The 57,671-nt window shown below is 71.4% G+C and carries 49 protein-coding genes, 2 pseudogenes and 1 riboswitch (2 of these 52 running past the window's edge); of the genes and pseudogenes, 22 read left to right on the top strand and 29 right to left on the bottom strand.

Annotated features, from left to right (window positions below; genetic code table 11):
* Window positions 1–1,557, top strand: partial view of a discoidin domain-containing protein gene (locus tag AB0367_RS18345; protein ID WP_366227516.1) — the 3' portion only. Its footprint begins 198 nt before the window's first position; 1,557 of the gene's 1,755 nt are visible here — the last part of the coding sequence; the start codon falls outside the window, past its left edge; the stop codon is at window positions 1,555–1,557.
* Window positions 1,558–1,783: 226 nt separating this feature from the next.
* A complete protein-coding gene (locus tag AB0367_RS18340; RefSeq protein WP_366227515.1) occupies window positions 1,784–1,921 on the top strand; it encodes a hypothetical protein in 138 nt (45 codons plus the stop codon).
* 27 nt (window positions 1,922–1,948) lie between these two features.
* Here the strand turns inward: AB0367_RS18340 and AB0367_RS18335 are convergent, their stop codons facing one another.
* Window positions 1,949–2,788 (bottom strand): IS5 family transposase, encoded by an 840-nt coding sequence (locus AB0367_RS18335; RefSeq protein WP_366227514.1) that lies wholly within the window; start codon window positions 2,786–2,788, stop codon window positions 1,949–1,951.
* Between the two features lie 230 nt (window positions 2,789–3,018).
* On the opposite strand from AB0367_RS18335, the gene AB0367_RS18330 reads away from it, so the two are divergent.
* Complete coding sequence (locus tag AB0367_RS18330; RefSeq protein WP_366227513.1) at window positions 3,019–3,513, top strand: hypothetical protein; 495 nt, start codon at window positions 3,019–3,021, stop codon at window positions 3,511–3,513.
* 60 nt (window positions 3,514–3,573) lie between these two features.
* The gene (locus tag AB0367_RS18325; protein ID WP_366227512.1) at window positions 3,574–4,869 is read left to right on the top strand and encodes a DUF3883 domain-containing protein; all 1,296 of its coding nucleotides are present in this window, start codon (window positions 3,574–3,576) and stop codon (window positions 4,867–4,869) included.
* 154 nt (window positions 4,870–5,023) lie between these two features.
* Here the strand turns inward: AB0367_RS18325 and AB0367_RS18320 are convergent.
* Window positions 5,024–5,314, bottom strand: a pseudogene (locus AB0367_RS18320) (IS3 family transposase); the annotation flags it as partial.
* A 197-nt stretch (window positions 5,315–5,511) separates the two neighbouring features.
* Window positions 5,512–5,955: a hypothetical protein gene (locus tag AB0367_RS18315; RefSeq protein ID WP_366227511.1), complete on the bottom strand. Its 444-nt coding sequence runs from the start codon at window positions 5,953–5,955 to the stop codon at window positions 5,512–5,514.
* 110 nt (window positions 5,956–6,065) lie between these two features.
* Here AB0367_RS18315 and AB0367_RS18310 point away from each other — a divergent pair, with 110 nt between their 5' ends.
* Entirely contained in the window at window positions 6,066–7,532 is a 1,467-nt protein-coding gene (locus tag AB0367_RS18310; RefSeq protein WP_366227510.1) for a hypothetical protein, read from the top strand.
* A gap of 115 nt (window positions 7,533–7,647) precedes the next feature.
* Here the strand turns inward: AB0367_RS18310 and AB0367_RS18305 are convergent, their stop codons facing one another.
* Together AB0367_RS18305 and AB0367_RS18300 are read right to left on the bottom strand one after the other, a co-directional pair.
* The gene (locus AB0367_RS18305) at window positions 7,648–9,885 is read right to left on the bottom strand and encodes a tetratricopeptide repeat protein (protein ID WP_366227509.1); all 2,238 of its coding nucleotides are present in this window, start codon (window positions 9,883–9,885) and stop codon (window positions 7,648–7,650) included.
* The gene (locus AB0367_RS18300; RefSeq protein WP_366227508.1) at window positions 9,882–10,355 is read right to left on the bottom strand and encodes a hypothetical protein; all 474 of its coding nucleotides are present in this window, start codon (window positions 10,353–10,355) and stop codon (window positions 9,882–9,884) included. The genes AB0367_RS18305 and AB0367_RS18300 overlap by 4 nt, the downstream gene beginning before the upstream one ends.
* An 87-nt stretch (window positions 10,356–10,442) precedes the next feature.
* Here AB0367_RS18300 and AB0367_RS18295 point away from each other — a divergent pair, with 87 nt between their 5' ends.
* Both AB0367_RS18295 and AB0367_RS18290 read left to right on the top strand, forming a co-directional pair.
* A complete protein-coding gene (locus AB0367_RS18295; protein ID WP_366227507.1) occupies window positions 10,443–10,643 on the top strand; it encodes a hypothetical protein in 201 nt (66 codons plus the stop codon).
* 2 nt (window positions 10,644–10,645) lie between these two features.
* Window positions 10,646–11,680, top strand: coding sequence for a tetratricopeptide repeat protein (locus AB0367_RS18290; protein WP_366227505.1), 1,035 nt, complete (start codon window positions 10,646–10,648; stop codon window positions 11,678–11,680).
* A 308-nt stretch (window positions 11,681–11,988) separates the two neighbouring features.
* On the opposite strand, the gene AB0367_RS18285 is transcribed toward AB0367_RS18290, so the two are convergent.
* Together AB0367_RS18285 and AB0367_RS18280 are read right to left on the bottom strand one after the other, a co-directional pair.
* Window positions 11,989–12,177 (bottom strand): hypothetical protein, encoded by a 189-nt coding sequence (locus tag AB0367_RS18285; RefSeq protein ID WP_366227566.1) that lies wholly within the window; start codon window positions 12,175–12,177, stop codon window positions 11,989–11,991.
* A 224-nt stretch (window positions 12,178–12,401) separates the two neighbouring features.
* The gene (locus AB0367_RS18280; RefSeq protein WP_366227504.1) at window positions 12,402–12,653 is read right to left on the bottom strand and encodes a hypothetical protein; all 252 of its coding nucleotides are present in this window, start codon (window positions 12,651–12,653) and stop codon (window positions 12,402–12,404) included.
* Between the two features lie 364 nt (window positions 12,654–13,017).
* On the opposite strand from AB0367_RS18280, the gene AB0367_RS18275 reads away from it, so the two are divergent.
* Window positions 13,018–13,515, top strand: a complete 498-nt coding sequence (locus AB0367_RS18275) for an FAD-dependent monooxygenase (protein WP_366227503.1) — start codon at window positions 13,018–13,020, stop codon at window positions 13,513–13,515.
* Here the strand turns inward: AB0367_RS18275 and AB0367_RS18270 are convergent.
* Window positions 13,493–14,056: a helix-turn-helix domain-containing protein gene (locus AB0367_RS18270; RefSeq protein WP_366227502.1), complete on the bottom strand. Its 564-nt coding sequence runs from the start codon at window positions 14,054–14,056 to the stop codon at window positions 13,493–13,495. The genes AB0367_RS18275 and AB0367_RS18270 overlap by 23 nt on opposite strands.
* 67 nt (window positions 14,057–14,123) lie before the next feature.
* Window positions 14,124–14,468, bottom strand: coding sequence for a 3-oxoacyl-[acyl-carrier-protein] synthase III C-terminal domain-containing protein (locus AB0367_RS18265; protein ID WP_366227501.1), 345 nt, complete (start codon window positions 14,466–14,468; stop codon window positions 14,124–14,126).
* Between AB0367_RS18265 and AB0367_RS18260 the strand changes: the two genes are divergently transcribed.
* Window positions 14,403–14,570 (top strand): hypothetical protein, encoded by a 168-nt coding sequence (locus AB0367_RS18260; protein WP_366227565.1) that lies wholly within the window; start codon window positions 14,403–14,405, stop codon window positions 14,568–14,570. The genes AB0367_RS18265 and AB0367_RS18260 overlap by 66 nt on opposite strands.
* 63 nt (window positions 14,571–14,633) lie before the next feature.
* On the opposite strand, the gene AB0367_RS18255 is transcribed toward AB0367_RS18260, so the two are convergent.
* Complete coding sequence (locus AB0367_RS18255; protein ID WP_366227500.1) at window positions 14,634–16,091, bottom strand: MFS transporter; 1,458 nt, start codon at window positions 16,089–16,091, stop codon at window positions 14,634–14,636.
* Window positions 16,092–16,408: 317 nt separating this feature from the next.
* On the opposite strand from AB0367_RS18255, the gene AB0367_RS18250 reads away from it, so the two are divergent.
* Window positions 16,409–18,205, top strand: coding sequence for an ABC transporter ATP-binding protein (locus tag AB0367_RS18250; RefSeq protein WP_366227499.1), 1,797 nt, complete (start codon window positions 16,409–16,411; stop codon window positions 18,203–18,205).
* Window positions 18,206–18,540: 335 nt separating this feature from the next.
* Here the strand turns inward: AB0367_RS18250 and AB0367_RS18245 are convergent, their stop codons facing one another.
* Genes AB0367_RS18245 through AB0367_RS18230 form a run of 4 tightly spaced genes read right to left on the bottom strand, consistent with a single transcriptional unit; the run spans window position 18,541 to window position 24,495 of the window.
* Window positions 18,541–20,457 (bottom strand): ATP-binding cassette domain-containing protein, encoded by a 1,917-nt coding sequence (locus tag AB0367_RS18245; protein WP_366227498.1) that lies wholly within the window; start codon window positions 20,455–20,457, stop codon window positions 18,541–18,543.
* Window positions 20,457–22,085 (bottom strand): thiol reductant ABC exporter subunit CydD, encoded by a 1,629-nt coding sequence (gene cydD / locus AB0367_RS18240; protein WP_366227497.1) that lies wholly within the window; start codon window positions 22,083–22,085, stop codon window positions 20,457–20,459. The genes AB0367_RS18245 and cydD overlap by 1 nt, the downstream gene beginning before the upstream one ends.
* Entirely contained in the window at window positions 22,082–23,086 is a 1,005-nt protein-coding gene (gene cydB, locus AB0367_RS18235; protein WP_366227496.1) for a cytochrome d ubiquinol oxidase subunit II, read from the bottom strand. Before cydB ends, cydD begins: the two co-directional genes overlap by 4 nt.
* 14 nt (window positions 23,087–23,100) lie before the next feature.
* The gene (locus tag AB0367_RS18230) at window positions 23,101–24,495 is read right to left on the bottom strand and encodes a cytochrome ubiquinol oxidase subunit I (protein ID WP_366227495.1); all 1,395 of its coding nucleotides are present in this window, start codon (window positions 24,493–24,495) and stop codon (window positions 23,101–23,103) included.
* Window positions 24,496–24,707: 212 nt separating this feature from the next.
* On the opposite strand from AB0367_RS18230, the gene AB0367_RS18225 reads away from it, so the two are divergent.
* Entirely contained in the window at window positions 24,708–25,304 is a 597-nt protein-coding gene (locus AB0367_RS18225; protein WP_366227494.1) for a copper resistance CopC family protein, read from the top strand.
* Window positions 25,305–25,347: 43 nt separating this feature from the next.
* On the opposite strand, the gene AB0367_RS18220 is transcribed toward AB0367_RS18225, so the two are convergent.
* From AB0367_RS18220 to AB0367_RS18195, 6 genes are all read right to left on the bottom strand, one after another.
* Window positions 25,348–27,429: a cytochrome c oxidase assembly protein gene (locus AB0367_RS18220; protein ID WP_366227493.1), complete on the bottom strand. Its 2,082-nt coding sequence runs from the start codon at window positions 27,427–27,429 to the stop codon at window positions 25,348–25,350.
* Between the two features lie 80 nt (window positions 27,430–27,509).
* Entirely contained in the window at window positions 27,510–28,211 is a 702-nt protein-coding gene (locus tag AB0367_RS18215) for a CPBP family intramembrane glutamic endopeptidase (protein ID WP_366227492.1), read from the bottom strand.
* A complete protein-coding gene (locus AB0367_RS18210; protein WP_366227491.1) occupies window positions 28,208–30,760 on the bottom strand; it encodes an MMPL family transporter in 2,553 nt (850 codons plus the stop codon). The genes AB0367_RS18215 and AB0367_RS18210 overlap by 4 nt, the downstream gene beginning before the upstream one ends.
* Window positions 30,757–31,638 (bottom strand): methyltransferase domain-containing protein, encoded by an 882-nt coding sequence (locus AB0367_RS18205; protein ID WP_366227490.1) that lies wholly within the window; start codon window positions 31,636–31,638, stop codon window positions 30,757–30,759. Before AB0367_RS18205 ends, AB0367_RS18210 begins: the two co-directional genes overlap by 4 nt.
* Window positions 31,625–32,884: an MFS transporter gene (locus AB0367_RS18200; RefSeq protein WP_366227489.1), complete on the bottom strand. Its 1,260-nt coding sequence runs from the start codon at window positions 32,882–32,884 to the stop codon at window positions 31,625–31,627. The genes AB0367_RS18205 and AB0367_RS18200 overlap by 14 nt, the downstream gene beginning before the upstream one ends.
* Window positions 32,884–34,059 (bottom strand): aminotransferase class I/II-fold pyridoxal phosphate-dependent enzyme, encoded by a 1,176-nt coding sequence (locus AB0367_RS18195; protein WP_366227488.1) that lies wholly within the window; start codon window positions 34,057–34,059, stop codon window positions 32,884–32,886. Before AB0367_RS18195 ends, AB0367_RS18200 begins: the two co-directional genes overlap by 1 nt.
* 566 nt (window positions 34,060–34,625) lie before the next feature.
* On the opposite strand from AB0367_RS18195, the gene AB0367_RS18190 reads away from it, so the two are divergent.
* A complete protein-coding gene (locus AB0367_RS18190; protein ID WP_366227487.1) occupies window positions 34,626–35,084 on the top strand; it encodes a hypothetical protein in 459 nt (152 codons plus the stop codon).
* A 179-nt stretch (window positions 35,085–35,263) separates the two neighbouring features.
* On the opposite strand, the gene AB0367_RS18185 is transcribed toward AB0367_RS18190, so the two are convergent.
* The gene (locus AB0367_RS18185) at window positions 35,264–37,543 is read right to left on the bottom strand and encodes a glycosyl hydrolase family 18 protein (protein WP_366227486.1); all 2,280 of its coding nucleotides are present in this window, start codon (window positions 37,541–37,543) and stop codon (window positions 35,264–35,266) included.
* A 195-nt stretch (window positions 37,544–37,738) separates the two neighbouring features.
* On the opposite strand from AB0367_RS18185, the gene AB0367_RS18180 reads away from it, so the two are divergent.
* Together AB0367_RS18180 and AB0367_RS18175 are read left to right on the top strand one after the other, a co-directional pair.
* Entirely contained in the window at window positions 37,739–38,830 is a 1,092-nt protein-coding gene (locus AB0367_RS18180) for a sulfite oxidase (RefSeq protein ID WP_366227485.1), read from the top strand.
* A 3-nt stretch (window positions 38,831–38,833) separates the two neighbouring features.
* Entirely contained in the window at window positions 38,834–39,934 is a 1,101-nt protein-coding gene (locus AB0367_RS18175; protein ID WP_366227484.1) for an ionic transporter y4hA, read from the top strand.
* Between the two features lie 49 nt (window positions 39,935–39,983).
* Here the strand turns inward: AB0367_RS18175 and icmF are convergent, their stop codons facing one another.
* Entirely contained in the window at window positions 39,984–43,196 is a 3,213-nt protein-coding gene (gene icmF, locus AB0367_RS18170; protein ID WP_366227483.1) for a fused isobutyryl-CoA mutase/GTPase IcmF, read from the bottom strand.
* A gap of 68 nt (window positions 43,197–43,264) precedes the next feature.
* Here icmF and AB0367_RS18165 point away from each other — a divergent pair, with 68 nt between their 5' ends.
* The 4 genes from AB0367_RS18165 (at window position 43,265) to AB0367_RS18150 (ending at window position 48,691) form a co-directional block, all read left to right on the top strand.
* The gene (locus AB0367_RS18165; RefSeq protein ID WP_366227482.1) at window positions 43,265–43,771 is read left to right on the top strand and encodes a MarR family transcriptional regulator; all 507 of its coding nucleotides are present in this window, start codon (window positions 43,265–43,267) and stop codon (window positions 43,769–43,771) included.
* Between the two features lie 242 nt (window positions 43,772–44,013).
* Window positions 44,014–44,157, top strand: a riboswitch (cyclic di-AMP (ydaO/yuaA leader).
* Window positions 44,158–44,465: 308 nt separating this feature from the next.
* Complete coding sequence (locus tag AB0367_RS18160) at window positions 44,466–45,299, top strand: hypothetical protein (protein WP_366227481.1); 834 nt, start codon at window positions 44,466–44,468, stop codon at window positions 45,297–45,299.
* A gap of 179 nt (window positions 45,300–45,478) precedes the next feature.
* On the top strand, window positions 45,479–46,900 hold the full coding sequence (locus AB0367_RS18155) for an MBL fold metallo-hydrolase (protein WP_366227480.1): 1,422 nt from the start codon (window positions 45,479–45,481) through the stop codon (window positions 46,898–46,900).
* Window positions 46,901–47,332: 432 nt separating this feature from the next.
* Window positions 47,333–48,691 carry a condensation domain-containing protein gene (locus AB0367_RS18150; protein WP_366227479.1) on the top strand — a complete coding sequence of 453 codons (1,359 nt, stop codon included), beginning with the start codon at window positions 47,333–47,335 and terminating at the stop codon, window positions 48,689–48,691.
* Between the two features lie 63 nt (window positions 48,692–48,754).
* On the opposite strand, the gene AB0367_RS18145 is transcribed toward AB0367_RS18150, so the two are convergent.
* Entirely contained in the window at window positions 48,755–49,447 is a 693-nt protein-coding gene (locus AB0367_RS18145; RefSeq protein WP_366227478.1) for a hypothetical protein, read from the bottom strand.
* 276 nt (window positions 49,448–49,723) lie between these two features.
* Here AB0367_RS18145 and AB0367_RS18140 point away from each other — a divergent pair, with 276 nt between their 5' ends.
* From AB0367_RS18140 to AB0367_RS18125, 4 genes are read left to right on the top strand one after another with little or no spacing between them, the layout of a single operon-like run.
* On the top strand, window positions 49,724–50,671 hold the full coding sequence (locus tag AB0367_RS18140) for a metal ABC transporter substrate-binding protein (protein ID WP_366227477.1): 948 nt from the start codon (window positions 49,724–49,726) through the stop codon (window positions 50,669–50,671).
* Window positions 50,672–50,693: 22 nt separating this feature from the next.
* Window positions 50,694–51,443, top strand: coding sequence for an ABC transporter ATP-binding protein (locus AB0367_RS18135; protein WP_366227476.1), 750 nt, complete (start codon window positions 50,694–50,696; stop codon window positions 51,441–51,443).
* 12 nt (window positions 51,444–51,455) lie between these two features.
* Window positions 51,456–52,331, top strand: coding sequence for a metal ABC transporter permease (locus AB0367_RS18130; RefSeq protein ID WP_366227475.1), 876 nt, complete (start codon window positions 51,456–51,458; stop codon window positions 52,329–52,331).
* A complete protein-coding gene (locus AB0367_RS18125) occupies window positions 52,318–53,217 on the top strand; it encodes a metal ABC transporter permease (RefSeq protein WP_366227474.1) in 900 nt (299 codons plus the stop codon). Before AB0367_RS18130 ends, AB0367_RS18125 begins: the two co-directional genes overlap by 14 nt.
* A 70-nt stretch (window positions 53,218–53,287) precedes the next feature.
* Here AB0367_RS18125 and AB0367_RS18120 read toward each other — a convergent pair.
* The 6 genes and pseudogenes from AB0367_RS18120 to AB0367_RS18095 all read right to left on the bottom strand — a co-directional run.
* Window positions 53,288–55,134 (bottom strand): annotated as a pseudogene (locus AB0367_RS18120) (KUP/HAK/KT family potassium transporter).
* Between the two features lie 110 nt (window positions 55,135–55,244).
* Window positions 55,245–56,852, bottom strand: a complete 1,608-nt coding sequence (locus AB0367_RS18115; protein ID WP_366227473.1) for a ubiquinol-cytochrome c reductase cytochrome b subunit — start codon at window positions 56,850–56,852, stop codon at window positions 55,245–55,247.
* A gap of 88 nt (window positions 56,853–56,940) precedes the next feature.
* Window positions 56,941–57,081, bottom strand: a complete 141-nt coding sequence (locus AB0367_RS18110) for a hypothetical protein (protein ID WP_366227472.1) — start codon at window positions 57,079–57,081, stop codon at window positions 56,941–56,943.
* Between the two features lie 4 nt (window positions 57,082–57,085).
* Window positions 57,086–57,307, bottom strand: coding sequence for a hypothetical protein (locus AB0367_RS18105; RefSeq protein WP_366227471.1), 222 nt, complete (start codon window positions 57,305–57,307; stop codon window positions 57,086–57,088).
* 80 nt (window positions 57,308–57,387) lie between these two features.
* Window positions 57,388–57,573, bottom strand: a complete 186-nt coding sequence (locus tag AB0367_RS18100; RefSeq protein ID WP_366227470.1) for a hypothetical protein — start codon at window positions 57,571–57,573, stop codon at window positions 57,388–57,390.
* A protein-coding gene (locus AB0367_RS18095; protein ID WP_366227469.1) for a hypothetical protein crosses the window boundary here: on the bottom strand, window positions 57,570–57,671 show its 3' portion. The gene runs 273 nt beyond the window's last position; 102 of the gene's 375 nt are visible here — the last part of the coding sequence; the start codon falls outside the window, past its right edge; it ends in the stop codon at window positions 57,570–57,572. The genes AB0367_RS18100 and AB0367_RS18095 overlap by 4 nt, the downstream gene beginning before the upstream one ends.

Raw genomic sequence — 57,671 nt, 5'->3', positions numbered from 1 at the left:
GACACGAACGTGTGGCGCTACGACGCCGGCGCCGGCGCCAACTTCGGCACCGGCGAGATCGAGACCACCACCACCAGCACGGCCAACGTGTACCAGGACGGCGCCGGGCACCTGGTACTCAAGGCGCTGCACACCGGCTCCGACCCCAACTCCGGCTGGACCTCCGGGCGGGTGGAGACCCAGGCCGACGGCTTCGGGGCACAGGCCGGCGGGGTCGTGGCCATCCAGGCCTCGATCAAGCAGCCGGACGTCAATACCACCAACGGCCTCGGGTACTGGCCGGCGTTCTGGATGGTCGGCTCGCCGCTGCGCATCGCCGTGCCGTGGCCGGGCTCCGGCGAGATCGACATCATGGAGAACATCAACGGCCACGACTCGCTGTTCTCAACCGTCCACTGTGGAGTTCTGCCGACCGGGCCCTGCAACGAGTACACCGGCATCGGCAGCGGCGAGCGGGCCTGCTCCGGCTGCAAGACCGGCTTCCACACCTACGGCGTGCAGATCGACCGCTCCGTCTCGCCCGAGCAGGTGCGGTTCTACTTCGACGGCAACAACTTCTTCACCGTCAACTCGACCCAGGTCGACGCGACCACCTGGGACAACGCGTTCCACCACACGTTCACGCCGATCTTCGACCTGGCGATCGGCGGGCAGTTCCCGGCGGCGTACGGCGGCGGGCCCACCGCGGCCACGGTCTCCGGCGGGCACATGGACATCGACTACATCGCCGTGTACAACAAGCCCCCCGCGGGCAACTTCGGCACCAACGTCGCCCGCGGCAAGACGGCGACGGCGTCGTCGGTCGAGCAGGCGCAGTTCCCGGCGTCGAACGTGGTCGACGGCGACGAGACGACCCGCTGGTCGAGCACGTTCAGCGACCCGCAGTGGGTGCAGGTCGACCTAGGCACCTCGTACGCGATCAACCACATCACGGTGTCGTGGGAGGCGGCCTGCGCCAAGAGCTTCACGATACAGACGTCCACGAACGGCTCAACGTGGACAACGGTGTACACCAACACCAACGCCACCAGCGACTACTACGACGTCAACCTCTCGGCCACCGCCCGCTATGTGCGCGTGAACGGCACCGCCCGGGCGTCGCAGTGGGGGTACTCCATCTATGAGCTCGCGGTGTTCAGCAACGGCGGCACGACGAGCCCGCCGCCCACCGCGACGCTGCTGTCCCAGGGCCAGCCGGCGACCGCGTCGTCGTCGGAGAACGCGAGCTTCGCCGCGCCGATGGCCGTCGACGGCAACACCGGCACCCGCTGGTCGAGCGCCTTCTCCGACCCGCAGTGGATCCAGGTCGACCTCGGCGCCTCCCACACGATCAGCCAGGTTGTGCTGAACTGGGAGAGCGCCTACGCCACCGCGTTCCAGATCCAGACGTCCGCCAACGGCACGACCTGGACGAACGTGTACTCCACGACGAGCGGCACCGGCGGCGTGCAGACCATCCCGGTCAGCGGCACCGGCCGGTACGTGCGGGTGAACGGCACCCAGAGGGCAACCCAGTGGGGCTACTCGCTGTGGGAGTTCCAGGTGTACGGCACCTGATCCTCGCCACCGCCACGACACCGGCCGGTCGCGCGCACCCGGCGCGCGACCGGCCGGTGTGCAACCTGGCCGGGTAACCCCGGGTCGCGTCGCTGCCATCGGCGATCTGGTGAATGCCGGGGTTAAAAGTGTGCCGGGTTGGCGCTGGCCGGGCCACGTGGGTGTTGCCGCGGGCGCGTACGTCGGGTGCACCCTGGAGCCAGGCGGGGAGCCGACGGGGGGAGCCATGAGGCGTTACTGGACCGGCGCCTGGACCGAAGCAGCGCTGTCGATCAGGAGCCCGGGGTGGCTTCTTGGCAGTCTTGCCGTCCTGGTCATCATCGCGGTCATCGGCGCGGTCATCAACAGCTTCCGTCTTGTGTGAGAGGGCGTTCGATTTGTTCTTGATCTACTAGTATGTGCCTCGCCAGGTAGGGGTGGATTCGCCCGTAATGCGGCGGCTGACGTTGTCGATCATCGCTATGTGGATCATGGCTTCGGAGCTGCCTGGGAGGGTCTCGTAGTCGCGGACGAGTCGGCGGTGCAGCATCAGCCAGCCGAGGGTCCTCTCCACGACCCAGCGTCGTTTGACCACGTGGAAACCTCTGGTCTCGGTGTTGCGCGGGACAACTTCGGCGTCGATACCGAGAGTGGCTGCGTGTTCGACGAATTTGGTTTTGAAGCCGGCGTCCACCCATGTCTTGGCAACGGTGGGATGGGTGGCCTTGACCTGGTCTAGTGCCTGGATTCCGGCCGAATTTTCGGTTGTGGACGCGGCCATGACGATGACGGCCAGCAGTAGTCCGAGGGTGTCGGTGACTACGCTGCGTTTACGGCCGACGATCTTCTTGGCGGCGTCGGTTCCCTGCGTGGCGATCGGCGGGTTCGTGGACGTCTTCACGCTCTGTGTATCGATGACCGCGGCGCTGGGCTGCGCGTCGCGGCCGGCCTTCACCTGGGCCAGGCCGGTGAGATCGATGTTGAGCTGGGCGAAGATGCCTTCGTCGCGCCAGGCGGCATAGTAGTAGTACACCGTGGTGTGTGGCGGAAAGTCATGAGGGAGGTACTTCCAGGCGATCCCGGTGCGGTTGACGTAGAGGATGGCGTTGAACACCTCCCGGACGTCGGTGCGGGCCGGCTCGCCGGTGGGCCGCCGGTCGATGCGGGCCTGCTGCCAGGCGAGCAGGGTCGGTGCGATCAGCGCCCAGCGGGCGTCGGAGATGTCGCTGGGGTAGGGGCGGCGAGCGGTCACGGCAAATATCTACTGTGGACAGTTGTGGTCGAGCCGCAGCCACGCAGAATCGGCGTTTCCCGTCCATGTCTACGTCAGACGGAATCGGAGACACATCTGCACCTGAAGCAGGCGCCGTATCGCCTGATCCTCCACACATGTATAGCCACTAAAGCGGCGAAACGCTCGAATAGTACATGCGACAAATCGGGAATAGCGTGAGATCACGTTATCGAACGCCCACTGAGCGCATGGACAGGCAGGCGTTCGTCCCACTGACCGTGCAGGACCTCAGCGGATCCGTCGCCGTGCGGCTCCTGCAGTACAACGAACTGATCAACCGGACCGTCAAGCGGTTGGTGAACTCCGGAGTCGCGTCGTACACGGCCAGCGACGGCAGCAGCCTGCGTCCCAGCGCTGCGGACGGCTGGTGGGGTCGCTACCTCGCCCTGGCCGGCGTCACCTGCCTGCTCCGCCTCTCCGCGCACTCGTGGGCCACCGACCGCGCGACGCCGATCTGGCTACAGATCGGCTACCGCGGCAAACCTGCAACCCCCGTCATCCTCGACGCCATCCGACCGCTCCAGGCACAACGAAACCGCGTCTTCGTCCGCGATGGAAACTTCGTAGATGTCGCGATCGACCTTCCGGTACACGTTGAAGCCGACGCGGTCGTGGACAGCATGGTGGAACAGATCAGCCTCGCCGCCAGCTACCTCGAATCTGTACCGCGGTCCTTGAACTGAGCAGTATCGCCCAACATGGGCATAATGGCGTCCGGTCGGATGGCACGGAAGGATGCTCGGATGGCCGTGAACTTCGTGTTGACCGAGGCGCGTGATGTGCCGTCAGGTGACCCGCTCGGGCGGACGTGGGTGGGTTGGGATGCGACCGCGACCGACGACCAGATGTGGGAGATCAACCGCGGTGTGTGGAAACTCGGGGACAGGGTCGATCGCGAACGATTCGCCACGCTGTCGTTCGACGGCCGGGTGCAGGTCGTCGCGGAGATCGACGGCCGTACCCGTCACGATGTTGACGGCGTGACGAAGTGGGCGCTGACTGGACAGGTGCTGCGTCCGGGTGACCCGGTCCATGACGCGCTGAAAGGCACGCCCGTACCCCGGCACCGCAATCCGGTGGGCTACTTCGACACCGTGGCGCTCGACTCGATGCCAGCAGCCCAGCGAGCCGATCTGCAGCCACGCGAACGGGTGACGATGGTCGTCACGTGGAACCCCAAACGGTGGAACCCCGACAACTGGGCCGAGGAGGTCTATCCCAGCAACGTCGAAGCAGTCGAGGCCGGCCGGGTGCTGCGGGACCGATGGTCCACCGGTAACCGGAAGACCGGCATCGAGCCCGGCGACCGCGTCTTCTTCCTCCGCCAAGGTGTGGAGCCACGCGGCATCGTCGGTAGCGGCATCGCCGCCAGCCGGATCTTCCCGGACGAGCAGTGGGACGACGAACGTGCCGGCGAGGACGCCAACTACGTCCTCATCGACTGGGACACCCTCCTGCTGCCAGACGACGGACTGCCACACCCGCGTCTGGTACACAACATTCCGGAGGGCGGCGGGTGGGCACCGCAAGCCAGCGGATGGGTAGTACCGCCGGCCGCCGCGACGAAACTCGAAACGCTTTGGGCACAACACCTCGGCCACCCACAGCCGCTCCCCCAGCGCGGCGCGCCACGCCAAGGCTGGCAGATGGATCCTGCCCGCCGCCGCAAGGTCGAGGATGCAGCTCAGGACCGCCTGATGGCCTACTACCGCGACCTCGGCTGGGACGTCAAAGACGTCCGTCACGGCAACCCCTACGACGCCATTGCCACCAAGGGAGACCGAACCCTCTGGCTCGAAGCCAAAGGCACGGAGACCAACGGCACAGCCGTGATCGTCACTGGCGGAGAAGTGCAGTGGGCCCGCGAGCACCCCGGCGACTGCATGCTCGGCATCCTGTCTGACGTCACGTTCCTGCCGGACGGCGAAGTAGATCCGGCTACCGGGACCTTCCGGGTGTTCGCATGGGGCCCAGACAACGGCACCTTCACGGCACGCGACTTCGACTACACACCTACCGACATCCACCGCCAGGACTGACGCACGACAAACCCAGCAGGCCAGCCCCATAGCGATCTGCCGCCAGACCCAGGTGGCCCTCGCTACCTCGCCCACGTTCAACAAGTGGTGCTTGTTCTCACGAACATCGGCGCGCGGTAGACCGGCGAGGTGGTGCCGAAAGCGACTCGGTGGCGGCGACGGTCCAGCCCACGACGTAGCGGCTGAAGATGTCCAGCATCACGTACAGGTGGAAGTACTTGCCCCGGCCGGGACCTTGGAGTTTGGTGATGTCCCAGGAGAACACCTGGCCGGGGGTGGTGGCGACCAGTTCGGGTTTGACCTTCGCCGGGTGGGTGGCCTGGCTGCGGCGTTCGCGGACCTCGCCGTGCTGGCGCAGCAGCCGGTACATCGTCGACTCGCTGCACAGGTACCGGCCTTCGTCGAGCAGGGTGGCCCACACCTGCGCGGGGGCCTTGTCGACGAAGTCGTCGTGGCGTAGCACGGCCAGGATCTGCGCCCGCTCGGTGTCGGTGAGCTTGTTCGCCGGCGCCGGACGGACGGGGCGGGGCCGCATCGGCGTGGGGCGGCAGCGCCGATAGTGCGTGGCCCGGGACTTGCCGAGCAGTTCGCACGCGGTTCTGGTGGTCAGCAACGGCTGCAGCTGGGTGAACGCGGCGTCGATCATCTGCTCTGCTTCGGGTCGTGGTCCGCGTTCTCGGAGAGCAGCTGCAAGAACGCGTGTGTTTTTCCCAGGATCTCCAGGGCGGCCTTGTTCCGGGCAAGGTCGGCTGCGAGGCGTTCGTTCTGCCGGCGCAGCCGTTCGATCTCGGCCTGCTCGCCGCTGCGGCCCCGCTTGCTGGGCGCCGGGACCTGCTGCCCGGCAGCGGCGGTGAGGGTGCCGGCGTCCCGGGCGCGACGCCACTCGATGATGTGTGAGGAGTACAGGCCCTCCCGGCGCAGCAGCGCGCCCTTGTCCCCGGCAGGCAGCCGGTCGTACTCGGCCACCATCGCCAGCTTGTACTCGGCGGTGAACGAACGCCGGCGAGGCCGGTCGGCCCGCGGGCCGGTGGAAGAACCCATTACCCCATCATCGGCCAGGCCGATCAGGGCGTCAGCAACGGTCAAGGTCACGGTCGTAAAGTCCAGTCTCGCCCTGGTCAAGGTCAGAACGGAAGCCCGAACTGTGTCTCACCCGACCCTGCCAGACAGGGGGTGGCGTCGATTTGACTGCGGAAATGGCGCATCTCGGCACTACGCTCAACGCGCAGCAATTGGCCGTGCTTACCTGGATCGGGGACGGCTGCCCGGACGGTGTGATGCAGGGTCACACCTACAAGGCAACCGCGGTGGCCCTGGAGAACCGACGTCTGGTAACGGTGGCCCGACGCCGCAGCGGCTGGCGTGCCGAGCTCACCGCAACCGGCACGTTCTACCTCTCGCATGGCCGGTTCCCGAATCAGCCAGCCGACGCCCGGCAGGCGGGCGGCGGCACCCGACCTGCGGCACCGCAGCGCACCACGGCTGCACCACCAGCCGCTCCGAGCGGCGACGCGAAATCGCCACCGGCGCCCGAGACTGCCGGGCCGGCGGCCGAGCCGACGCGGGCGAAGCGGCGCAGCCCGGTCGAGCAACTGATCGCGGACCTGACCGCCGCAGGTGGCGTGCTGCGGGTCCAACGGCCGCACTACATCGGCAACCAGCCAACCGGGGTGGACTACGAACAACTCATCCGGTCGGCGAACCGGTTCGGCAAGGTCCCGCCCGGCCAGCGGCTCACCACGACAGTGCTGCCGTCCCATGGCCTGGAGATCCGCCTCGAAGCCGCGGTCCCCGGTACCCAGGTCGAGTTGCGTCCCGTCCCCGTCGCGGAGCACGTCGCGCGATACCACCCGGTCGTGGTCCAGTTCCGCGAAACCACCAACCGGCATGAAATCTCCCGGCAGCAGCTGCCGCGCGCACTGCGGCTCCTGCACGCGCTGGTCACCGAGGCAGAACGCCGCGGGCACACCGTCGAGCTCTCACCAGAACCGGCCGCCGGATACGGCTACCGCCACTGGACCGGGGCCAACGACGGGCACATCACCATCAGCGTCGGCGGGCACAGCACCGACCTGCGGATCCTCGAGGAGGGCATGCCCAGCCGGGCCCACTGGGAGCGCACCAACTACCACGGACCCGCCTACACCACCAACACCGGCACCGGCCGGCTGCGCATCGAGTGCACCGGCTACGGCGGCCGGGAAGGCCGGACCAGCCGCTGGTCCGATGGCCAGCAACAGCGCCTTGCGGACAAACTGCCGGCGGTCCTGGCCGAAGTGGAGATCCGCGCGGCCGAAGACGCCCACCGCCACGTCGAGGCCGCCCGCCGCGCCGCCGAGGAGCAGCGCCGCCGCGACCAGGCCCAAGCCGACGCCCACGACCGCTATCTGGAGGCCGAACGCGGACGGCAGCTCCTCGACCAGGCCCACCGATGGCGCTTGGCCCAGCAGGCCCGGGCATACCTCGACGCCGTGCGGACCACGGTAGCGGCGCAGACCACGGGCGACGCCACCACCGAGGCGTGGCTGTCGTGGGCGCAGACGTACGTCGACACGCTCGATCCGCTCCACGACGGCTTCACCACACCCGCCGCGTCGTCAGACCCCACCACCGAACAGCTCCACACCTATCTGACCGACCAGGCCATGCCCCCGTACCGCTGAACCACCTCGTACCGGCCCATACCAAGGTCAGGTGCGCGGACGTGCCGCTGTTGGTGTGCGGTGCCCGGCGGATCCGCATAAGTCCTTGATGGATCAGCCGAGCCACCAGGGTTGGTCAACCCGTCGATCGCTGACGCTCGGCAAGGCGCGTCGACAGCGGGTGGTCGGCGCCGAGCAGGTCGCGGCACACCGTGTACCTGGCGGCGAGCCGGAGCTGCTCGATGCGCTCACGGGACGCCGGGATGTCGCCCGCGACCGCGTGTACGGCGGTGGTGAGGTCGGCGCCGGCGGGCAGGATCCGCGTGAGGATGGTGCGCGCCGCGATGGAGTCACCGTTGGCGTGGGCCCAGGCGGCGGCGTCGATCCAGCTGGCGAGGGTGTGCGCGTGGTGCAGCCCGAGGATGCGCTCGCGGTCCGTCGCGAGTTCGCGGGCGAGCTGGGACGCGTGTGCGACGTCGCCGGAGCAGCCAACGATCTGCTCGATCATGGTCCGTGCTTGCAGGACCCGGGGGCTGTCGGCGCCCATAAGCCGCTGGTAGTCGTCGCGGATGCCCTCAAGCAACCGCAGTGCGGCGTCCGGCTCGTCTTCAGCGAGAAAGGACGCGATGTAATGCCGGGTGAGTACGGTGTCGTGGTGGTCTGGCCCGTAGACCCGTTCGTGGTCGCGGAGCGACTTGTGGAGCAGCGCCCGACTTTCGTCGAATCGGCCGAGCTTGGCTAGCGCGTATCCGTGCAGGCGCTGCGCGGTCAGCGTCGCGGCATCGTCTGGGCCCAAAATGCGCTCCAGGTCCGGGACCAGTGTGCGGAACATCAAGTCAGCTCGTGTGCGGTCGTGCCCGTCGGCGAGGGCCTCAGCGAGGCTAAGCCGGGCGCGCAGCGTCGCTGGGGCGTCCGGCCCGAATGCGTGTTCGCGTTGCTGCCACAGGCCGGTGAGCACGTCGAGTGAGGCACGGCCGCCGACGAGGAGGCGGGCGTAGAGGGCGGCGCCGACGTCCGCGTCGGTGATACCGCCGCCAGCCGCCTTACGAAACGCGAGCACTGCGACGTCGTTGAGAAATCGTTGCGCTGCAGACTCGCCGATGTCGAACGCCTGCGCGGGCGTCGCCCGAGCGATCAGCGATTCCCAGATCGGCTGCGGTACCCGGTCGAGCCCGTCCACATCGATCAGGTAGTCGAAGGCGAGCGCCTCGCCCGCCACGGGTGTGGGCAGCAGCAGGCTGCTCGCGTCATGGGCCGCGGTCATCGCCCACCGGACCGCCTCCTCCAGTGGCTCTGGCCGCAACAGTTCCCCGCCGCGCGCGGCCAAGTAGTGCTCGCACAGCTCAGCGAGGAAGCTGATCGGCAGCGGATCGTGGACACCGGCCCGGCGGCAGTCGACGGCCGCGGCGACGAGTGCCGCTCCACGCGGGTGCCCGCCAGGACTCCAACCGGCGCGCCAGACCTGTACGAGGTCCGGGCCGGCGGCCAACAGTTCGGCGACGCCGAACCGGTCCGCGTGGCGCAACGCCGCGCGGATTCGTGGATCGGCGCTGTGCTCCTGTGCCCGCGCCAGCTCGTCGCCGCTCCAGCGCCGGTGCAGCTCGACGATCGTCGCGAGCCCCAGCACATCGCGGGCGTCTCGCCAGGTACTACGCGCCGCCTCGGTGGTATCAGCGGGCGCGCTGAGCCGATCGAACTCCGAACTGCGCAGCGTCGCGATGACCAGAACGTTCCGTCTGGCCCCGCTGGTGATCCGGGCCACCCCCGCCGCGGTAAGGCCGCCGACGCCGAGGAAGCGTTCGAGGTCGTCCAGCCATACGACACCGCGGCGCAGTTCGGCCGCCGCCGGTATCACGCGAGCCAGTGCATCGCGGTGCACAGGCGCAAGGAACGTGTGTCCTGTCAGGTGTGCACGGATCGCCTCGTACGCCGCGCGGGTCTTGCCTGCCGTTGAATCGCCGACGATGAGGACGAGGCCGCCCTGCCGGACGGCGTCGAGCAGGTGTTGATCAGCGTCGCGCGGCACGTAGGGAGGCACGCGGCTGCGCACAGTCCGGCCGGCGACGTCGTGCGAATACATCTCCGCCGGGTGGACTCGCAGCGCCAGCGGGTCGTCGAGGTCCCGCACACGCGGCGGCCGACCACCCGGGGCACTGAGCAGGAGACTGTCCGGGAGCGCCGCCCGGTGCTCGGCGTGCCGGTCGAGCAGAGTCCGCCCGCGTGCGCCAGCGACGCCGAAGACTGCGCCGCAGATCGACGCCGGCACGAGTACCCACGGGTTGCGGGGCCACAGCGCCACGGCCAGGCCAGCGGCCGCGACGATCGGCGCGGAGACCGCCAGCAGCGTCCAACCGTGCAGCCTTCGCGTCATCATGCTGTGGCGAAGACGATGGTCTTCACACCGTTGCGAACGGTGTCGGGCATCAAAGCGTCAATGACGGTGGCGGATTGGTCTTTGGTGTCGCCGCCGACGGCGACATGTTTGATGCCGGGGAACGTCGCCCCACCCTGGGTTGTGGTGGCGACGAGGACGCTGCATGGCTGCACGCCGAGGGTGTTGTAGTAGGTCGGGCCGTTAGCAACGCCTTTCGGGCCGGCGGTGGCCAGGTGCTGGATTCCCTCGGGCCAGGCGAGCCAGGTGACGAGTACCGAGAGCACAGCCCCGAAGGGGCCAGAGCCGACGAGAGTCTGGCGGCGTGTCAGGTTCGCCCAATTGGCGGATCTGCTCAGGCCCTGCTGCCAGAAGAACCAGGTCAAGGCCACGACTGCGGCGATGCCCAGCATGGCGAAGATGATCGCCGCGGCCAGCCATCGTGTCCAGCCGTCGTGACCCTTCGATCGCATTTCGTCATTATCTCAGAACCAGGCAAGGCGCGTACACCTCGGCAATCAGCGCCGCCACCGAACCGTCTGGGACATCGCCGCACCGCCATGCGAGGCGGTCCAACGGAAGCAATCATTGGGGTTCCCCTGGCGCTGGAGCAGGCGGCTGCGCACTGCCGGCAGACCGGCCGCAGCCTCGCCGGGTACCTGGCCTCATACCGCGCGGTCGGCGGCGCCCGGCTGCTCGACGAGGGCGCCCCCGGGGACTACAGCTCGCGCGGGATCTCGGTCGGGGCCAGGGCCGGTTGACCGTGCACACGCCGCACGCGCAGGCCCTGATCCAGCACGTCGACGGGCGCGGTACCGACGCCGCACGACTCCACTTGTCGATCAGCGCAATCGCGGCGAAGATGCGCAATGCCGGCGAGCTCGACGAGGCACGGCAGCTGGTCGAGCAGGTGCTCGCCAACCGCCGGCGGGTACTCGGCCCAGCCCACCCGAACACGCTCGCCTCGATCACCGACCTCGCGGCCACGCTGTCCGCAGACGGCGACCATCGGACGGCGGTCGCCCTGCTCGAGGACAAGGTCGCCCTGTGCCGCAGGACGTACGGGGAGCAACACCCGGAGACCCTGGCGGCGCACGCCGACCTGGAGAGCGCCCTCGCCGAGGCCGTCTCGGCCGAACTGGACGCCCGACGGCCGATCGCGTGGGAGTTGTTCCGGTCGGCGCGACTGCTGAGCGACACGATGCGGGTCGTGCAGCGGTACCGCCGCGACGAGAACGATCCAGCACGGCTCGCGCGCCTGGACCACGTACACGACCTGTTAACCCAACTCGGCCGGCGCCATGAGGTGCTTGTGCTCCTCCTCGATCTGCGGGCCATACCGCCACGGCTGCGGCCGGTACCACTCGCCGAGGTGCTGCGGACCGCCTCCACGCAGGTCGAGCACCACAAGCGGGTCGAACTCGCCGACGTGACGATCAGCGGTGCCGTCGACCCTAACCTCGCCTTACTCTTCTCCGAGCTGCTCGACAACGCCACGAGGTTCTCGCCGCCGCACACCGTGGTCCGCGTGACCGCCGACCGCGACGATGACGGCCAGGTCGTCGTCGAAATCGAGGACGCCGGGCTCGGCATGCGCGAGGAACACCGCCAGGAGGCCAACGACCGCCTGCGCTCCGTGCGGCCGCTGCACCGCCGGTCGGGTCACGGCTCGTGGAACGGGCTGCACGTGGTCAGCATGCTCGCCGCCCAGCACGGCGTCGAGGTGACGCTACTGGCCAATGCACACCACGGCACCACCGCTCGCGTGTTGGTACCGCCTCAGCCGGGTGGCAGCTGAGCGGCGCGCAACTCCGGGTTGCGGTGAAACGCCGCTACCGCTAGCCCGGTCCGGCGGTCACCCAGGTGAGCTGCCAGCCGACGTCGGCGGTGCGCAGACCGGTGTCGTCGATGCCGAGCATGAGCCGCCACAGCGGAAGATGCCCTGTACTCAACCGGTCGACGCAACAGCGAAGATCGACCTCGCCCGCTACTACGGTCGGGATCGTCGCGTCGCCCGGCACCTGTACAGCTGTCGTCAATTGCCCGCTACCTGCGGAACAGCCAACCAGGTGGATGGCATGGCGTCGCGTTGGGCAATGGTGTGTGTCAGACCTTCGACACCAACCTTTTCCCAACGGTGCATGGGCGTCGGTTCAGCGGATCGAAGGCACTGGCGAGCCAGGCGTCGAGATGGCCGACCATCACGTCTTCCCGCATGATCACGTTACGGGGGCAATCGATGATGTTGGCGAGCGCGTCCTCCTGCGGAAAACCGGCAGCGGTAGTACGCCACACCGTGTGAATGCTGGCCTTGCATCTTGCGCTCGCAGACCGCGCAGTACACCGCACCCTTGAAGACGTAGGGACGGCGGCCGCGGGTACTGCCGCCGTGGTCCGCCCACGCGGTTCGCCGCGGCGCGCGAGGGCCGTCTGGGTCTGATCGAAGGTGTCCCGGTCGATGATCGCCGGGTGGGCTGGTGCGTCCGACCGCACCCAGTGGTCACGGTCGTTCCAGCACATCACACTGGTGTGACCATCGCGACGTCGTCGACGAGCACTTCGTCGGTGCGTTGCTTGTTCCAGACCTGGAACCCTGTGTACCGAGGATTCTTCAGGTCCGCGACCGCATTCTCACCGCCCGCCAGTCGGCCGGTGAGGTCCGCCAGGTGCAGGCCGTCACCGCCATCGGCCAGCGCGACCGGTGCCGGCCGCGCCGCGGGCAGTCGGCCGCTCCCCCGTACTGCGCCCGCCGCCGCCCGGCCCGGTTCCACTCGGTGCGCGCCTCGGGCCGGCGCAGGACGGCTTCCAAATCGCTCCGGACGATCACACGCAGGCGGGGCAGTTGCGGAACGAATTCGTGAAACTGCCTATCCCGCACTGCGCCTCCCCGCGATCCGTGTCAGTCCCGCGCCCCGCCCGTCGATCGTAGCCGCGAACCCGTCGACGTCGACCGGATTTCATGCGCGGGGCATTCGTACTGACCGTTGAGACTTCTCACTGCGGGCAACAGCCGGGGCGGCCATGTCCTTTCCGGATGCAAACATGGCATGCACGCGGTTCGCCGCTGACGGCCGATCTCGGCGGGGATGTCGGCGCTGGCGTTCGCGCCCAATGGCGGCGTCCTGACCGCCGCCGATGCGACGCTCGACGTGGCTGCTGGAGCAGCGGGCCGCCGAGCTCGGCGTCGACGTGCGGCGAGGGCACCGGGTCGGTGCGCTGACGCAGGACGACGAGGGTGTGACCGTCGTTGTGGACGGTCCGGCCGGGCGGCAGGAGCTGCGCACGCCGTACCTGGTCGGCTGCGACGGGCCGGAGAGCACCGTTCGGGCCGCGGCCGGCATCGGCGTGGAGACGCTGGGCCGAACCTACTACGGCGTGTTCGGCGACATGGAGCCTGCCGAGGACGCGGACAAGGTGTTCGACTCCGGGGTGTTCGAGCGCGGCATGTTCGGCGCGGTACCGATCACCGCCGACCTGGTGCGGCTGATGACGATCGAGTTCGACGTGCCGCGGCCACCGCACGACGTGCCGGTCACCGAGGACGAGCTGCAGGAGCGGATCCGCGCCGCCGGTCCCGGTCCGCCGGGCCCGGCGGTCGGGCCGGAGTCCGTCAGGACCGGCCGATGCCGGTGACGAGCATCGACAGCATGAGCTCGACGTTCTCCTCGGCCATCGCCAGCGCGTGCGCAAGCCGCAGCAGCACCCCGACGCGCAGCTCCGGGCGGATGCCGCCGGCCTGCTGGGCGCGGCGCAGCAGTACCTCGGCGGCGTCGCGCATGCCGTGGCAGGACCGGTAGAGCTGGGAGGACTCGTCGTTCATCGCGGCCAGCGAGGAGGAGGGCAGGCCACGATACTCCGCCAGGTCGGCGATCAGCGTGCGCAACCAGTCCAGCAGCGCCGCCCTCGGGTCGTGCGCGTCGGCCAGTGCGGCGGCGCCCACCCGCAGCGCCTCGAACCGGTCCGACATGACCGCCTCGAGCATGGCCTCCGGGGTCGGGAAGTGCCGGTAGACAGTGCCGACCCCGACACCGGCCCGTTCGGCGATGTCCCGCAAGGCGACATCGGTGCCGTGCGCCGCGTAGAGCTCGCGGGCGACCTCCAGCAGCCGCTCCCGGTTACGCAGCGCGTCGGAGCGGCGGGACGTGCCCGGGAAGGCAGTGCTGGAGCGGCTCATCACACCTCGCAATCACGGTGACGCCGGCGCTTCACATTATCACCGCGCGGGCCGGGACTGCCGCCGCTCAGATCCGCTCGAACGTGAACCCGGCCTTGATCCACTTGCTGGACTCGACTGCCACCGCGACCGCGCGGTCACCCGGCGCCATCTCGCCCAGCGCCCGCTCCAGCTGCAGGAACGGCAGCGCGTTGCCGGTGTTGCCGGTGTCGACGATGCAGGAGACCTCCTCGGCTCCGGCAAGGCCGAGGCGCTCCACGATCCGGGCCGTCATCCGGGTCGACAGCTGCGGCGGCAGGACGTAGTCCACCTCGCCGGCCGACCAGCCGAGGCCGTCGAGCAGGTCGTGCGCGCCGAGGTGCGGATGTGGTCCGGGTCGCCGCAGCAGCGCCGGTTCGTCGCGGTGTACCACGACGACGGCCGGGCCGTCGGCGCCCTGGGCTGGAACGACCCGCGCGGGCTGCGCGACGCGGCGCGGACGCTGAGCGCGCCCGAGACCGCGCGGCGGGTGTGAACACGTGTTCCCGGCCCACCGCGGTCGGTGGGCCGGGAACACGCAAGCCGGGGCCGTCCGCGCCTACGCCTTGGCCGGGGCCGGCTTGCGGGTCTGGATCACGATCGCGGCGACGAGCAGGGCCGCGGCCGCCAGGACAGCGGCGGTGCCGAAGGCGTCGGCGAAGCCGTGCGCCTGCAGCGTCCGCTGCACGCCGTCCGGGGCGGCGCCGCGCACGACACTGCCGTACACGGTGATCAGTACGGCCACGCCGAGCGAGACGCCCATCTGCTGCATCGCCTGTAGCAGGCCGGATGCGGCGCCGGATTCGGCCGGCGGCAGCCCCGCGAGCACGGTCATGGTCAACGGCATGAAGCTCATGCCGAGGCCCGCGCCGAGCAGGATCAGCGGCCCCAGCAGGTGCACCGGGTAGGCACTGTCGGCGCCGACCTGGCTGAGCCACGCGGCGGCGACGAGCACCAGGGCGGTGCCCAGCAGAGTCAGCCGCTTGGCGCCGAGCTTCGGCACCAGCTTCGGCGCGGTCCGGGCGGCGATGAACTGCGCGGCAGCCTGCGGCAGGAACGCCACACCGGTGCGCAGCGGCCCGTACCCGTGCACCTCCTGCATGTACTGCGACAGCAGGAACAGCATGCCGGTGGTGGCCGCGGGAAGCAGCAGGTTGTTGAGATACGCCGCGGCCCGGTTCCGCTCGGTCACCAGCCGCAGCGGCATGATCGGCGCGCCCGTGCCGCGCTCCACGGCCACGAACGCCACCAGCAGCACCACGCCGAGGACGAGGCCGCCGATCGTGACGCCGTTGGACCAGCCGTCGGAGGCGGCGTGGATCAGCGCGTAGACGAGCGCCACCATGCCGGCCGTGGACAGCAGCGCGCCGACGGTGTCGAAGCGCGCCTGGTGCCGCTCGGTCTCGCGCAGGTACAGCAGGATCAGCACCACGGCGATCGCCCCGAACGGGACGTTCACGAAGAACACCCACCGCCAGGACGCCGAGGCCAGCGCGCCGCCGAGCACGAAGCCGAGGGTGAGGCCGAGCCCGAGCACCATCGAGAACGTGCCGAGGGCCTTGTTGCGCTCGGCGCCCTCGGAGAAGTTGGAGGCGAGCAGCGCCAGCACGCTCGGTGCGGTGAGCGCCGCGCCGACGCCCTGCGCCACCCGCGCGGCGATGAGCACGCCCGCGGCCGGCGCGACGCCGCCGACCAGCGACGCGATGGTGAACAGGGTGATGCCGGCCAGCAGGATCCGGCGGCGGCCGAAGGCGTCACCGGCCCGGCCGGCCATCAGCAGCAGGCCGCCGAAGGCCAGGGTGTAGCCGTTGAGCACCCAGGCGCCGCCGGCGGCGGAGAAGCTCAGGTCCTGCTCGACCCGCGGTAGGGCGATGTTCACGATGGTCACGTCCAGCACGACCATCAGCTGGCAGGTGAGGATGATGCCGAGGATCAGCGCCTTCCTCGGCGGGTGTGGGGCGGCCGGCTCGCCGCCGGCCGCCCGCGTGGCGGTGGAGCTCTGACCGCGCTCACTCATGATGTTCCTTCGCAGGCGGTAGCCCGGAACCGGCTCCCGGCGGAGCGGCCCGTTCGGCACGATACGGATTTAGGCGATGCGGAATCGGAATTCGTTTCCGTTTCACTCGAACGGTATCTGCCTGCGACGGCCTGCGCAACAACCGGTGAGGCCGCCGCCCGGGCAGTGTCCCCTTTAGACCGCAGCTAGGCCGGTGCAAGGCGCAGCGCCGGTGCGGAGTTCGTCGCCGACTTCACCACCGCCCTGCCGGCCGAGACGTTCCTGATCACCTTCGGCATCGGCCGGGAGCACCTGGACCGCTTGCTGAAGCACAAGACGTGGCTGCGCGGGTCGGCATCCCGCACGCCGCCGCCGCGACTGCCCAAGTCAACGCCAGCGCCGGCCTCGATCCCCCGCAACGGCAGGCGCTGACCGCGGCCAGCCTCGTCGACCTCGCCGCCGTCCTCGGCGACCGTGACGCCGGACTGCGCCGGCTGATCGAGCACCCAGAGCTCCCGCCGGGCCCGCGGGGTGCTGGGCGGGCGGCCCTCGCCGGGCGCCGAGCGGGCCCTGCCGCGACAGATCCGGTCCGGGCCTGCCGGACCGGGGCGGGCACCGTCGAGGCGGTCCGCGGCATCGGCTTCACGCTGCACGCCGGGCAGTGCCTGGCGATCGTCGGCGAGTCCGGCTCCGGCAAGAGCGCGACCGCGCGGGCGCTGCTCGGCCTGGCCGGCCCGAACGCTACCGTCACCGCCGGCGCGCTGCGCCTGGCCGGGCTCGACCTCACCACCCTGTCGGAGCGGCAGTGGCGCCAGGTTCGCGGCCGGGACCTCGGCCTGGTGCTGCAGGACGCCCTCGGCTCGCTCAACCCGCTGCACCGGGTGCGCCGCGACGTCGGCGAGCCGCTGCGCCGCCACCGCCTGGTCCCGCGGGACGCCCGCGCGGCGCGGGTCATCGAGGCGCTCGCCGCTGCCGGGGTGCCCGAGCCGCGGCTGCGCGCCGAGCAGTACCCGCACCAGCTCTCCGGCGGCCTGCGGCAACGGGCGCTGATCGCCTCCGCGGTGATCGCCGCGCCGCCGGTCCTCGTCGTCGACGAGCCCACCACCGCCCTGGACGTGACCGTACAGTCGCAGGTACTGCAACTGCTGGAGGAGCTCAAGTCGGACGGCACCGCGCTGCTGATGATCAGCCACGACCTGGCCGTGGTGGCCCGGATGGCCGATCACATCGCCGTGATGCGCGACGGGGCGATCGTCGAGTCCGGCCCCCCGCGGCAGGTGCTGGGCGCCGCGTCCCACGCGTACACCCGCAAGCTGATCGCCGCGGTCCCCTCCGCCCGCCCCCGCCGGGCCCCGCCCGCAACGGCCGGCGAGACGCTGTTGGAGGTCCGCGAGGTCACCAAGCGGTACCGGCAGCCCGACGGGACCCCACGCGCCGCCGTCCACGACGTGTCCTTCACCGTGGCCGGCGGCCGGACGCTGGGCATCGTCGGCGAGTCCGGCTCCGGCAAGAGCACCGTCGCCCGCATCGCGATGGGCCTGCTGCGCCCGGACGCTGGCGAGGTCCGCTTCGCCGGCGCGGCCTGGAGCGCCCTGCCTGAGCGCGACCGCCGCCCGCACCGCGGCCGGATCCAGCTCATCCACCAGGACCCGCTCGGCGCGTTCGACCCGCGGTTCACCACGGCCCAGGTGATCGGCGAGGCGCTGTCCGGCCTGCCCGACCGCTCGGCCCGGCGCTGCCGCGTCGCCGAACTGCTCGACACCGTCGGCCTGCCGGCGGCGCTGGCCGAGCGCCGGCCCGCCGAGATGTCCGGCGGTCAGCGGCAGCGGGTGGCCATCGCCCGGGCCCTCGCGCCCGGCCCGCAGCTGCTGGTCTGCGACGAACCGGTGTCGGCGCTGGACGTCTCGATCCAGGCGCAGATCCTTGACCTGCTCGCGCAGCTGCAGGCCGGGCAGGGGCTGGCGATGCTGTTCATCTCCCACGATCTCGGCGTCATCCGATACCTCAGCGACGACGTGCTGGTGATGAAGGACGGCGCCGTCGTCGAGCGCGGCCCGGTCGACGAGGTCTTCGAGCGCCCGAAGCACCCGTACACCCGGCAACTGCTCGCCGCGGTGCCGCGCCTGCCCGTGTAATTTGGGACTCTGCCCCGTCAGGTCCACCGCACCTGGTGTGGTGGTAGGCCAACCGTGAGGGAGGCGGAAGCTCGTGGCGGGAACAGGACGCCCGAACCACGCAGCCCGACAGAGTGGGAACACTGGCATCGGGTCACCCGCACAGCGATCGCCAAGCACCACGTGACCGCCCTCGCGGACACGGCCACAGCGGACGACACCCGCCTGGTTCACTCGCACTGCCAGCGCTTGCCTGACACGCCCTCCGGGGCTTGCGTGAGCCGTATGCCGCGACGAGTGGCACGTACGGATCTGCTGGGCAGCTCGCGCGTCCGGTTACCCGCGCGAACACGCGGTCAGAGCCGGGCCGGCGCGCGGTGCCGCTGCGGTACGTTGTCGTCCGCCGTCGCCGGGTGGTGCGACGGCTCCCCCGGCCGCGGGGCGGAATAGGGCGCCAGTGACACGACCTCGTCGACGCGATCCAGCACGTCGCTGCGGTGGGTGATGAGCAGGACGGTGCGCCCCTGGGCGGCGTCCAGCAGATCGTCGAGCAGCTCGTCGGCGGTCTGTTCGTCGAGGTGCTCGGTCGGCTCGTCCAGGATCAGCACCGGGAAGCCGGCCAGCAGCGCCCGGGCCAGGGCGAGGCGGCGCCGCTGGCCGCCGGAGACGGCCGCGCCGTGCTCGCCGACGAGCGTGCCGAGCCCGTCGGGAAGGGACCGGACCCAGCCGTCGAGCCGCGCGGCGGCCAGGGCCGCCTCCAGCTGCGCACCGGTGGCCTCCGGCCGAGCGATGCGCAGGTTGGCCTCGATGGTGGTGTCGAACAGGTAGGCGTCGTCGCCGAGGTAGCCGATCACCTGTCGCACGTCGTCGCCGCGCAGGTCGCGCAGGTCGACGCCGCCGAGGGTGACCCGGCCCGCGGTGGGGTCCAGCCAGCGCAGCAGCAGCGCGGCGACGGTGCTCTTGCCGACGCCGCTCGGCCCGACCAGCGCGACGCGGCGGCCGGGCCGCAGCGTGAACGACAGGTCGTGCAGCACCGGCCGATCGGCCGCCCAGGCGGCGGCGACGTGCTCGACGCGCACCACCGGCGGCCGCCCGCAGCTCCCGACCGGCGACGCCACGGGCGACGACACCGACGCAACGGACAGCGCGACAGGCGACGACACCCCCGACGCGACCGGTGAAACGACAGGCGACGCGACCGGCGGCGACACCGCCGACGCGACGGACTGCGAGACGGGCGACGACACCCCTGACGCAACCGGCAAAGCCACCGGCGACACCACCGGCAAAGCGACCGGCGATGCCGGGTCGGGTGCGGGGTCCGGGACGGCCGCGATCTCGGCGAGGCGGCGCAGGGCGGCGCGCGCGGCGGCGAGGCCCTGCGCGGCGACCGGCACGGCGGCGACGGTCTCAAACACCGCCAGCGGTGTGAGGACGACGACGGCAAGCAGCTCGCCCGGCAGCGCCCCGGAGCGCACGGCGACCGCGCCCGCGGCGAGACCGGCCAGGACGCTGAGGCCCGCGCAGGCCGCGGTGACCGCGGCCGAGACGCCGGCCAGGGCGCTGGAGCGGCGGGTCGCGGCGAGCAGCTCCCGGTCGGTGCGCTCCAGCGCGGCGAGGGCCGTGCCGGTGGCGCCGGCCGCGATCAGGTCGGGCAGGCCGTGCACCAGGTCGGTGGCGCCGGCGGCGAGGGTGCCGCGCAGTGGGGCGAGCCGGGCGTCGGCGCGGCGGACCAGCGCGGACTGCAGCAGTGGTACCCCGACGCCGGCCGCGAGCAGGCCGGCGGCGAGCGCGGCGCCCGCGGCGGGCAGCAGGGCGCCGACGAGCAGCACCGAGGCCAGGCCGATCACCCCGGCCACGACGATCGGCAGCCACACCCGCACGACGAGGTCGAGGACGGCGTCGACGTCGGCGGCGAGGCGAGCCGCGAGATCGCCGCGGCGGAAGCCGGCCAGCCCGGCCGGTGCGAGCGGCACCAGCCGCCGGTAGGCGCGCACCCGCAGGTCGCCGAGCATTCGCAGGGCGGCGTCGTGCCCGGCCAGCCGCTCGGCGTAGCGCAGCACGCCCCGGCCGATGCCGAACGCGCGCACGGCGACGATGGCGACCATGAGGTGCAGCACCGGCGGGTGCTGGGCGGCGCGGGAGATGAGCCAGGCTGAGGTGGCCATGAGCCCGACCGCCGCGCCGGCGGCGCCGAGGCCGGCCAGCACGGCCAGGGTCAGCCGGCCGGCCGCCGCCCGCGCCGGGCCCGCCACGATGCGCAGCCCGCCCATCAGGACACCCCCGCCGGGGTCAGCGGAATCTCGCGGTCGGCGGCGGCGAGCAGCGCGGGCCGGTGCGCCACCAGGATCACGGTCCGGCCGGCGGCGTGGGCACGGATCGCGGCCAGGATGTCGGCCTCGGTCGCGGCGTCCAGGCCCGCGGTCGGCTCGTCGAGCAGCACCAACGGCGCGCCGCGCAGGAAGACCCGGGCGAGGGCGATGCGCTGGCGCTGCCCGGCGGACAGGCCCGCGCCGTCATCGCCGATGCGGGTGCCGAGGCCGTCGGGCAGCGCCTCGACGAAGTCCAGCGCGCCGGCGCGGGCGGCCGCGTGCCGGACCGCCGCGTCGTCGGCCTCCGGCGCGCCCAGGCGGATGTTGTCCGCGATCGTGCCGGCGAACAGCCAGGGCCGCTGTGGCAGCCACGCCACCCGTTGCCGCCAGCCATCTGGGTCCACTGTGGACAGATCGGTGCCGTCGACCGTCACGGTGCCGCTCTGCGGCGTGGCGAAGCCCATCAGCACGGCCAGCACGGTCGACTTGCCGCAGCCGCTCGGGCCGGTCAGCGCCACCAGTTCGCCGGGGCGCACCTCGGCGCTGAACGGCGGCAGCGGGGGGCGGCCGGGGTGGTGTACCACCATCTTGTCGAACCGGATCGTGCCTGCCGGCGGCGGGGCCGCGCCCCGCTCGGGCAGCGGGGTCTCCAGCACCGCGAAGACGTCGGCCGCGGCGGCGAGGCCCTCGGCGCTGGCGTGGTAGTTGGCGCCGACCTGGCGCAGCGGAAGGTACACCTCCGGGGCCAGGATCAGCACCAGCAGCGCGGTGGCCAGGCCGAGCCGCCCGTCGACCAGGCGCAGCCCGATGCCGACCGCGACGAGCGCCACGGAGAGGGTGGCCAGCAGCTCGAGCACGAGGGAGGACAGGAACGCCAGCCGCAGCGTTCGCATCGTGACCCGGCGCTGCTCGGTGCTGATCCGGGCGATCACCTGGGCCTGCCGCCCGGCCCGGCCGAAGACGCGCAGCGTCGCCAGACCGGCCACGACGTCGAGGAAGTGGTGCGACAGCCGGCTCAGCAGCCGGAACTGCCGCTGGTTGGCGGCCTCGGTGTGCAGCCCGACCAGCGCCATGAAGAGCGGGATGAGCGGCAGCGTGACGGCCATCGTGCCGGCGGCGACGAGGTCGGCCGGCGCGATGCGCACGAGCAGGATGACCGGCACGAGCGCGGCGAGGACCAGCTGCGGCAGGTATCGCGAAAAGTAGGCGTCGAGCGCGTCAAGCCCCCGGGTGGCCAGCGTGGCGACCGTCCCGCTCGGCGGGGCGGCGCCCGGGCCGAGCGCCGCCACGTGGGCCAGCAGCCGGGCCCGTAGCTGGTGCTTGACCGCGGCCGCGGACCGGGTCGCGGCGGCCTCCTGCGCCCAGGCGACGGCCGCCCGCGCGGCGACGACCGCGGCCAGCCAGCCCAGCGCCGGTGCGATCCGGCGCAGGTCCGCGCCGTGCAGGTAGACGTCGGTGATGGCATCGGCGAGCAGGGTCGCCTGCGCGACGAGCAGGGCGGCCAGCGCCGCGCCGAGCGCCACGGACAGCGCGAGGTAGGTCCGCGCGGCCCGGGCGTGGCGCAGCAGCCGGGGATCCAGCGGTCTCACGGGTGCGCCGCCGGGATGTGCTCCACCCGCAGCCGGCGGCGGAACACCCAGTACGTCCAGGACTGGTAGCCCAGCACGAGCGGCGTGAAGCACACCGCGACCCAGGTCATCACCTTCAACGTGTACGGCGAGGAGGCCGCGTTGGTCACCGTGAGGCTCTGCCCGCCTTCGAGGGTGGTGGGCATGACGTCGGGGAAGAGCGTGACGAACAGCGCCGCGACGGCGAGCACCAGCGTCACGGCGGTGGCCAGGAACGCCCAGCCCTCGCGCCGGGCGCGGATGGCCGGGAGCGCCGCGACCAGCGCCACCGCGGCGGCTGCGGACAGCGCCCAGCCCCAGGCGTCGTCGTGGGTCAGCTGGGTCCACAGCAGGAACGCGCCGGCCAGTGCCACCGCCGGCAGGCTGAGCCGCCACGCGAGCCGGCCGGCCCGCTGCCGCACGTCGCCGTCGGTCTTCAGGGCCAGGAAGACCGCGCCGTGCAGCGCGAACAGCGACAGCGTGGTCAGTCCGCCGAGCAGCGCGTACGGGTTGAGCAGGGTCAGCAGCGAGCCCGTGTACTCGTGCTGGGCGTCCAGCGGCACGCCGCGCACGATGTTGCCGAACGCGACGCCCCACAGCAGCGCGGGCACCAGGCTGCCGCCGATGATCGCGAGGTCCCAGCGGCGCCTCCACCGTGGACTGTCCACCTTGCCGCGATACTCGAAGGCCAGGCCGCGCAGGATCAGCGCCACGAGGATGATCAGCAGCGGCAGGTAGAAGCCGGAGAACAGGGTGGCATACCACTCGGGGAACGCGGCGAAGGTGGCGCCGCCCGCGACGAGCAGCCAGACCTCGTTGCCGTCCCAGACCGGGCCGATCGTGTTGATGAGCAGGCGCCGCTCGCGCTCGTCGCGGCCGAGGACCGGCAGCAGCATGCCGACGCCGAAGTCGAAGCCCTCCAGGAGGAAGTAGCCGGCCCAGAGCACGGCGATCAGGATGAACCAGACGGTGGTGAGTGCCATGACGGCGCCTGCCTTCAGTACGCGAACGCGAGCGGACGGTCCGGCTCATCTTCGCCGGGGGGTACGACAGTTTCCGGTGCGCCGGCCCGGGCGTAGCGCAGCATGAGCATGAGCTCGATGACGGCCAGCGCGCCGTACAACACCGTGAAGACGATGAGCGAGGTCGCCACGTTCGCGGTGGACACCGACGGCGAGACGCTCTGCTCGGTCTTGAACACCCCGAAGACGGTCCACGGCTGGCGGCCCACCTCGGTGAAGATCCAGCCGAACGAGTTGGCCAGCAACGGCATCGTGACCGTGGAGATCGCGGCCAGCCACAGCCAGCGCCCGGCCGGCCGGCGGCCCTTGCGGGTGCTCCACAGCGCGAGCGCGGCCACCGCCATGGCGAGCGCGCCGAAGCCGATCATCAGGCGGAACGACCAGTACGTGACCGGGACGTTGGGCACGTAGTCGCCTTCGCCGTACTTCTGGACGTACTGCCGCTGCAGGTCGTTGATCCCTTCGACCTCGCCGGACGGGCTGCCGGTGGCCATGAACGACAGCAGCGACGGGATGCGGACGCTTGCCACCTCCTCGCGCCCGTCCAGCGACCCGATGGTGAACAACGAGAAGGACGCGGGCTTACTGGTCTCGTAGAGGGCCTCGGCGGCGGCCATCTTCATCGGCTGCTGCTCGGTCATGATGCGGGCCTGCAGGTCGCCGGTGATGAGCACACCGACGCCGGCGATCAGCACCACCCAGGCGCCCAGCCGCAGGCCGGGCCGGAACACCTCGACCTGGTTGCCCCGGCGCAGGTGCCAGGCGCTGACCGCGAGCAGCAGCGCGCCGGCGGTCAGGAAGCACGCGGTGATCGTGTGCGGGAAGGTGACCAGCGCGGTGCTGTTGGTGAGCACGGCGCCGATGTCGGTGAGCTCGGCCCGGCCCCGCTCGGCGTTGATGGTGTAGCCGACCGGGTGCTGCATCCACGAGTTCGCGGCGAGGATGAAGTATGCCGACAGCATCGTGCCGATCGAGGCCAGCCAGATCGTGGCCAGGTGCACCCGCTTCGGCAACCGGTCCCAGCCGAAGATCCACAGGCCGAGGAACGTCGACTCCATGAAGAACGCGAGCAGCCCCTCGATCGCCAGCGGCGCGCCGAAGATGTCGCCGACGAATCGCGAGTAGGCGCTCCAGTTCATGCCGAACTGGAACTCCTGCACGATGCCGGTCACGACGCCCATCGCGAAGTTGATCAGGAAGAGCTTCCCCCAGAACTTCGTGGCCCGCAGGTACTCCTCCCGCCCGGTGCGCACCCACGCGGTCTGCAGCCCCGCCACGAGCGCGGAGAGACCGATCGTGATCGGTACGAAGATGTAGTGGTACACGGTGGTGATCGCGAACTGCCACCGGGCAAGATCGAGGGCGTCCATGACGCAGATTCTGCGCACCGCCCGCCGTAGCGGATCAGGGCCGAAAGTCCCATCACCACCGGGCCGCAGGGGCCCCACGGGGCGGCTCGCGCGCCGGTGCGCGACATCCGGGTAGTCGCCCCGGGACGGCGGACGGTTCCCGGCGGTCGGTCATCTCACTCGCGGGCCGCCGAGCGCCGGACCGCGCCGGACGGTGGTTCAGGATGGAACGCATGCGACTGCCCGCGACCCCTCGCGCGGCCCTGGCCGCGACCGCCGCCGCCCTGCTCGTCATCCTGCTGCCGGCACAGCCGGCCTGGGCGCACGAGCGGCTGGTGTCCACGGACCCCGCCGACGGCGCGAGCGTGACCACGCCGATCACCGAAGTGACCCTGACCTTCAACGCGCCGGTCAAGTCGCGGTTCAGCACCGTCGTGGTCACCGGCGCCGACGGCGCGGGCCACGCGCAGGGCGCGCCGCGGGCGGTGGACTCGACCCTGATCCAGGCGGTCGGCGCGCTGCCGCCGGGACCGGTACGGGTGGCGTGGCGGACGGTCTCCGCCGACGGCCACCCGATCGAGGGCCAGTTCACGTTCACCAACGCGGCGCCACCGCCCGCGAGCGCCGCCGCATCGCCGAGCCCGGCCACGACGGGATCCGCCGCAGGGTCCGCCGCGGCCGCGCCGAGCCCGGCAGCCGACCAGCCGGCCTCCAGCGGGCAGGACTCACCGGCCACGGCGTGGTGGTGGATCGTCGCCGCGGTCGTGCTCGTGCCGGCGGCGGCCGGTGGCTGGCTATGGTCCCGGCGCAGGCGCGCGGCAGGCGGCTGACCGGGCGGGGCTCGAACGCGCCACCACCCGGCGCAGCCGTCGATCAGCGGCGTTCGGCCTCCGCCGCGGCCGCGCGCAGGAACGCGTTGTACCGCGCCAGGTCGTCCTCCTCGCCGGTGGCCTCGGCCCGGTCCGCGGCCCGGTCAAGACGGCGCTGCTCACGCTCGTCGGCGCGGATCCACCGGACCACGAGCAGCAGCAGGATCGCCGCGGCGGGGATCTCACCGAAGCCCCACGCCAGCCCGGCGCCCACGTGCTGGTCGGCAAGCAGGTTGTCGGCCCAGGCCGGGTGGACGGCGGTATACCAGCCCGGGGCGATCACGGTGCGGGACTGCATCAGGGCGAGGCCGAGGAAGGCGTGGAAGGCCATGCCGGCGAAGTGCAGCAGCACCAGCATCGGCGGCGGGACCGCACGCCGGCCGGGGTCGACGCCGATGAGCACCCAGTAAAACAGGAACCCGACCGCCACGAAGTGCGTCAGCATCGCCAGGTGCCCGAGGTGGTAGCGCATCAGCACGCCGAGCAGGTCGCTGAAGTACAGCGCGTACAGGCTCACCACGTACAGCGCGAGCGCCACGAGCGGATGCGACAGCAGCCGCGCCAGCCGGCTGTGCAGGGCCAGCATCAGCCAGTCCCGGGCACCCCGGACCGCCGGGTCGGCCGGCGGGCGCAGCGTGCGCAGCGCCAAGGTGATCGGGGCGCCGCCGACCAGCAGGATCGGCACCACCATGCCGAGCACCATGTGCTGGGCCATGTGCGCGGAGAACAGCACATAGGCGTAGCGGGCGATCCCGCCCACCGTGAACAGACCGAGCAGCAGCATCCCGCCCAGCCAGCTCGCGGTCCGGGCGACCGGCCAATGGTGCCCGCCCCGCCGCAGCCGCCACACCCCGGCCGCGTACGCACCGATCCCGGCCGCGACCAAGGCCAGGAAGTAGGCGTCGACCAGCGGCGGCCAGAACACCCGCACGGCGCTCAGCGGCGCGGGTGCGGCGAAGCCGAGCAGGTCGGTCACCGGATCGGTCTGGACCGGATCGGCGGGTACCGGCGCCGGGGCCCGCGACAGGGCCACGGCCAGGCCGAACGTGGCGGCGAACAGCAGCAGTTCGCCGGCGGCCAGCCGGCGCAACGCGCCCGGCCGCCCGGCCCGCAGCGCGGGCAGGGTGCGGGTGCGGTGCACGGCACCGAGGACCCCGGCCGCGACGAGCGCGGCGGTCTTGCCGAGCACGAGGAGGCCGTACCGGGAGTGCCACAGCTCCTCCACCGCGCCGAGCCGCACCGCCGCGCTGGCCAGGCCGCTGAGCGCTACCGCCACCCAGCACCCGAGGGCCAGCCGGCGGTAACCGGCCGCCGCGACGCCCAGCACCCGGTCGGAGCGCAGCACGAGCAGCGCGGCCAGGCCGCCGGCCCAGAGCGCGGCGGCGACGATGTGCACGGCGAGGCTGGTCACCGCGACCTGATGATTCCCGGCCCCGGCGGCGTGCCCGGTCAGCGCGGGCGGCACCAGCCCGGCGCACGCCAGCACCGCCACCACACCCGCGGCCGTGCGGGTCAGCACCGCCCGGCACGCCACCGCCACCACCACGGCGAGCACCGCCTGGATCAGCGCGGACCGGCCCTGCGCCACCGACCAGGCCAGGCTGCGCACGCCCGCCCACGACACCTGGCCGACCGGCATGCCGAGCAGGTCCGACAGCGTCAGCGGCAGCATCACCACGCTGGCCAGGGCCCAGCCGCCGGCCCACCACGAGGCGCGGCGCAGCAGCCGGTAGGCGGCCGGCCCGACCAGCTGCCCGCGGCCGCGTTGCTCGGCGCCGTCGGTCGCCGCACCGGGCTCGCCAGGCTCGCCGGGTGGCGCGGCGGTACCGGGCAGCAAGAACGCCGCCATCACGCACCAGCCCACCGTCAGAGTGCCGAACACGTCGACGGCCGCCCGGGTCACCGGCAGGCCCCACCGCGTCCACCCGCCCGGGTCCGGCAGGCCGGGGATGCGGTCGCCGGCGACCGCGCCGCCGAAGCGCAGGGCCACGATCAGCGTCAGCAGCAGCCCGGCGACCGCGACGGCGGCCAGGAGGAGCCGCCGGGCCGGGGAAGCCGGCACATACCGGCGCAGTAGCGTGAACATCGTGCGGGTGGTCGTCGCCCGCGCCGGATCGGTTCCCGCGACCGTGCGATCGTTGGAAACCTCACGGCCCGGCCAGACCTTTAGAGGCCGTACTGTGCGAGCAGCCAGCCGTACAGGGCGAGGTTCCCGACCCCCTGCGCGATCACGCAGGCCAGGACCGAGCCGGTCAGCAGGCGGCAGATGCCCAGGCCCAGGCCCATCACGAAGACGGACGTGAGGCTGCCGGCGATCACCGACGGGAAGAACGGGTTCAGACCGTAGTCGCCGAGGTGCACCGCCGCCCACAGCGCGGCCGTCGCCACCACCGCGCCGAACGGGCCGAGCCGGCGCTCCGCGGCGTCGAACAGCACGCCCCGGTAGCAGACCTCCTCAACCAGCGGCACGAGGAGGGTCAGGCACAGCAGCATGGCCGCGGCGCGCACCGGCACCGGACCGGGCACCAGGTTGCCGAACAGCTTCGGGATCCACGTGAGCCAGTCGTCCTGGCCGTCGCCGAACGCGGCGACCGAGGCGACGACCGTCACCGCGTAGGAGGCGACCACGATCACCGTGCCGGCCACGAGCCGGGGCGTGGTCCGGCTCGGGCAGATGCCGACCGAGACCCACAGCTGCCGCGGCACCGCCAGCAGGGCGAGCGGGGTCAGCGCCATGGACAGCACCATGACCGGGATGTTGTACGCACCGGAGATCCGCACCGCGGCCAGCACGAGATAGACGGCGAGGGCGACCGTCGCCGGCGCCACCTCGTACCGGGTGCGGGCGCGTCCGAGCAGGGTGGTCACGCCGGTCCGCCCGCCGGCGCGACCGTGGCGCGGCGCCGGCCCGGCAGCCACCAGTTGTATCGCTTGAGGATCAGCAGCAGCGCCGGCACGAACAGCATCCGGATCAGCGTGGCGTCGAGCAGCACGGCGGTGCCCAGGCCGACGCCGTACTGCTGCAGCATCAGCGTCGAGGACAGCAGCATGGCGCCGAGGCTACCGGTCATGACCAGGCCTGCCGCGCCGATCACCCGCCCGGTGTCGACGACGGCCTCGCCGATCGAGCGCTCCGCCTCGACGCCCGCCCGGTTGAGCTCGCGGACCCGGGTGACGAGGAAGATCTCGTAGTCCATGCCGAGGCCCATCATGAGGATCATCAGGAAGACCGGCAGGTCGTTGATGATCGCCTCGTGGCGCCAGAGATCGAAGACCAGCACGGTGATCCCGATCGCCCAGACATTGCTGATCATGATGGTCGCGATCAGCTGGAGCGGAATCACGATCGAGCGCAGGGCGACCACGAGGACGATGCCGACGGCGAGCGAGACCAGCAGTACCAGCTGCCAGAAGCTGCGGTTGAGCGCGTGGCCGTACTGCTCGTCGACGCGGGTCGAGCCGCCGACCACCAGGCCTGCGAAGTCCGGACCGGCGGCGGCCAGCACACCGTCGACGCGGTGGAGGGTCTGGTACGCCCCGTCGCTGAACGGGTCGTCGCGCAGCACGACCACGAACCGCAGCACGCCGCCCGGGGAGAGGAAGTCCCGGCGTACGTCGGCCGGAATGTCCTTGACCTCCTGCTCGGTCCACGCCCGGCCGAACGGTTGGGTCAGCGCGTCGACGCGGGACACCCCGTCGACCGCGGCCACCTGCGTTGCCAGCCGGTGCACGGCGGAGTACCGCTCCGGGGTGATCTGATCCGACGCGGGCCCGGCCCGCCCGACGATCACGGTGGGGAACGCGGCGCTCTTGCCCCACTCCCGGGCCACGATGTCGAACCCGGTCTTGGAGCTGGTCGCCGGGCTGAGCGCGGCGGGGTCGGCGGTGAACCGCGACGTGCCGACGAGCCCGAGGAACGGCACGGTGAGCACCAGGAAGACCGCCACGACCGTCCACCGGCGGCGGCCGGAGAGCGCGGAGACCCGTCGCAGCAGCCGGGCCAGCCCGCCGGCCTGTTCCAGGTCGGTGATCGGCTTGTACCCGAGTGCGAAGAAGCGGTCGCCGAGCAGAATCAGCACGCACGGGGTGAGCGTCAGCACGGCGAGCAGGATGATCGGGATGCCGATGAGCCCGCCGTAGCCCAGCGGCGGCACCCAGTCCACCGGCGACAGCAGCGCCGCGCCGAACGCGAGCACGACGGCGATCCCGGCGAGGAAGACGCTCTCCCCGGCGCTGGCGGTGGCCAGCAGCACGGCCTCCCGGACGGGTTTGCCGAGCACACGCTGCTGGCGGTACCGCGACGAGAGCAGCATGCTGTAGTCGACACCGGCGCCGAGCATCACGAACGTCATGATCGTTACGGTGAACTGGGTCAGCGTGACCTCGTGGCCGAGCCAGTAGAGCGCGGCCTGACTGACGTTCATCGACAGCGCGACGATGGCGACCGTCAGGATCGTCGGCACCACGGCGCGGAAGAACAGCAGCAGCACGATGCCGATCACGATGTACGCGGCCGTCTCCATGATCGTGTTGTCCCGGTCGGCCCGGTCATAGGTGTCGGCGATCAGCGCGAGCTCGCCGGTGACGTACACCTTCGTCGTGCCGCCGAGGCCGGCAGCCGCGGCCGCGTCCGCCGCGGCGGCGCGCAGGAACCCGACGTCCGGGTCCGCGCCGGCCCGCTTGCTGAACGTGGCGGTGATCAGCGCCGTGTCGCCGTCGGCGGAGACCGCCTGCCGCAGCGCCTCGGCCGGCACCGGCAGCCCGAAGTCGCGCCACGGCGTGCCGGTCGCGTAGTCCGCGGCCGCCCGGTCGACAGCGCCGTTCACCGGATCCGGCCCGAGCGTCTTCAGCGGCCCGGCGAGCCGGGCCGGCAGCTGGCCGGCGGCGACCGCGCCGTCGACGACCTGCGGCCACGCCTCGGCGAGCCGGCCCGGGGCGCCGGCCAGCGCGAGCGCCTGCGGCCGCAGCTGGGTGCCCGCCTCCTTGAGGTAGTACAGGGCGACGTCGCGGTGCAGGGTGTACGCCGACGCGGTGCCCTCGATCTCGCCGGTGCGCTGCCGCTCGCCGATGCGCGCGTCGAGGCCGGCGAGCAGCCGCGGCACCGCCGGGTCATACGCGTCCGGCAGCGACAGCACGATCACCGCCTCGCGCTCGGTGCGGTGCGGGAACGCGCGGTTGACCAGGTCCTCGGCCCGGGCGCTGCTGGTTCCGTCAACGATCTTCGAGGCGCCCTGCTTGATCAGCACGTCCTTGAGCTGGAACGCGAACGGCGTCGTCGCGGCGATGAGGACCAGCCACAGCGCGATCACCGTCTTGGGGTACCGGATGATCCCCGCGGCGATCCGGTCGAACGCACCGCGGTGGCGGTGCTCGACGTCCGGCGTGCCGGAGGTCGGCTCGGTGCCCAGACGCGTCATCGGCGGGCGTCCGACGGTCGGGCCGCCACGCCGACGACGAACGTGTGGGTGAGCCGCAGCGTCGGGTCCTGGACGAGCCGCCGGTGCAGCTCGTCACGCAGCTTCGAGCGCAGCTCGGGCAGGCGGGAGGCCTGGATCGCGTCGCGGAACCCGGCGGCGGCGCCGGAGCGCTCGACCCACTCCACCGCCTCCTCGGCGGTCTTCCACGGCAGCACCTGCTCGCCCTCGCGCAGCACCAGCGGCTGGAGGCCGGTCTGCTCGAACCAGCGCCGCAGCACGCCGGGGTTCTTCGGCAGCGACACGTGCACCATGCGGGTCATCATCGACGGGTCGGAGCCGAGCACGGCCTCCAGCGAGTCGCGCAGCAGGACGAGCGCGTCGTCCCGGGTCTCGATGATGACCACCCGGCCGCCCGGCACCAGCACCCGGTGGATCTGCCTGAGCAGCCTGGCCGGCTTGGTGTAGCAGATCGCCCAGCCGCAGACGACGAGGTCGGCGCTACGGCTGGGCTGGCGCTCGATGAACGCCAGCATGTCGCCCTGCTCCAGCTCGGTGTCGAGGCCGGGGTGGGCGGCGAGGCGCTTGCGGGCCATGGCGAGCATGCCGCCGGACATGTCGACGGCCTTGATCGAGCCGCGCCCCCGCAGCTGCTCGGCGACGGCCTCGGTGAGGTGGCCGGTGCCGCAGGCGAGCTCGACCACCCGGTCGCCCGGCTCGATCACGACCTCGCCGAGCGCGCCGCGCCCGTGCCCGCCCATGACCTTGCTGAAGAAGTCGTCGTAGCCGGTGCTCGCGACGTCGTAGTCGGGCGTGGGGTCGGCCCGCTTGCCGCGCAGGATCAGGCCTGCGGCGCGCAGGGCCAGCCTAGCTGTGGGCATGGATCGCTCCAGTCTGATCGGTCGATGTGGCACTGCCTGACGGTTGCGGGGTTTCCGGCGCGGGGATGACCCGCCGCGCCGCGTCGACGGCGAGGATGAGCAGGCCGGCGGTGGCGACGAGGCCGCCCGCGACCGCGTAGACGACCGGGGTGCCGGCGTAGGTCAGGCCGAGGCCACCGCCAAGCGGGCCGACGAGCATCCCGACCGCGTAGGCGGTGTTGAACAGGGCATAGGCGGCGCCGTATCCGGCGCCGATCCGCTCGACCAGGCGGCCCATCTCCGGCAGGGCCGGCACCAGCGCGAAGGTCATGGTCACCGCGAACGCGCAGAGCACGACGGCGACCGCGCCGGTCGAGCCGGGCAGCACCAGGCCGGCGAGGACCCCGCCGGTGCCGGTCAGCCCGGCGCCGGCGAGCACCCGGAAGCCGACCCGGCGGTCGAGGTAGCCGACACCGATCGAGGTGCCGGCGTGCACCACGGTCGCGGCGCCGAACAAGATGCCGATCAGGCCGCCGCCGGCGTGGAAACGGTCGCCGAGGTACAGCGACAGGGTCGGCTCGACGAAGCTCAGCGCACCGGCGGCGGCCGCCACGGCGGCGAACGCGACCAGCCCGTCGCGGTGGCGCAGCACGGGCCGCCGCTGCCGCTCAGGCGCGATCCGGGCGTCGCCGGAGGGCACCACCGTCAGCTGCAGCAGCACGTTGAGCCCGGCGAACACGGCCGCGACCAGGAACGGCGCCGCCTCGCCGCTGCGGGCCGAGAGCAGCCCGCCCAGCGGTGGCCCGGCGATGAGCCCGACCGACATGCTGGCCATCGCGGTGCCCATCGCCGGGCCGCGCTTGGCGTCCGGGAACGCGTCGGCGATCAGCGCCACGCCGGCCGTCCACACCACCGCCGCCGCCGCGCCCTGCACGGTGCGCGCGACGAGCAGGAGCCAGTACGTGTCGCCGAGGGCGAAGAGCACAGTGGCGGCGGCGATGCCGAGCGAACCGGCCACCATCGGCACCCGCCGGCCGGCCCGGTCGCTGATCCGCCCGGCCGCCGGTGAGGCGACGAGCAGGCCCATCGCGTACGCCGCGAACAGCACCCCGACCTCGAGGGCCGAGGCATCGAACCGGCGCGAGTACGCCGGGAGCACAGGCACGGCGATGCTGTAGAGCAGGGAGTCGACGAAGAGCCCGAGGAACACGACGACCAGCACCGCCCGGGCCCGGGCGGTGCCGACCCGGCCGCCGTCCGCCGCCACTACGCCGCCACCAGCGCGTCCCGCATCTGGACGAACGCCGCCAGAGTGCGGTCGAGCTGGTCCTGCGTGTGGGTGGCCATGAAGCTGGCGCGCAGCCGCGGCGACGCGGCCGGCGGGACCACGGGGTTGACGTAGACGCGGTGCTCCAGCAGCGTGCGCCACATCACCAGCGTCTGGTCGAGCTCGCCGGTCGGCACGCTCACGATCGGCGCGCTGCCCGGCACCGTTGGGAAGCCGAGGCGGCCCAGCTCCCGCCGCACATAGGCGGCGTTGTCGATCGCCTGCTGGCACAGCCACGGCTCCACGCGCACGATGCGCAGGGCCTCAAGCGCGGCGGCCACGGTGGCAGGCGGTGCGGCCGCGCTGAAAATCTGGCTGCGGGCGTGGTGGCGCAGGTAGTCGATGACCACCGCGGAGCCCAGTACCGCACCGCCGACCGAGGCCAGCGCCTTGCTGAAGGTGATGGTGATCAGGTCGACCCCGGCGGCCACGCCAAAGTGGCTGGCCGTGCCGCGGCCCTTGCTGAGCACGCCGACGCCGTGCGCGTCGTCGACGATGAGCCGGGCTCCGTGCCGGCGGCACGCCTCGACCAGCTCGGGCAGGGGGCAGAGGTCGCCGCCCATGGAATACACCCCGTCGACCACCACCAGCTTGCCGGCGTCGGGCGGGCAGCGCAGCAGCAGCCGCTCCAGGTCGGCCACGTCGTTGTGGGCGAACCGCAGCGTCTTGGCCGGGCTCAGCCGGGTCGCGTCGTAGATCGAGGCGTGCGCCTCCCGGTCGATGAGCACGACGTCGTGCCGGGACAGCAGGGCCTCGATCACGCCGAGGTTGGTCTGGTGGCCGGTCGGGAAGACCAGCGCGGCCTCGGTACCGAAGAAGTCGGCCAGCTCCTGCTCCAGCTCCTCGTGCAACGGCGTGTTGCCGTTGAGCAGGCGCGATCCGGTGCGCGATGACCCGTACTCGTCGATCGCCGCCCGGGCCGCGGCGCGGACCCGTTCGTCGGAGGTCAGGCCGAGGTAGTTGTTGGAGCCACACATGATGACGTCCCGGTCGCCGAGCCGGGCCGTGGTGGCGTCGCGACCGGCGAACATCGTGAAGTACGGGTAAAGGCCAGCCTCCCGGGCGGTACGAGCCGAGTCGTACGACTGACAGCGCTCGAAGATGTCGACGCTCATTGAGTCCCCTCCTCGCGAGCGATGAAGAACTTTCACAATGGCGCCGCGCCGACCGATGTCGACGCGAGTCAATCAGGTAATTCCGTGCCATGACTCTGTTCGCATGAAAGCCTGGGCGGTCGACCTACCGCGTCCACAGGCGCACAGCATCGCTCAATGCGAGACTCCCCCCGTCCCGGTAGGAATCATGACCAACGCCCAATGCGTTGTCAATCGCTATTCTTTCTGATCATTACCGCGCCTGGTCACATCGCGTTTCCACGCCCAGCCGGCACTCGACATAGGACCATATGTACTGTTCAAGGGTGCCGGGAATCCCATCGGCCACCGTTTCGGAAATCGACTGGAAACACGCCCGAAGCACTGATAGGCCCGCCGTGCACGAGTTAACGGCGAGGCAACATTATTTCGGCGATCACGAAATTCCCCATTTCGGAGAACCCTGAACAGGCGAATTCCCATGGCCGGACGCGATTTTTCACGTAATTCCCCAGAGTCGGGGCAGCGGCGACCGGCACTGACCGGCAATCATGTAACCGTATGCCTTGTCCGATCGGAGGGGGCCGATGGCGAGGAGAAGCTTCACGGTCGCGGAGGTGACGGACATCCTGCTCCTCTGGCATGAGGGCCGGACGATCAACCAGCTGTCGAGCGGGCTGGGCGTTGACCGCAAGACGATCCGCAAGTACCTGGCACCGGCGATCGCGACCGGCCACCGCCCGGGCGGCGAGCCGGTGCCGGCGGCGCAGTGGGCGGCACGGGTGGAGGCGTGGTTCCCGCGGCTGTCGAACCCGCGGCTGCGCCGGGTCGCCTGGCCGGAGCTCGACCGGCACGCGCAGTTCGTGCGGGCGCAGCTGGCAGCCGGCGCGAAGCAGTCGGCGATTTGGCGGCGGCTCCGCGACGAGCACGCCCTGGCCGTGTCAGTGGCCACGTTCCGCCGCTGGGTCCGCGCAACGCTGCCGCCCCAGGACGGCGAACCGCCGGCCGGCGCGTCGACCTCGACGGCAGCGCACCGGCGCCCATGAGCACGGCGGCGAGCGGCAGCGCGACCCACGCGCGCAGCGGCCGCGCCCGCACAGCGCGTAGCAGCCGGCCGGCCGGCCACACGATCGCGGCCGGCACAGAGACGGAGGTCGGGGTACTCTGCCGCGGCTGAGTACCCCGGCCTCCGGCGGCCGGTGTTATCCGAATGCTGTCCGAGTCGTTATCCGAGTCCGCCGCGCATCGCGGTGATCAGCTCGCCGTTGCCGGTGTCGCCGGACATCTCCCAGAAGAAGGCGCCGGCGAGGCCCTGGTTCTTGGCGTAGCTCATCTTGCCGGCGATGGTGCTCGGCGTGTCGTAGCTCCACCACTGGTTGCCGCAGTAGGCGTACGCGGTGCCCGCCACGGTGCCGTTCGCCGGGCAGCTGTTCTTGAGGACCTTGTAGTCCTCGATGCCCTGCTCGTAGGTGCCGGGCGCGGGACCGCTCGCGCTGCCGCCCGGTGCGCTCTGCGTGACACCGGTCCAGCCGCGGCCGTAGAAGCCGATGCCGAGCAGCAGCTTGCTTCCCGGGATCCCCTTGCTCTTGAGCTTCTGGATCGCCGCGTCCGAGTTGAACCCGGGCGTCGGGATCCCCGTGTAGGAGGTCAGCGGCGAGTGCGGCGCCGTCGGGCCCTGCGCCGCGAAGGCGCCGAAGTAGTCGTACGTCATGACGTTGTACCAGTCGATGTACTGCGCCGCGCCGCCGTAGTCGGCCGCGTCGATCTTGCCGCCGTTGCTGCCGTCCGCGGTGATCGCGGCGGTGACCAGGCTGCCGGAGCCGAAGCGGGAGCGCACCGCCGACATCAGGTTACGGAAGCTGGCCGATCCGCTGGTGTCACAGCTGAGCCCGCAGGCGTTCGGATACTCCCAGTCGATGTCGATGCCGTCGAACACGTCGGCCCACCGCGGGTCCTTGACGAGGTTGTAGCACGAGTCGGCGAACGCGGACGGGTTGGCCGCCGCCTGGCCGAGGCCGCCGGACCAGGACCAGCCGCCGAACGACCAGACCACCTTGAGCCCCGGGTACTTCCGCTTGAGCTTGCGCAGCTGGTTGAAGCTGCCGCGCAGGGCGCCGGTGTCCCATGTGTCCGCGACGCCGTCCACGCTGGAGGCCGCGTCGTAGGCCTTGTCGTAGTCGGCGTAGCTGTCGCCGATCGCGCACTGGCCGTTGGTGACGTTGCCGAAGGCGTAGTTGATGACGTTCAGCTTCGCGGCCGTACCGCTGGTGTCGATGTTCTTGACGTGGTAGTTGCGGGCGTAGACGCCCCAGTCGACGAAGTAGCCGACCACCCGGTTGCCGCCTCCCCCGCCGCCACCGGACTGCGTGATGGCCGAGACCGGGTTGCTGGCCGCCGAGAGGTTACCGGCCGCGTCACGCGCCTTCACCGTGTACGTGTACGTCGTGCTCGCCGCCAGCCCCGTGTCGGTGTAGGACGTGCCGCTCACCGTCGTGATCGTCGTGCCGCCACGCAGCACGTCGTAGCCGGTGACGCCGACGTTGTCCGTCGAGGCGCCCCACGTCAGCGACACGCTCGACGATGTGGCACCGGTGACGATCGGGGTGCCGGGCACGCTCGGCGGCGTCGTGTCGGCGCCACCGCCGGACTGCGTGGTCGCCGACACCTGGTTGCTGGCCGCCGAGACGTTCCCGGCCGCGTCACGCGCCTTCACCGTGTACGTGTACGTCGTGCTCGCCGCCAGCCCGGTGTTCGTGTACGACGTGCCGGGCACCGTCGCCACGAGCGTCGAACCCCGGTAGACGTCGTACCCGGTGACGCCGACGTTGTCCGTCGAGGCGCCCCACGACAGCGACACGCTCGACGATGTGGTGCCGGTGACGATCGGGGTGCCGGGCACGCTCGGCGGCGTCGTGTCGGCCCCGCCGCCACCACCGCCGGTCACCGCGATGCCGGAGACCGTCGCGTAGCTGGCGCCGCCGTTCATGTTGAACTGCACGTTGAGCTGGCCGTCGGAGACGGTCGTGCTGAACGTCCGGTCGCAGGCGGTGAACGCGCCGCAGGCCGCGAAGATGTCGAACGCGCTCAGCACCGTCGTGCCCTCGATGCGCACGTCGAACTTGCGCTGGCCCGCTCCGTTGGCCCAGTCCTCCACCATCTTCAGCGTGACCTGGTAGGTCCCGTTGGCGACGTCGAACTTGTAGCCGGTCCAGTTGTTGAAGTAGTTGTACGACTGATACAACGCGCCGTCGGCCGTGCCGGCGATCGGCGTGGACGTCGACGAGCCGCCGTAGACCGTGTCGTAGCCCCAGTTGCCGGCGCTGTAGGCCTGGTCGGCGGACCACGCCGCCCCGGTGCTGTCGGTGAGAGCTGCTCCGTGGGCATTGACGCGAATGGGTGCGGTGGCAGCCGCGGCCACGCCGGGAAGGGCCACCAGTCCGGCGGCGACCGGCAGCAGCAGCGCAGTGGCCGTGACCGCACGTCTGAACGGGATTCGGTACCTCATGCCGCGCTCCGAGGGTGAGGATTGGGGTGTGGGTGAGAGCGGGAGGACTACTTTAAAGAAAGTTGCCTAATTGCGCACGGTACTCAGCGCACAAGCACTCGTCAATATGTTCAGCGGCGGTGGCGCAGGCATGAACGACGGCGGCCCGGGTAGGGCCGGTGCCGGGACACCCGAGCAACGGGACGAGGTGCCGCCATGGGCGCTTGGAACAAACGCGACGACATGCTCATCCACACGGCGGAGCCGTTCAACGCCGAACCGCCGCCTGCCGCGCTCGCCGGACACCCGATCACCCCGACCGACACCTTCTACAGCCGCAACCACGGGAACATCCCCCGGATCGACCCCGCCAGCTGGCGGCTGAGCGTCGACGGGCTCGTCGAGCGTCCGCTCGAACTGTCACTGGCCGACCTGCAGAGCCGGTTTGAGCACCACACCGTGGTCGCGACCCTGGCCTGTGCCGGCAATCGCCGCGGCGAGCTCATGGCCGTGCGGGACATCCCCGGGCAGACACCCTGGCGCTCGGCGGCCATCTCCACGGCCCGCTGGACCGGCGTACGGCTGCGGGACGTCCTGGCCGCCGCCGGACCGAGCGGCGAAGCGCACCACATCGCCTTCACCGGCGCCGACCGCGCCACCGGCATCGACCCCGCCCAGCCGTTCGGCGGCTCCATCCCCGCGGACAAGGCGACCAGCGGCGACGTCCTGCTCGCCTGGCGGATGAACGACGAACCGCTGCCCGTCGCGCACGGCGCCCCGGTCCGGGTGATCGTGCCCGGCTACGTCGGCGCCCGCAGCGTCAAGTGGGTCGAACGCATCACCGCCCAGCGGCACCCCTCGTCCAGCTACTTCCAGGCGCTGGACTACCGGGTCCTGCCCGCCGAGACCGATCCCGGCACGGCACCGGCCGGCAGCGGCCTGTCCCTCAGCGTCGCGGCGCTCAACTCCGCCATCCTCACCCCGTCCGAGGGTTCCCACGTCCTCGTCGGCCCGAACCTCGTCACCGGCTACGCGACCGCCGGCGAGCACCGCGCGGTCGCCCGCGTCGACGTCTCCGCCGACGGCGGCAAGAACTGGCGGGTCGCCGACATGGAACACCCGCCGGGCCCGTGGGCGTGGGTGTTGTGGCGCGCCACCGTCAACCTGCCACCCGGACGAGTCGAGATCACCGCACGGGCCTGGGACACCAGCGCCGCCACCCAGCCCGAACACCCCGAACCGCTGTGGAACCCGCTGGGCTACCTCAACACGTCGTGGAGCAACGTCCACCTGATCGCCGCCCTGTAGCCCGTGAGCGCCTTCGTTCGCGAGCGACTGCTCGGCTGGGTCGCCATCGTTCCCGTGCTCGCCCTCGTGGTGCTGGCGTTCACCTGGCACCGCACACTGCCCGGATTCGTCATCGCGGTGGTCGTCGTGCTCCTGGCCGGCGCGGTCCTGGCGGCCGTACACCACGCGGAGGTGGTGGCGCACCGGGTCGGGGAGGTGTTCGGCGCGCTGATCCTCGCGGTCGCGGTCACGATCATCGAGGTCGGCATGATCGTCGCGCTCTCGATCGACGGCGGGACGAAGGCGCAGACCCTGGGCCGTGACACCGTCTTCGCGGCCGTCATGGTGACCTGCAACGGGATCGTCGGCCTCACGCTGCTCATCGGCGCCCTGCGCCAGCACGTGGCGGAGTTCAACGCGGAAGGCACGGGCGCCGCTCTCGCCACGGTGCTCACCCTGGCGACGATGAGCCTGGTCGTGCCCACCTTCACCACGACCCGTCCGGGGCCACGATTCACCCCGGCGCAGCTGGCGTTCGCCTCCGTCGCCTCGCTCGCCCTGTACGGGCTGTTCGTCCTGGTGCAGACCAGGCGGCACCGCGACTACTTCCTGCCGGTCGCGGCCGAGAAAGACTTCATCAACGTCGACGAGCAGAGCGAGCCGCCGCCGGTCAGCGCGGCACTGATCAGCCTGGTGCTGCTGGTCGTGGCGCTGATCGCGGTCGTCGGCGACGCCAAGATCGTGTCACCGGCCATCGAGGCCGGCGTGCAGGCCGCGCACCTGCCGCAGTCGGTGGTGGGCGTCGTCATCGCACTGCTGGTGCTGCTACCCGAGACGATCGCCGCCGCGCGCGCCGCGCAGCGCGACCGGGTGCAGGTCAGCCTGAATCTCGCCCTCGGCTCGGCGATCGCGAGCATCGGGCTCACCATCCCGGCGATCGCCGTCGCCTCGATCTGGATCGGCCAGCCGCTGGTGCTGGGCCTGGGTGGCACGCAGATGGTGCTGCTCGCGCTCACCGGCATCATCGGCGTGCTCACGGTGCTCCCCGGCCGCGCCACGCTCATGCAGGCGGGCATTCACCTGCTCGTGTTCGCCGCCTACCTCTTCCTCGCCGCGAGCCCGTGAACCGTGGTCGCACGGGCTCGCGGCGAGGAAGAGGGCGCTCGTGCGACGCTCAGACGTTGCGGCGGTACTGGCCGCCCACCTCGAAGAACGCATCGCTGATCTGGCCGAGGGTGCAGTACCGCACGGCGTCCATCAGAGCGTCGAAGACGTTGTCGCCCTGGCCGGCCGCCGTCTTCAGCCGCTCCAGTGCCGCCGGGGCCTGCGCGGCGTTGCGGGTCGTGAAGTCGGCGAGCCGGCGAACCTGCGACTCCTTCTCGTCCTCGGTCGCGCGGGCGAGTTCCAGGCCGGTCGTCGCCTCGTCGCCGCCGGGCGCGCCGAGGAACGTGTTGACCCCGATGATGGGCAGCGACCCGTCGTGCTTGCGCTGCTCGTACAGCATCGACTCGTCCTGGATACGGCCGCGCTGGTAGCCGGTCTCCATCGCGCCGAGCACGCCGCCGCGTTCGGAGATGCGGTCGAACTCGGCCAGGACCGCCTCCTCGACGAGGTCGGTGAGCAGGTCCACGATGTACGAGCCCTGCAGCGCGTTCTCCGTCACGGACAGGCCCCATTCGGCGTCAATGATCATCTGAATCGCGAGGGCCCGGCGCACCGACTGGGCGCTGGGGGTGGTCACGGCCTCGTCATAGGCGTTGGTGTGCAGGCTGTTGGCGTTGTCGTAGATGGCGCACAGGGCCTGCAGCGTGGTGCGGATGTCGTTGAAGTCCATCTCCTGGGCGTGCAGCGAGCGGCCCGACGTCTGGATGTGGTACTTCAGCTTCTGCGAGCGATCGTCGGCGCCGTAGCGCTCACGCATGGCGACGGCCCAGATGCGGCGGGCGACCCGGCCGATGACAGTGTATTCGGCGTCCATGCCGTTGGAGAAGAAGAACGACAGGTTGGGCGCGAAGTCGTTCACGTCCATCCCCCGGGCGCGGTACGCCTCGACGTAGGTGAAGCCGTTGGCGAGGGTGAACGCGAGCTGGCTGATCGGGTTGGCGCCGGCCTCGGCGATGTGGTAGCCGCTGATGCTGACCGAGTAGAAGTTGCGCACCCGGTTGGTGATGAACCACTCCTGGATGTCGGCCATGCAGCGCAGCGCGAACTCGGTGGAGAAGATGCAGGTGTTCTGGCCCTGGTCCTCCTTGAGGATGTCGGCCTGGACGGTGCCGCGCACGGTGGACACGGTCCGCGCCCGGATCGCCGCCGCCTCCTGCGCGTCCGGCTCCCGCCCGTGCTCAGCCGTGAACGCCGCGGTCTGCTGGTCGATCGCGGCGTTGAGGAACATCGCCAGGATCGTCGGCGCCGGCCCGTTGATCGTCATGGAGACCGACGTCTTCGGGTCACACAGGTCGAAGCCGGCGTACAGCTCGCGCATGTCGTCGAGGGTGGCGATCGACACTCCCGAGGTGCCGACCTTGCCGTAGATGTCCGGGCGCCGGTCGGGATCGCGGCCATACAGGGTCACCGAGTCGAAGGCCGTCGACAGCCGCGTCGCCGGCTGGCCGGCGCTGAGCAGGTGGAAGCGCTGGTTGGTGCGGAAGGGGTCGCCCTCCCCCGCGAACATGCGGGCCGGCGCCTCGCCGGTGCGCTTGAGCGGGAAGACCCCGGCGGTGAACGGGAACGCGCCGGGCAGGTTCTCCGCGCGCAGGAACCGGACCAGCTCGCCGTCGTCGCCGTCGCGGGGCAGCGCGACGCGCGGGATGCGGCTGCCGGAGAGCGTCTGGCGGGTCAGGGGGCTACGGATCTCCGTCTCCCGGACCCGGTAGACGAATTCGTCGCCGCGGTACGCCTCGCGGGTCGCCGGCCACGCGTCGAGCAGTTCACGGACCTCGCCGGAGAGCTCCCGCTCCGTCGCCTCCAACAGCTGGGCGACGGCCTCCTCGCCGGGCAGCAGGTCACGGGCGGTGGTGAGGTGCTGACGGCGCCGGGCGACGGCGGCCTGCGCCGTGGTGGTCGCGTGGTAGCCGCGCACCGCCTCGGCGACCTCCGACAGGTATCGCTCCCGGCCCTTGGGCAGCGCCGACGTCAGCCCGGTCGACACCCGCCCGGCGACGGGGGTCAGCACGCCCGGGAAACTGGGGAACCCGTGCCCGGACAGCAGTTCCTTGAGGTGGTGGTACAGCGCGGTCACCCCGTCGTCGCCGAAGCGGGCGGCGCTCGTGCCGAAGACCGGCATCTCATCCCATGGCGTGCCGAACTGTTCGCGGTTGCGCACCAGCTGCCGGGCGACGTCGCGTCGCGCGTCCTCGCCGCCGCGGCGCTCGAACTTGTTGATCGCCACGACGTCGGCGAGGTCGAGCATGTCGATCTTCTCGAGCTGGCTGGCGGCGCCGAAGTCGGGCGTCATGACGTACAGCGAGACGTTGGAGTAGCCGGTGATGGCCGCGTCGCCCTGGCCGATGCCGGGCGTCTCGACGATGACGAGGTCGTTGCCGGCGGCCTGGCACGCGGCGACGACGTCGGCCAGATGCGCGGGAACGGTGCCGTCCTGCACGCGGGTCGCCAGCGACCGGAAGTAGACCACCCCGGGCGCGATGCTGTTCATCCGGATGCGGTCGCCGAGCAGCGCCCCGCCGCCGCGGCGGCGGGTCGGGTCGATGGCGACCACGGCGACCCGCAGCTTGTCCTCGCAGTCGCGGCGCAGCCGCCGGACCAGCTCGTCGGTCAGCGACGACTTGCCGGAGCCGCCCGTGCCGGTGATGCCGAGCACCGGCACGGGGCGCCGGCGGGCCGCCTCCCCCACCGCGGCGGCCAGGTCCGGGTCGGCGCCCGCCTGCAGCGTGGTGATCGCCCGGGACAGGGCCGTCTCGTCGCCGGCCAGCAGCGCCGCCACGTCGACCTGGCCGCGCACCGGGTCCGTGTCGCACTCGCGGATCAGCACGTTGATCATGCCGGGCAGGCCCAGCCGCTGGCCCTCCTGCGGGCTGAAGATGCGCACACCGCGCTCGCGCAGGGCCGCGATCTCCTCCGGCACGATCACGCCGCCGCCACCGCCGTAGACCCGCACGTGCCCGGCGCCGCGCTCGGCGAGCCGGTCGACGAGGTATTCGAAGTACTCGACGTGTCCGCCCTGGTAGGACGAGATCGCCACGCCCTGCACGTCCTCCTGCACGGCCGCGGTGACGACCTCGTCGACGCTGCGGTCGTGCCCGAGGTGAATCACCTCGGCGCCCTGAGCCTGCAGCAGCCGGCGCATGACGTTGATGGCTGCGTCATGGCCGTCGAAGAGGCTCGCCGCGGTGACGAAGCGGACGGGATTGGCCGGCACGTGGAGACTCATGGGCTAGATAGTAGGGTGTCCGACTATATGACGTCCACACAGCTACCCCGACCGCTATCATGACCTTCGTGTCGACCAATAGCGGCCTTCCCCTCGACCCGATCGCCGAGGCACGCCGGCTGTGGGCCGAGCACGGCTGGGCACACGCCGCCGACGGCATGGCCGCGGTCACGTCCCTCATGCGCGCCCACCAGATCGCGCTGGCCCGCGTCGAGGCGGTGCTCAAGCCCCACGGCGTGACCTTCGCCCGATACGAGGTGCTGATGCTGCTGTATTTCAGCCGCAAGTCCTCGCTGCCCATGGCCCTCATCGGCGAGCGGCTCCAGGTGCACCCGACCAGCGTCACCAACGCCGTCGACCGCCTCGAGGCCGCCGGGCTCGTGCGGCGCACCCCACACCCGGCCGACCGCCGCTCGACCATCGTCGAGCTGCTCGACGCGGGGCGCGAGCTCGCCGAGGCCGCGACGGCCGAGCTCAACACCGAGGTCTTCGCCGCACCCTGGCTGGCACCGGCGACCGTCGGCTCACTCATCGAGGTGATCACGGAGCTGCGCCGCAACGCCGGCGACTTCTGACCCGGCCGAGCCAGGAGCGGGCATCGATCGGCGCGCACCGCCCGTCATCCCCGCCGCGGGCGAATCCATCCGTCGCCCAGCCGGAACGACAGCCGCCACCAGGCAAAACGTTCGCGGCGAGGGCAGAACGCCGGGCCGCCGCGCGCACCTTGTCAGTTCCCCGCAGGGGGTTCACCTACGTATACGCAGCCGTTATGGTCATGACGTTCGCTGCGTCGGCCGTCACTGTGGAGGGTGACACCGCGGCGGACCCGCTGAGTCGTGCTCGCACGAACCGGGGAACCAAGCGCAACTGGGGTGAATCCGAGCGGCCACGCGCCGTGAGGTAGGGCGATCCTCCCGCCCGAATCCGTCAGCTAACCCGGTAGGCGGTATCGGAAGGAGCATCACGTGCACACCCTCGCCCTCGCATGGCGTCACACCTCGACCCGCGGCCCCGGAAGCCGACCGGCACAGCAAGGGCATCGCCCGGTCCGGTAACCGTTCCCGGCGCGCCCACCGGTCGCACCGGCACACCAGGCACCCACCCCACCGTCCCCTGTGGACGGGCGATGGCCCGTGCCCTCGTTCCGTGCCGGCCCGCACCAGCGGCGCCGCCGTCCGCAGTCCAGCAGCAGCCGCGTTCTCAGCACAACTGTCGAGGTTCTCGTGAAATACCGCAAGCAACACCGTCCACCGGTCGTGAGGTCGCCTCATGCCTGCCGATGAGCCCGAGCCGCGCCGGCGCGGCCTGCGTCACCTGCGACGTTACCGCCGCGGCCGCCACTCGGCGGCCCGCACGAGGACCGGCCTGTACTCGGCCGGGGTCGTCATCGCGTTCGCGGCGATCGGTTCGCTGTTCCTATCCCCGTCGCCCGGCACCGCACCGGACAACACCGTGGCACAGGCCGAAACCGCGTATCAGAGCGACGGCGAACGGGCGGCGGACGCCGAGAACCGCGCGTCGCGTGGCGACGCGCGCAGGGGCGACGAGCCCGGCCGGCAGCCGTCGTCCCCGGCCGGCACGCAGCCGAAGCAGTCACCGGCGCAGAGCCCTCCGTCACCCGCGAATACCACTGCCGCGGCCCCGCCGAAGCCGGCCACGTCGTCGCCGACGGTCCACAGCCCCGTCGGCGGGCTGGCCCAGACCGAGATGAACAACGCCGTCACGATCATCCAGGTCGGGCAGCAACTGGACCTGCCGCACCGCGCCTTCGTGGTGGCGATCGCGACCGCGTTGCAGGAAAGCCATCTGCGCAACCTCGCGAACCCCAACGTGCCGGACTCGCTCAACCTGCCCAACGAGGGCGTCGGGAGCGACCACGACTCGGTCGGCCTGTTCCAGCAGCGGCCGAACTGGGGTAGCGTCACCCAGCTGATGAATCCGGCCGAGTCCGCGCGCCGCTTCTACGCGGCGCTGATGAAGGTCTCCGGCTGGGAGCAGATGCCGGTCACCGTGGCGGCGCAGACGGTGCAGGTGTCGGCGTTCCCGGACGCCTACGCCAAGTGGCAGACCCTCGCGGAGCAGGTCGTGAGCGCCGTCGCGTAGTACATGCCGCCGGCTGCGGCGCCCGGCGGGGCGCCGCAGCCGCAGGCTCAGCGCGGTCTTCCTCCTGGCCGCACGGAGGTTCCCGGCGGATGGCGGGAAACTTGCGGTACGTGGCAATCTCGCCACTGTCGGCCCGGACCCGGCGGTGCGACGCTGCACGGGCGACGGAAGGGGGCGGTATGGCCGAGGGGAACCACCGCGTGGTCGTGCTGGTGCTCGACGGGGCGAAGCCGCTCGACGTGGGCATCCCGGCCCAGGTGTTCACCAGCCGCCCGAGCATGCCCTACGAGGTGCACGTGTGCGGCGCCGCCCCGGGCCTCGTCACCGGCGGCGACGGCCTGTCCTACCAAGTGGCCGAGGGGCTCGACGCCTTCGCCGCCGCCGACACGATCTTCCCGCTCAACCGCCGGACACGCCCACCACGTCACCGGCGTGGTGGGCGCGCTGCAGCGCTACGGCTGCCTGGGCTACCCTGCGGACATGCTGCTGGAGGCCCCCGACGAGATGCACCAGGTGACGGTCGACGAGCAGTCGCCGCGCGACGCCGAGACCGGCGCGGTGACGTCCTGAGCACCGCCTGGACCGAGCCCGGGGCCTTCGAGGAGGCGCCCGGCGTCCACCGCATCCCGCTGCCGCTGCCGCAGGACGGCCTGCGGGCGGTCAACGTGTACGCGCTCGCCGTCGCCGACGATCTCGTCCTCATCGACGCCGGTTGGGCCATCCCCGAGTCGCGGGCCCGGCTGATCGATGCCCTCGACGGGCTGGGCCACGCACCGGCGGACATCCGCAGGTTCCTCGTCACGCACGTGCACCGCGACCACTACACGCAGGCGGTCGCCCTGCGCCGCGAGTTCGGCACCCGGATCAGCCTCGGCGCCGGCGAGCGCACGACGATCGAGCACGCGCACGACGCCAACCGGCCGACGCTCGAGGGCCAGCTGCGCATCCTCGCACAGATGGGCGCGCAGGACCTCGTGCGGGAGATCGCCGCCAGTGTGCCGAGCGGCTCGCCGGAGGACCAGCGGCGGTTCTGGGAGTACCCCGACGACTGGTTCGACGGCCAGGAGACGCTCCAGGTCGCCGGGCGGACCCTCACGGTGCTGCCGACGCCCGGCCACACCAACGGTCACGTGGTGTTTCACGACGAGGCCGCGGGCGTGCTGTTCGCCGGCGACCACGTACTGCCCGAGATCACCCCGTCGATCGGCTTCGACGCCGCCGTCGCGCCCAATCCGCTGCGCGACTACCTGGGTTCGCTGGCGCTGATCCGCTCCCGGCCCGACGCGCTGTTGCTGCCCGCGCACGGCCCGGCGGCCCCGAGCGTGCACCGCCGCGTCGACGAGCTGGTCGAGCACCACGGCGCCCGCCTGGAGCAGACCGAGAAGGCGGTCGCCAGCGGCGCGGAGACCGGGCTGGAGGTCACTGCGCGGCTGCCGTGGACCCGCCGCGAGCGCCGCTTCGACGACCTCGACCTGTTCAACCGGATGCTGGCCGTCTGTGAGACCGCCGCCCACCTCGAGCTCCTGGTCTCGCAGGGCCGCCTGCACGCCGAGCGTGACCAGTCCCTGGACGGCCCGATCCGGCGGTTCCGCACCGCCTGACCGGGCCGCACGGCCGCTCGAAGCCCTCATCGCCCATGACGGCGCCGCTGCGCCGCGCGTAGCGCGCGGCGTGCGGCGCCATGCGGTCCTGAGCCTGAGCCGGCATCAGACCAACATCAAGCAAACATCAGGCCGACATTTCAATATCGAAGTCCCCTCGTCCAGACCCTCGCCGCACCCCTCGAATTAACGTCGATCACCGTGAATACTTTGGACATTGGGCCTAATTGACGTCTTTCGAATGATCTCATTCTTCCCCCGCAGCGTGACCGACGCTATTGTTCGGGCCAGCGACAGCCACTGCACGGAGGGAGGTCAACCATGAAGGGCGTGCGCAACCTCTAAGGAGCCAGGTCACCTCGACGCTGCGCCGGCACTCGCGGAAACGCGGCCGGCGCAGGCTCTTTCCTCCCGACGTCGACAAGGACGGGAATGCACGCGACACATCGCATCACTGTGCCGTTCGAAGGCGAAGGCGACGGCGTCGAGGACCTGACCTGGGGACAGTTCGCCGCCTGGCGATCGATGCAGGTCATCGAGGCCACCGAGTGGACCGGCGGCACGATGCCGCTCGACGCCGGCACCACCGTGCAGGACATCGCGACCCTGCTGGGCTTCATCATGAGCCGCCACCAGTCGTTACGCACCCGGCTGCTGCTCGACAGCGACAACCCCCCGAAGCAACAGCTGGCCCGCGGCGGCGAGATCACACTCGAGGTGTACCGCGACGACGGTGACCCCGAGCGGCTGGCGGCCGCCGTCCGCGAGCGGTATGAGGCAGCCTACTGGGATCCGGCCACCGACTGGCCGGTGCGGATGGCAGTGATCGCCGACGGCGACCGCGCCGTCCACCTCGTCGCCCTGTACTGCCACATGGCCATCGACGGATACGGCTTCGAGGCGCTCGTCGCCGACCTCGCCAACCTCGAACCGGACACCGGCCGGCAGCTCGCCCCGGTGGACGGCATCCAGCCGCTCGCGCTCGCCCGGGCGCAGCGCGACCGGTCCGCGCGACGGCAGCACGAGGCCTCGCTGCGGTACTGGGATCGCCACCTGCACGCCATCGAGCCGCGCCGCTTCGCCGAACCGCTCGTCGCGCAGGACGAGCGATGGTGGGAGGCCACCCTCACGACGCCCGCGACGGCCCTCGCCCTGGCCGCGATCGCCGAGCGGACGAAGGCGCACACCGGCACCGTCCTGCTCGCCGCGTACGCGGTCATGCTCGGGCGTCTCTCCGGACAGCCGGTCGGGGCGTTCCGCATCGTCGTGAGCAACCGCTTCCGGCCCGGCTTCGCCGCTTCGGTGAGCAACCTGGCGCAGGCCGGCCTCGCCGTCATCGACACCGCCGCCGACACGTTCGACGAGGTCGTCGCCCGCGCCTGGAGCAGCCAGCTCGCCGCCGGGATGCACGCGTACTACCACCCCCGCGACCTCTGGGCGCTGGTGGACCGGGTCGGCGCAGAGCGCGAGACCGAGCTCGACACCCTGTGCTACTTCAACGACCGCCGCCGCTCGGCCGCGCAGGCGCCCGCCGGCGCGCTTCCCACGCCGTGGCAGATCAGCGACGCGCTGCCTCGCAGCAGCCTGCGCTGGGGTCCCCGCTCCAGCGAGTTCGACGCCACCTGCTACCTGCACGTCGATGCCGTCGCGGACGGCATCGAGCTCACCTGGCGGGTGGACACCGCCTCCGTGTCGCCCGCGATGCTGGAGACCTGCCTGCGCGGCATCGAGTCGCTCGTCGTGACCGCCGCGCTCGACCAGGCCACCGCGGTCACGGGCCGGACCGGGTAGCCCGGCGCCGCCGGCCCGGCGCGGACGGCAAGCCCACACGCCTCGTCGACGACGGCGACTGTCTCAGCCGCCCTCGCGCTCGCCGTCCGCGGTCATCGCGCCCTGGCCGGGCTGGTTGGGCAGGAACACGTGCTGATGGCCGTGGCCGGTGTCGACGTTGAGCTGATCGAGCTGGGTCGCGCCGATCGACCAGCTCGCGATGGCGCTGTCGCGCTGACGCGAGGCGAGGTCCAGCAGCGCCGGGCGCACGTCGTCGCCGGCCTTCAGCGCCGCGGCGTAGGTGTCGACGGCGAGGTCGAGCTGGCGCGCCCCGGCGGCGAGGCCGGCCCGGGCGACGTTGACGGCGGTGCCGGCCGACGGCGGATTCGCGAACTCGCCGGCGCCCTGGCGGGTGGCCGCCTTCCAGCCCTCGGCCTGGGCAGCGGTGGCCAGCGGACCGGGGGCGGCGCCGTGCGGCAGGGCCGTGTACAGCCCGTCGAGCGTCGAGCCGAGCAGGTCGCGCACGCGGCGGGCCTGATCGGTGAGCGCGACCACCTGGTCGGCGTCACGCTGGACGTCGGCGGCCTGCATCGCGTCGATGCGTTTCTGCTGCTCCGTGCGCGGGTCGGCGGTGGCGGCACCGACCAGGGCTCCGATCAGGGCACCCACGGCGAGGGCGGCGGCAAGGGCCGGATAGATCCAGCGGGGCAGCGACGGTCGGCCGGTGGTGCGGACAGCACCGCGAGCGCCCGGGCGGGGTCGGATGCGATTGGTCATGCTGCTGCACGCGGCTTCGGCGAGGCAGGACGCACTGGCCCTCCAGAAGACGGCCCGGGGCTCGCCGAAGACCTCCGGGCGGACGTTGGTAGGCCGCCGAGTCTAGCGCTCCCCGCAGTGCCGGTGGAACCACGATCCAGCATCTGCTCGCGCTGCCGGCGTCCGGGCGGTCCATGCGTACATCGCGATGCGACGGCTCGTTATTGAAAATGAAAACGCGTATCGTCTGGCGCGTTCACGCAACTGAGCCTCACCTCTTGCCCGAGGAGCACAACCATGCGCCCTTCCCGGCGTCCCATAGCCGCCTTCGCACTCGCCGCCACACTGACGGCACCACTCACCGCGTGCGGCGACAACACCACCGCGCAGCCCGCCGCGGCCGACGGCGGCAAGCTCGCGGTGGTGGCCACGACCACCCAGGTCGCCGACTTCGCCCGCAACATCGGCGGCGACAAGGTGACGGTCACCCAGATCCTCAAGCCCAACATCGACCCGCACGACTACGAGCCGACCCCGGCCGACATCACCGCGATCGGCGCCGCCAAGGTCGTCGTGAAGAGCGGCATCGGCCTGGAGAGATGGCTCGACGAGACGATCTCCTCCGCCGGGTTCAAGGGTGTCACCGTCGACGCCAGCACCGGCGTGAAGATCCGCCAGGGCAACGGTGACGAGGAACAGAAGGACGGGGATCCGCACATCTGGCACAACCCCCGCAATGCCAAGATCATGGCCCAGAACATCGAGAAGGCATTCGCCGCCGCCGACCCCGCCGACGCGGCGATCTACCAGAAGAACCTGGCCGACTACTCGGCGAAGCTCGACAGGCTCGACGCCGACATCCAGGCGAAGATCGACAAGCTGCCGCCCGACGGCCGCAAGCTGGTCACCAACCACAATGCGTTCGGTTACTACATCGACCGCTACCAGCTGGAATTCGTCGGCTCGATCATCCCGAGCTTCGACACCTCCGCCGAACTGTCCGCCAAGGACGTCGACGACATCGTCTCCAAGATCAAGAAGACCGGCACCAAGGCGGTCTTCTCCGAAAGCTCGCTGCCGCCGAAGACCGCCGAGGCGATCGCCAGGCAGGCCGGCGTGAAGGTCGTCGCCGGCGAGGACGCGCTCTACGGCGACACGCTCGGCCCGCAGGGCTCGGCCGGCGACACCTACCTCAAGATGGCGGAGCACAACACCGACGTCCTCGTGCAGGCCCTCGGTGGCTGACCCGGCGGCTACTCCCCCGGTAGTGGAAGCGCTGCACATCGACCACGCGGCGATCGCCTACGACGCCGAGCCGGTGCTCACCGGGGTCACCGGCCGCGTCCACGCCGGCGAGGTGGTGGCCCTCATCGGCCCGAACGGGGCCGGGAAGTCCACGCTGATCAAGGCGGTCCTGGGCCTCGTCCCGGTCGTCGGCGGCACCGTCACCGTGCTCGGGCGGACACCTGCGGCGGCCCGCCGCGACGTCGCCTACGTGCCGCAGGCCGACATCCTCGACCCCCAGTTCCCGGTCTCGGTCGCGCAGGTCGTGCTGATGGGCCGCTACCGGGAGGTCGGCTGGCTGCGCCGGCCCGGCCGCGACGACCGGCGCATCGCCGCCGAGGCCCTCGCCCAGGTGGGGCTGGCCGAGCGCGCCCGGGCGACCTTCGGCACCCTCTCGGGCGGGCAGCGCCAGCGCGTGCTGCTCGCCCGGGCGATCGCCCAGCGACCCCGGCTGCTGCTGCTCGACGAGCCGTTCAACGGCGTGGACCTGGTCAGCCAGGACGCCCTGCTGGGCGCGCTTCGCGGGCTCAAGCGGCAGGGCACCGCCGTGCTCATCTCCACCCACGACCTCGCCCTCGCCCAGCACGTCAGCGACCACGCCTGCCTGCTCAACCGGCGCATGTTCGGCTTCGGCCCCACCGGCGCCACCCTCACCCCGGACCTGCTGCGCGCCACGTACGGCAACCAGGCCCTCGAACTGCACGGCGACCAGATCGTCGTCGCCCACCACTGAGGCAGCCACCGTATGCACGCCACCCTGGTCGAACCGTTCGCCGTCCCGTTCATGGCCCGCGCGCTGACCGAGCTGTTGCTGCTCGCCGGCCTGGCCGGCGTCGTCAGCACCCATGTGCTCACCCGGCGCCTCGGCTTCGTCGCCGACGCCATGACCCACACCGTCTTCCCCGGCATCGTGCTCGGCTTCCTCACCGCGGGCGTCGACGGCGTCCTGCCCGGCGCCCTCGCCGCCGCCGCGGTCACCGCCGTCCTGCTCACGCTGCTCACCCGGTCCCGCCGGGTCACCGACGACACCGCCCTCGCCGTACTGCTCGCGGCGATGTTCGCCGTCGGCGTCGTGCTCGTCTCCCGCCGCGCCTCCTACACCGCCGACCTCACGTCGTTCCTCTTCGGCCGGCTGCTCACCGTCACCACCGGCCAGATCGCCCAGACCGCCGTCGTCGCCGGGCTCGTCCTGATCACGCTCGCCCTGCTGCACAAGGAACTGCTGTTGCGCGCGTTCGACCCGCAGGCCGCCGCCGCCATGGGCTACCGGATCTGGCTGCTCGACCTCGTGCTCAACCTCGCCGTCGCGCTCGTCGTGGTCGCCGCCGCCCAGTCAGTCGGCACCATCCTCGTCATCGCCCTGCTCGTCGTCCCCGCCGCCACCGGGCGGCTCATCAGCGATCGCATCGCGCCGATCACGCTCGCCGGCGTGGCCGTCGCCGCGCTGTCCGGCTACCTCGGCCTCGCCATCAGCTACCGCGCCTCGGTCTCCCACGGCCTGCGCCTGGCCGGCGGCGCCACCGTCGTGCTCACCCTGGTCGCCGTCTACCTGCTCACCCTGCTCGCCGGCGGGCTCGCGCGGGCGGTACAGTCCCGGAGGACATCCGATGCGGTGGCTTGACGTCGCGTTCAACCGCGCCCTGCTGGAATCGGTCCTCGTCGGCAGCATGTGCGGGCTCATCGGCGTGCAGGTCGTCCTGCGCCGCCAAGCGTTCTTCACCATGGCCATGACCCACGCCACCTTCCCCGGCGTCGTCATCGCCGCCGTCATCGGCGTCAACCTCTACCTCGGCGGCGCCGTCGCGGGCGTGCTGGCCGCGCTCACCGTCACCGCGCTGTCCCGCCGCCGCGGCCACGACGTGAGCACGGCCACCGCGGTCGCCCTGGCCGCCGGGTTCTCCCTCGGCGTCGTCCTGCTGTCCGCGCAGAACGGATTCACCAAGAACCTCACCGCCTACCTCACCGGCTCCATCCTCACCGTCGACGAGCAGGACCTGATGGTGGCGGCCGCCGTCACCGCCGGCGTCGTCCTCGTGCTCGCCGCGGTCCACAAGGAACTGCTCTACGCCGCCTTCGACCGCCACGGGGCCCGGGCCGCCGGCTACCGTACCGGCGCCATGGACCTGCTCGTCCTGATACTCATCGAGGCTGTGGTCGCGACAACGGTGCCGGCCATCGGGACCATCCTCACCCTCGCCCTCGTCGTCGCCCCGGCCGGCGCCGCCCGCCTGTGGACCGACCGCATCGCCAGCATGACCGCCTTCGCCGTCGCGGTCGCCGTGTGCAGCGCGGTCGGCGGCCTGTACCTGTCCCGCGCGTTCGACATCGCCGCCGGCGGTGCGATCAGCCTCCTGGCCGCCGCCTGCTTCATGCTGTCGACGATGTTCGCACCGCGGCAAGGCCTGATCGCCCGCGCCGCTCATCGCCGCCGACGCCGCAGGACACCACCGGCGGGCGAACCCGACCGGGCGGCGCACGGCGAACCGGTGCCCGCGACCGGGCGGTGAAGGGAAGGGGGTCCGCCACCGCCGCGGCATGCGCACGTCGCGACGGCCGACACGTCGTGTGCCGGCGCGCTCACACCTGGATGTGGGAGCCCATGATGACAGTGCGGTCGCGGGGCAGACCGAAGTGTTCGGCGGCGTCGGCAGTTATGTACGAAGTGGCGATGAACAGGCGTTTGCGCCAGCCGGCCATCGTGGGCTGCTCGCCACGGCGCAGCTCAATCTTCGACAGGAAGTACGACGCCCGGTCCACCTGGAGGGTGCCTTCCGTGGTGGCCGGGTCGAGCAGGCGCAGCGCGGCCGGCACATCCGGGGTGTCCATGTAGCCGAAGCGGACCGCGACGTGGACGATGCCATCGTGGGCATGACCGAGGTCGTCGACCGTGATCCGCTCGGTCGGCGGGATGCGCGGGATCGGCTCGGTCTCCAGGGACAGGATCAAGACGTGCTCGTGGCGCACGTGGTTGTGCTCGACGTTGGCCCGCATCGCCAGTGGCGCGGTCTCCTTGCCGCGGTTGAGGAACACCGCAGTACCGGGAACCTGGACGGTGAGCGAGCGGTCGGCGTGCAGACGGTCCACGAACTCGCGCAACGAGCCCTCCTGCCGCTGCCGCTCGGCGGTGACGATCTGGCGGCCCTTCTGCCAGGTGGTCATGACGGTGAACGCGGTGAGGCCGATGAGCAGCGGCAGCCAGGCGCCGTGCACGAACTTGGTCAGATTTGCCGCCACGAACAGCAGGTCTACGGTGAGCAGCACGGCCCCGCCGGCGCCGAGCAGCCAGCGCGGCGTATTCCACTTGCGCCTGGCGATATAGAAGAACATCAGGGTGGTAATGGTTATGGTGGCGGTGACCGCCATGCCGAATGCGAACGCGAGCGCCGCGGAGCTGCGGAAGGCGAACACGAGGGTGAGCACAGAGGCCAAAGCAGCCAGTTGATCCACGGTACGTAGATCTGGCCGATCTGCGACTCGGAGGTGTGCACCAGCCGCAGCCGCGGCAGGTAGCCGAGCTCGGCGGCCTGGGCGGCGACGGAGTACGCCCCGGTGATCACCGCCTGCGAGGCGATGACAGTGGCGGCGGTGGCCAGCACGACCAGCGGCAGGCGACCCCACTCGGGCACGAGCAGGAAGAACGGGCCTTTGATGTTGGCCGGGTCCTTCAGGATGAGCGCGCCCTGCCCGAAGTAGCTCAGCACGCACGCCGGGAACACAAGCCAGAGCCAGGCCCGGGTGATGGACCGGCGGCCGAAGTGGCCCATGTCCGCGTACAACGCCTCGGCGCCGGTCACCGCGAGCACCACTGCGGCCAGCGAGAAGAACGCGACGCCGAAGTGGCCGGCCAGGAACCCGATCGCATAGACGGGAGAGAGCGCCTTGAGGATTTCGGGGTACCGCGCGATGCCGGCCACCCCGCACACCCCGATGGTGACGAACCAGACGATCATCACCGGTCCGAAGACCCGCCCGACGGCCGCGGTGCCGCGCCGCTGCACCAGAAACAAAGCCAAGATGATCACCGCGGTGATCGGCACGACCGCCTCGGCCAGCGACGGTTGTACCGTCTTGAGGCCCTCAACCGCGGAGAGCACCGAGATCGCCGGGGTAATCATGCTGTCGCCGAGGAACAGCGCGGCGCCGAAGATGCCCAGGGCCGCCAGCGCGGCGGCGGCCCGTCCGCCGCGCTGCCCGCCCCACCGGCGCAGCAGCGTGATCAGGGCCATGATGCCGCCCTCGCCGTCGTTGTCGGCACGCATCGCGAGCAGCACGTAGGTGACCGTAACAATGATCATGACGGACCAGAAGACCAGCGACACAACGCCGAAGAGATTCTCCGCGCTGACCGGGACGGGGTGCGGGTCGCTCGGGGCGAAGAGGGTCTGCAGGGTGTAGATCGGGCTGGTACCGATGTCGCCGAACACCACCCCCAACGCGCCCACCACCAGCGCCAGCCGCGCGGAGTCGCGGGTCCGAACCCCGTGGCCAACCGCCGGCCCACCACCCGGTGTTGTCCCTTGCACGCTGCTGGTCACTACTCGGCCTCGTGGCCTGAGGTGACCTCCCCGTGCTCGTCGCGGTCGCGCCGGACCGGCAGCGCGGGGGGCCTCTCGATCGGGAAGAAGAAGCCCTTCACCGTCGGGGCGAGCGCGCCGATCCGGTTCATCTTCTTCGGGACCACCCAGCCCGCGTACTCCAGGACGCGTTCCTCCTCGCCGGCCACCGGGAGCGGCTGGTGGACCTCGACGAAGCGACCGTCGGGCAGGCGGCGGATGATGCCGGTCTCGATGCCGTGGACGAGCACCTCGCGGTCGTGCTGCTGCAGCCCCAGCGCGATCCGGTACGCGATGTAGAAGGCCAGCGGCGGCAGGAGCACGGCGCCGATGCGACCGGCCCAGATCATCGCGTTGAGGCTGATGTGGAACTTGTCCGCCACCAGGTCGTTGCCGCCGGAGATCAGCATCACCGCGTAGAACGTGATCGCCATCGCGCCGAGCCCGGTGCGGGACGGATTGTCCCGTGGGCGCTGCAGCAGGTTGTGGATGGCCTTGTCCTTGGTGAAGCGCTGCTCGATGAACGGGTACAGCATCGGCAATATCGCCAGGATGCCGGGCAGCACGACCGTGGGCCAGAAGATCGGCGCGAGCGTGTAGCCGTTGCCGAACAGATGGAACCGGATCTCCCACGCCGGCATGAGACGGGCGGCGCCGTCGAGGAACATGACGTACCAGTCGGGCTGGCTCGCCGCCGAGACGACCGCGGCCTTGTACGGCCCGTACAGCCAGACCGGGTTGATCTGGAAGAGGCCGGCCAGCAAGGCGAGCGCGGCGAACACGAACATGAAGAAGCCGCCGGACTTGGCCGCGAAACCCGGGAACATCCGCACGCCGACCACGTTCTCGTTGGTGCGGCCAGGGCCGGGCCACTGGGTGTGCTTCTGCTTCACCAGCAGGCCCATGTGGACGCTGATGAGCGCGAGCAGCGCGGCGGGGACCAGCAGGACGTGCACGATGTACAACCGGGACAGGATGATCTCACCCGGGAACTCGCCCCCGAACAGCGAGGTGGTCACCCAGGTACCGACGATCGGAATCGACAGCATGATGGCGCTCGCGATACGGAGGCCGGTGCCGGACAGCGCGTCGTCGGGCAGCGAGTAGCCGGCGAAGCCCTCCAGGAACGCCATCCAGAACAGCAGGATGCCGACGATCCAGTTGGCCTCGCGCGGCTTGCGGAACGCGCCGGTGAAGAACACCCGGAACATGTGCACCACGATCGCGGCCACGAACAGCAGCGCCGACCAGTGGTGCATCTGCCGCACGAACAGGCCGCCGCGGATGTCGAACGAAATCTGCAGCGTCGTGTTGTAGGCCTGCGACATCTCCACGCCGCGCAGCGGTGGGAAGCTGCCGTCGTAGGCCGACTCGCGCATGGACGGGTCGAAGAACAGCGCGAGGAAGGTGCCGCTGAGCAGCAGCACGATGAACGAGTAGAGCGCGATCTCGCCCAGCAGGAACGACCAGTGGTCCGGGAAGACCTTGTTGAGCAGGCGGCGCAGCGGCGTGGCCGCCTGGAACCGCTCGTCGATCCCCCTCGCCGACCTGGCCGGCAGGGTCCGCAGATCGGTCTTGCGTCGTCTCATGGCCGCTCCCAGAAGGCAGGTCCGACCGCAATCCTGGTTCTGCCGCTACCCACTGGTGCCACGTCCAAGCCCGGGCCGCGCCGCGAAGTCACGCCGGCCGGTGGGAGATGCGCCGCTCCGGGTGGTCGCCGAAGGGCGTGCCGCGCACTGCGGCGTTGAGCAGCTCGGCGAACAGCCCGGTGAGACCACACGCCGCCCGGTTGCGCTCGGACACCCGGACGGCGGCCACCTCGTCACCCGTGCGGTGCAGCCTGCGCGTAGCCGGGCCGGTACCGGTAGACGTAGGCGTCCTCAGCAGCAGCACCGCGTCGACCCGCGCATCGTCGCGGGCGCACTGCGGCCGCGACGCGCATTCCGGCGGCGGCGGCGGTCAGCCGGGAACTGGTCCAGCGGTCGGCGCCCAGCTCCCAGATGCCGGCGTCGGGCTCGCAGACGGTCTCGGCGGCTATCCGCATCGCCGCCGAGGCGGGCGGGTCGAGCCGCCGGCGCGGGCTGCCGCGGCGAACAGTCCCAGGGCGTCGCCGAACATGTCGAGCTAGAACTGCCGGTTGACGTGATTGCCGACCGTGGCGGCGCCGCCCGGATAGCCGGGCAGGAATCGCAGTCCCCGCTCGTCCGGGATCGGCCCGCCCGTCACCGTGGAGCCGGGCACGGTGGCCGGGCCGTGCTCGCCCAGCCGCGCCGCGACGTAGCGCACCGCATCGTCCAGCAGCCCGGTCACCCCGGCCGTCGCGGCGGCTCGCCCGATGATGCACGGGTCCCGCAGCCACACACGTACCGGTGGCCGTAGTCGCGGCCCTGCTCGGCCGACGCGGTCGC

Source organism: Dactylosporangium sp. NPDC051484, assembly GCF_040689395.1.
GTDB lineage: Bacteria > Actinomycetota > Actinomycetes > Mycobacteriales > Micromonosporaceae > Dactylosporangium.
Note: the sequence above shows the minus strand (reverse complement) of the source record. Positions and strands in the feature narration are given on the sequence as shown.

Bases quoted from the DNA above. Each gene is read 5' to 3' on its own strand.
- AB0367_RS18340 (WP_366227515.1), top strand. From the start codon at position 1,784: ATGAGGCGTTACTGGACCGGCGCCTGGACCGAAGCAGCGCTGTCGATC.
- AB0367_RS18330 (WP_366227513.1), top strand. From the start codon at position 3,019: ATGGACAGGCAGGCGTTCGTCCCACTGACCGTGCAGGACCTCAGCGGA.
- AB0367_RS18325 (WP_366227512.1), top strand. From the start codon at position 3,574: ATGGCCGTGAACTTCGTGTTGACCGAGGCGCGTGATGTGCCGTCAGGT.
- AB0367_RS18310 (WP_366227510.1), top strand. From the start codon at position 6,066: ATGGCGCATCTCGGCACTACGCTCAACGCGCAGCAATTGGCCGTGCTT.
- AB0367_RS18305 (WP_366227509.1), bottom strand. From the start codon at position 9,885: ATGATGACGCGAAGGCTGCACGGTTGGACGCTGCTGGCGGTCTCCGCG.
- AB0367_RS18300 (WP_366227508.1), bottom strand. From the start codon at position 10,355: ATGCGATCGAAGGGTCACGACGGCTGGACACGATGGCTGGCCGCGGCG.
- AB0367_RS18295 (WP_366227507.1), top strand. From the start codon at position 10,443: ATGCGAGGCGGTCCAACGGAAGCAATCATTGGGGTTCCCCTGGCGCTG.
- AB0367_RS18275 (WP_366227503.1), top strand. From the start codon at position 13,018: ATGCGACGCTCGACGTGGCTGCTGGAGCAGCGGGCCGCCGAGCTCGGC.
- AB0367_RS18270 (WP_366227502.1), bottom strand. From the start codon at position 14,056: ATGAGCCGCTCCAGCACTGCCTTCCCGGGCACGTCCCGCCGCTCCGAC.
- AB0367_RS18255 (WP_366227500.1), bottom strand. From the start codon at position 16,091: ATGAGTGAGCGCGGTCAGAGCTCCACCGCCACGCGGGCGGCCGGCGGC.
- AB0367_RS18245 (WP_366227498.1), bottom strand. From the start codon at position 20,457: ATGGGCGGGCTGCGCATCGTGGCGGGCCCGGCGCGGGCGGCGGCCGGC.
- cydB (WP_366227496.1), bottom strand. From the start codon at position 23,086: ATGGCACTCACCACCGTCTGGTTCATCCTGATCGCCGTGCTCTGGGCC.
- AB0367_RS18230 (WP_366227495.1), bottom strand. From the start codon at position 24,495: ATGGACGCCCTCGATCTTGCCCGGTGGCAGTTCGCGATCACCACCGTG.
- AB0367_RS18225 (WP_366227494.1), top strand. From the start codon at position 24,708: ATGCGACTGCCCGCGACCCCTCGCGCGGCCCTGGCCGCGACCGCCGCC.
- AB0367_RS18220 (WP_366227493.1), bottom strand. From the start codon at position 27,429: ATGTTCACGCTACTGCGCCGGTATGTGCCGGCTTCCCCGGCCCGGCGG.
- AB0367_RS18210 (WP_366227491.1), bottom strand. From the start codon at position 30,760: ATGACGCGTCTGGGCACCGAGCCGACCTCCGGCACGCCGGACGTCGAG.
- AB0367_RS18205 (WP_366227490.1), bottom strand. From the start codon at position 31,638: ATGCCCACAGCTAGGCTGGCCCTGCGCGCCGCAGGCCTGATCCTGCGC.
- AB0367_RS18195 (WP_366227488.1), bottom strand. From the start codon at position 34,059: ATGAGCGTCGACATCTTCGAGCGCTGTCAGTCGTACGACTCGGCTCGT.
- AB0367_RS18190 (WP_366227487.1), top strand. From the start codon at position 34,626: ATGGCGAGGAGAAGCTTCACGGTCGCGGAGGTGACGGACATCCTGCTC.
- AB0367_RS18185 (WP_366227486.1), bottom strand. From the start codon at position 37,543: ATGAGGTACCGAATCCCGTTCAGACGTGCGGTCACGGCCACTGCGCTG.
- AB0367_RS18180 (WP_366227485.1), top strand. From the start codon at position 37,739: ATGGGCGCTTGGAACAAACGCGACGACATGCTCATCCACACGGCGGAG.
- icmF (WP_366227483.1), bottom strand. From the start codon at position 43,196: ATGAGTCTCCACGTGCCGGCCAATCCCGTCCGCTTCGTCACCGCGGCG.
- AB0367_RS18160 (WP_366227481.1), top strand. From the start codon at position 44,466: ATGCCTGCCGATGAGCCCGAGCCGCGCCGGCGCGGCCTGCGTCACCTG.
- AB0367_RS18155 (WP_366227480.1), top strand. From the start codon at position 45,479: ATGGCCGAGGGGAACCACCGCGTGGTCGTGCTGGTGCTCGACGGGGCG.
- AB0367_RS18150 (WP_366227479.1), top strand. From the start codon at position 47,333: ATGCACGCGACACATCGCATCACTGTGCCGTTCGAAGGCGAAGGCGAC.
- AB0367_RS18145 (WP_366227478.1), bottom strand. From the start codon at position 49,447: ATGACCAATCGCATCCGACCCCGCCCGGGCGCTCGCGGTGCTGTCCGC.
- AB0367_RS18140 (WP_366227477.1), top strand. From the start codon at position 49,724: ATGCGCCCTTCCCGGCGTCCCATAGCCGCCTTCGCACTCGCCGCCACA.
- AB0367_RS18130 (WP_366227475.1), top strand. From the start codon at position 51,456: ATGCACGCCACCCTGGTCGAACCGTTCGCCGTCCCGTTCATGGCCCGC.
- AB0367_RS18125 (WP_366227474.1), top strand. From the start codon at position 52,318: ATGCGGTGGCTTGACGTCGCGTTCAACCGCGCCCTGCTGGAATCGGTC.
- AB0367_RS18115 (WP_366227473.1), bottom strand. From the start codon at position 56,852: ATGAGACGACGCAAGACCGATCTGCGGACCCTGCCGGCCAGGTCGGCG.
- AB0367_RS18105 (WP_366227471.1), bottom strand. From the start codon at position 57,307: ATGCGGATAGCCGCCGAGACCGTCTGCGAGCCCGACGCCGGCATCTGG.